This is a genomic window from Sphingopyxis macrogoltabida (assembly GCF_001307295.1).
GTDB lineage: Bacteria > Pseudomonadota > Alphaproteobacteria > Sphingomonadales > Sphingomonadaceae > Sphingopyxis > Sphingopyxis macrogoltabida_B.
This window is the reverse complement of the sequence record NZ_CP012700.1, coordinates 798,423-855,245: the sequence shown is the minus strand read 5'-3', so window position 1 is coordinate 855,245 and position 56,823 is coordinate 798,423. Positions and strand designations below refer to the sequence as shown.

Sequence of the window (56,823 nt, the reverse complement as noted above, 5' to 3'; positions counted from 1 at the left end):
ACGATGTCGCCGAGCAGGATTTCGCCATCGTCGCTGTTCGCCAGCCCTTCGAGCAGGTCGTCCTGCACCTGAGGGAAAGACAATACGTTGGTCGGCTTGTCCTTGCCGCGGAAATCGCGGTTAAGCGCGTGTACTTCGCTATCGTCGGTCAGGCGCACCGAAATCTCGACAAGCGGCGCGGCGTTGACGAGCGATGCATAGGGCGTAAGTGCGAGCGCCGCAGCCGCCGCCTCTCCGGCGCGCACCTCCCAGTCGAGCGCATCGGGCCACGGCGTCGCGGCATGGGTTTCGACGCTCAGCACGCAGCGAGGCCGCGAGAAAAAACGGCAGAAAACTGCGCAACTTCACACTGAAATGGCGTTTTGCGCGCGTCGGAGGCGACAGGGAGAAGGATCAAGCGGATCATCGCGCAACGCTATAACGGCGGTGCAATGTAGGACAGCAAAATTTCGTCAGGCCATCAACGCGCCAATATCGTCACCGCCGACATGCCATCCTCGACCCCGTAAAAGCCGCCACTGTTCTCCGCGATCGCGATGCGTGCGCCTTCGACCTGCCGCGTACCCGCATCTCCCCGCAAATGCGTGACCAGTTCGAAAATCTGCCCCAGCCCGGTCGCGCCGAGCGGATGCCCCTTCGACACCAGCCCGCCCGACACATTGACCGGAATGCGCCCGCCAAGCGCCGTCTCGCCGCGTTCGGCGGCGATGCCCGCCTCACCGGGCGCGCAGAGGCCGAGCGCTTCGGTCTGGATCATCTCGCCGATCGAGCTGGCGTCGTGAACCTCGGCGATGTCGATATCCTTCGGACCGACGCTCGCCTTTTCATAAGCGCGCGCGCCGACGATGCGCGTGACATGGTTGGCATAATCGTCGGGCGCGCGTTCGCTCCCGGTCTGCGATTCCGCTGCCAGCACGCGCACCGCGCGCGCATCGGGAAAGCGCCTTGCCCAGTCGGCGCTGCACACGATCGCCGCCGCCGCGCCGTCGCTGATCGGCGCGCACATCGGATTGGTCAGCGGCCACGCCACCGTCGGTGCCGCAAGCACCTCGTCGACCGACATCGGCTTGCGATACTGGCTCAATGGATTGTGCACCGAATGGCCATGATCCTTGGCAGCGACCGCCGCGATCTGGCGCTGGGTCGAGCCATAGGTGGCAATATGAAGCCGCGCCTGCGCGGCATAGGCCTGCATCAGAATATTGGGACTGACGCTCTCGCCGCCCGGCGGCACCGGCGCGAGCAAGTTCGCAGTTTTGGCCAGATAGGCTTCGGCTTCGACAAGGTCGCGCGGCTGCTGGAACACCGCAAACTTCTTGGCGCGGTCGTCCGAATAGAGCTTCTCGACCCCGACGACGAGCACGCAGTCGGCGAGCCCCGCGCGGACATAATCGACCGCGACGTGCAGCCCGACGGTCGAGCTGGCGCACGCCGCCTCGACATGGAAACCGCGCACCCCCGAAATGCCGAGCGGGCGCAGCGCATATTCGCCGGGGATCGACATTTCGCCGGCAAAAAATCCCTGAATCACATTGGCATAGACCGCCATGTCGATCTCGCCCGGCGGCACCCCGCTGTCGGCCAGCGCCTCGCGCACCGCCCATTGCGTGAGTTGCTCGTGGCTCTTGTCGAGATGGCGGCCGAACGGCGTCATGCCGACGCCGAGGATCACCGCATCGCGCATCAGATCGCCCTCCCCGCCGCCGTCCAGCGTTCGCGGCGCAGTTCGGCGCGCAGCACCTTGCCCGCATTGCTGCGCGGCAGCGCCGCGACGACCTCGATCGCCTTGGGCGTCTTCACCGGCCCCAGCGCTTCGCGCGCCGATGCCAGCAGCGCGTCGACATCGACGCTCGCCCCCGCGCGCGGTTCGACCACCGCGACCACCGCCTCACCCCATTTGTCGTCGGGCACGCCAATCACCGCGCAATCCTGGACATCGGGATGCGCGAGAATCGCCTGTTCGACCTCGGCCGGGTAGATGTTGAACCCACCCGAGATGATCATGTCCTTCTTGCGGTCGACGACATAGAACCAGCCGTCCGCGTCGCGCACCCCGATGTCGCCGGTATGGTGCCAGCCAAAGGTGGACACTTCGGCCGTCGCCTCCGGGTTCTTGTAATAGCCCGCCATCACCAGCGGCCCGCGCACGACGATCTCGCCGCGTTCGCCGGGCGGCAGGATGTTGCCCTCCTCGTCCATGATCTCGACGATCGACAGCAGGTTGGCGCGGCCGCAGCTCCCCGGATGCGCAAGGTCGCCGTCGGCATTCAGATGCTCGTGCGGCGGCATCGCGGTGACGCACATCGGCGCCTCGGTCTGCCCGAAGCTCGCGTTCATCACCGGCCCCAGCACGGCAATCGCTTCCTTGAGCCGGTCGAGCGACATCGGCGCTCCGGCATAGCTGATATATTCGAGGCTGGAGAGGTCGGCGGTCCGCACGCTCGGCTCGGCGAGCAGCATGTAGATCGCGGTCGGCGGCAGGAACATATAGGTTACGCGATGTTTCTCGATCGCCGCGACCACGGCGGGCGGATCGAATTTCGGCAGCACGACCACCGTCCCGCCCAGCGCCATGCTGGCGAGCGCGAGTGGCCCCGCCGCGTGGGTCATCGGCGCGGCGACGAGATTCACCGGTGGTACTTTCATCGGCATCGACGCGACGAGGCTCGACACCAGCGCCTGCCAGTTGCGGTTCGAGAGCATCACGCCCTTCGGTCGCCCCGTCGTCCCGCCGGTGTTGCCGAGGAAAGCGAGCTCGTCCTCATGCCCCGAGCGCCGCTGCGGCGCGGGGTCGCCGGAACCGTCGAGCATATCGCCCACAAACAGGTCGGCCTCGGCGAAGGGCAGATCGAGCGCGACATAGCGGCGGATGTTGGGGCATTCGGCGCGAAAGGTCGCGATGCGGTCGGCGACCTCCGAATGGACGAACAAAGTATCGACGTCGAGCAGGCCCAGCAGATAAGCATTTTCGCCCACCGCGGCGCGGTTGTTCGCCATCACCCACACGCCGTCGGCGCGGAGGATGCCGAGGATCGCTTCGAACGCGACCATCGCATTGCCGCTCAGCACGGCCGCATGCGCCCCGGCCGCGAAGCCGTCGGCGATCAGCGCGCGCGCGATGGCATGGCTGCGCGCCGACACTTCGGCGTAGGTCCGCATGTTCTCGCCGGCGATCATGCACGGCTTGTCATGCGCCATCCGCGCGCCGCGATCGAAATAGTCGATCATCCGCATCGCGTGTCAGCGCCGCATGACGAGATCGAGTTCGGCCGACTTGATCTGCACGAACGGCGTATTCGCGACCTGCATCAGCCGCCGCACCTGCTCCATCTCGGGCGACGAGAGCGTCGGATAATCGCGCTTCAGCGGTCCCGCCGCGCGCATGCGGACGATGTCCGACGCGGGGACCAGCGCGCGCAGGATCAGTTCGTCCTCGTCCTCGGTACCGTGCTGGCGTTTCAGATCTTCCAGCGTCGGCTCGGGCGGCGGATTGCCGAAGATTTCCTTGGCGCGCGGCGCCGCGGCGATGCGGTCCATGACGTCCGGATCGATCGGCGCCGGCGGCTCGCCATAATAGCCGGCGGCATATTGGATCACCTCGTCGGGGATCGCGCCATAGCGCTTGCCGGTGACGATATTGAGCACCGCGAGCGTGCCGACGAGCTGCGCGAAGGGCGTCGCCATGCCGGGATAGCCCAGCTCGCGGCGCACCGCCGCCACCTCGCCCAGCACCTGCGGCAGCATGTCGAGCATATTCTGCTGGATGAGCTGATTGCGCAGCGTCCCCATCATCCCGCCGGGGATCTGGGTGGTCAGCGAGGTGACATCATATTCATAATGCTGGTCGTGGAGATAACCCGCGGTCTTCGCCACCTTGCGGAAATGCTCGGACACCGGCTGCAGTTTCGACACATCAATGTCGTGCGTGTGGCCGAGCGCCTCCATATTCTTGACCATGATGTCGATCGACGGGATCGACGGGCCGTTCGCCATCGACCGCGCGGCGGTGTGGAGCACGGTCACGCCATATTCGACGGCGTCGCAATAGGCCTTGGCCGATTGCCCCAGCATATTGTTCGAATGCATCTCGACCGGCTTGCCGCGCGCATTGGCGACGATCGCGGGAACGAGCGTCTTGATCCGGTCGCGGTCGAGCACGCCGCCCGTGTCGTAGAGCAGCAGGCTGTCGACTTCGGGGATCGCCGAGAGCTTGTCGGCCTTGTCGGCCCAGAAGGCATCGTCGTGCACCGGCGACAGGGTGAACAGCATCGTCGCCGCGACCTTGCAGTCATATTTCTTCGACAGCTTGGCGAGCCGCGTCATCTTGTCGATGTTGAACAGCACGTCGTAAATCCACCAGCTCCGCACCCCGTGGACGCAGAGCCGCTCCATCCAGAGGTCCATCAAGACCTGCGGCGTGAAACCGAAGGTCACCGACCCGTTCGAGCGGATGCCGCCGCGCACCGGGGTATTCTTGATCTGGCTCATCATCAGGTCGAACCCCGCCCAGGGATCCTCCTGGCAATGGCGGACGAGCACTTCGAACAGCGACGACCCGGCAAGGCTGATCGTCGAATAGCCGGTCTGGTCGATCGTCGGCAGCGCCGGATAGGCCTGCCCCGCCTGCATTCGCATGCCCCACAGGCTCTGCTGGCCGTCGCGGCAGGTTTCGTCGAGAAATTTGATGTGCGCCATCGGCTACTCCGCTGCGATCGCCGGTTCGGCGAGCATCACTTGTTCGAGCCAGCGCGTATGGAAAGCGTTGGCGATAAAATCGGGATGGCGGACGATCTGCCGGTGGAGGTCGATCGTCGTCGGCACGCCTTCGACGGTGAAATCGTCGAGCGCGTCGGTCAGCCGCGACACCGCCTCGGCGCGGTCCTTGCCATGGACGATCAGCTTGCCGACCATCGAGTCATAGAAGGGCGGGATCGCGGCGCCGCTGCTCATATGGCTGTCGAGCCGGATGCCCTCGCCTTCGGGCGGCGCCCAGCGGGTGATCGTGCCGGGAACGGGGGTGAAACCGCGCGCCGCATCCTCGGCATTGATGCGGCATTCGATCGCATGACCCGACAGCACGACATCGTCCTGCGCCATCGACAGCCCCTGCCCGCCCGCGACGCGAAGCTGCTGCTGCACCAGATCGACGCCGCTCACCATTTCGCTGACCGGATGCTCGACCTGGATGCGCGCGTTGACCTCGATGAAATAGACCTCCTGCCGCATCACGTCGTACAGGAATTCGACCGTCCCGGCGTTGCGATAATCGACGCTCGCGGCCAGATCTACCGCCGCCTTGTGCAGCGCCGCGCGCAGGCTGTCGGGCATGGCGACGCTCGGCGCTTCCTCGATCAATTTCTGGTAGCGGCGCTGCACCGAACAATCGCGCTCGCCGAAATGGACGACCTTGCCCTGCCCGTCGCCGATCAACTGCACCTCGACGTGGCGCGCCTCGGGAACGAAGCGCTCCATGAACAAAGTGCCGTCGTTGAACGCCGCCAGCGCCTCGGCGCTCGCGCGCCCGTAACCCGCCTCGACCTCTTCGCCGTTGTTCGCGATCACCATGCCGCGTCCGCCGCCGCCCGCCGCGGCCTTCAGCAGCACCGGATAGCCGATTTCGTCGGCGATGCGCCGCGCGTCGGCGGCGCTGCCGATCTCGCCGCTGCCGGGGACCAGCGGCACCCCGGCCGCCGACGCCATTTCGCGCGCACGCAGCTTGTCGCCGAGCGCGTCGATGATGTCCGGCTGCGGCCCGACGAAGATAATGCCATGATCCTCGCAGAGCTGCGCGAACATCGCGCGCTCGGAGAGGAAGCCATAGCCCGGGTGGAGCGCGTCGCAGCCGGTCGCCTTCGCCGCCTGTACGACGAGTTTCGCATCGAGATAGCTGCGCGCCGCGGGACCGGGCCCCAGCACGATGGTGCGGTCGACCAGCCGCGCCGCGGCGCTGTCGCGGTCGGCTTCAGACACACCCAGCACGGTCTCGATATTCAGCGCCTGCGCGGCGCGCGCGACGCGCAGCGCGATCTCGCCGCGGTTGGCAATGAACAGGCGGGCGATCGCCATCGGTCAGCCCTTCACGATCACGAACAGCGGCTGGTCGGCTTCGACCAGCGCGCCGTCGGCCGACAGGATGGCGTGGACGATGCCATCGCTGCAGGCACGGACGGTCGTGAACAATTTCATCACCTCGACGAGGCAGAGTTCCGATTCCGCGGTCACCGCGCTGCCGACCTCGACATAGGCTGGCGAACCGGGCTTCGGCGCGCGATAGAAGGTGCCGAGATAGGGCGCCCGCACGATCTCTGCACCTTCGGGCCATGTCTCTGCCGCAGGCAAAGAGTCCGCCGCCGGCGACGGGGGTACCGTACCGGCGGCGGCAGGGGAGACTGGCGATGAGGGTGCGGGGGCGGCAGACGCTCCCGTGCTGAGCCCGATGCTGCCGGCGTCGTTCGACAGATAGATTTCGACGCCGTCGCGCACGACGTGCAGTTCGCGCAGCCCCGACTTCTCGAACTCGGCGATCAGTTGCTCGAGTTCGGCGGTACGATCGGCGGCGCTCATTGACCTGCTCCCCGCAAGGCTTCGATGTCGGCGCGGCTCAGGCCCGCCCCCTTGCCGGCGAGCCGCGACCCCTGCTGCTCGTCGCGGTACATCGCCTGTACCGCGGGGTCGTCGCTGCGATATTTGACCGTCGTGTCGCACAGGAAACGATAATCGGGCGCCATCTGCCGCGGCACGAACGCCGCGGCGCGCGCATTATATTCGGTCAGCGTCAACGCCCCGGCAGTCGTCGTATAACGGTCGGCCTTGGCGCCGAGATGGGTGACGCCCTCGCCGATCGGCGCCAGCTCCGGCGCCGCGCCGTCGCGGCCGAGGACGCTATACGGTATCTGCGAGATATAGCGGACCGGATTGTTGTTGTGCTGCATCATCGCATAGTCGCTGATCCGCTGGCTCGGCAGGTCGACAAGGCCGACCAGTTCGCCCAGGAAATCGCGCCCGAACTCGTCGTTGAGCAAGGGGCGGAAGCGGTCGGCGCGCGGGTCGATCGTCATCCAGTCATTGACGTCATAGACTCCGGCGATGTGCGCGAAATCCTTCGCCATCGAGAAATAGACGAGCGCTCCGGCGTCCATCATCTGGTCGCGGCTCCAGCCCGCGACGCGCTTCCACAGCGCGACGGTCGCGACGCGCACCTTCTCGGTCAGTTCCTCGAATGTGCCGGCGAGTTCGTCGGCCGAGCCCATGCCGACGGGCACGAAACCTTCCGACAGCACGTCGGAGGTATAGAGACCGACGCCGGTCAGCTTGTCGGCGGTGAATTCGGGACGCGATTCAAAGCTGCCCCAATCGTCCATCAGATAGAAATGGCACCCCGTCGCCTCCATCGTGACGGTCAGGTTATTGTAGGGAATGTCGCCCGCGATCCCGTCGAGCCACGGATAGTCGCCCTCGGCGAGGTCGGTGAATTCGCGAACGATGAGCTCGCGGCCGTCGCCGAGGTTATAGGGGCCGTTGTTGTTGAGCGACACGCGGCTCTCGCACGACACGAGAAAACCATATTGCGACACGGTGGCGAGGAATGCCTGCGCCGCCTTGTGCAACCGGTCGCCCACCGCGCAGGCGTGCAGGTCGGCGTGGAAGCGCTGGACGCGGCGTTCGGGCAGCAATTGCACGCGCTGGCCAAATTCGCGCGCATTGAGGTGGCCGTCCTCGCGCTGTTGCGCGAGTTTGAAGCGGCGCCAGAAGGCCATGACATAGGCGACATCTTCCGCGGCATCGGCGGGATCGAGCATGCCGAAGTTGATCAGCATCTCGCGGCCGAGCAGATAGAAGGTCGGCAGGCCCCAGCCCGGCAAATTGCCGAACTTGCCGCCCATTGCACGCGCGCGGTCGCCGATTTCCTCGGCCGGCATCTTCGCCTCGACCTTTCGCAGCAGCTCGGGATAGCGATAGAAGCAGCAGAGATAGGACAGCAGCATATAGGACGGCACGGGGAACAGTTTCGATTCCTGCACCGTCCGCGTCACGCACAGCCAATAGGTATCGTCGCCCAGTGTCTGGATCGCATTGTTCGCTTCCAGCAATCGCGCGTAGCTCAACATCACTCACCCCTTGCCCGCCCCCTGTCGACCGGGGACTCGTTCGCTGACCTCCGGTTAGCACCGTCCGACGCGCAGGGAAAGAGTGTTTAGGCGAAATCGTCGAACGAAATTGCACGGCGACGAGCGTAGTCGGGTTAGATTGAAGCATGACCCTCCTTATCTTGTCATCCCGGCGAAGGCCGGGATCCGGCCATATCGCCCTGACGCATCGGTGAGATCCCGGCCTTCGCCGGGATGACGATTCAGTAAATGGCGACCACGCTTAATGCATGTGTTTGAGCTTGTCGGGATTGCGCATCACATAGATGCCGGTGACCTTGCCGTCTTCGATCTCGAGCGCCGTCGTCTGCAATTCGCCATCGGCCTCGCGCGTCACGAATCCCGGCAGGCCGTTGATCAGCCCCAAGTGGACGAGCGTCGAGCCATATTTGCCGAACAGCACCGCAAGGCTGCGGTGAAGCTTCAGCACCGTGTCGAAGCCAAGCACCGGTCCCATCGCGGCGGGACGCTTGCCGCCGCCGTCGGCCCACATGCCGACATCGGCGGCGAGCAGCGCGCCGAGCGCGCTCATGTCGCCGCTGCGCGACGCGGCGAAAAAGGCGTTGGCGATTTCCATCCCCTGCTCTTTCTCGAGCTTGTAGCGCGGCCGCGCCTCGCGGACGTGGCTGCGGGCGCGCGCCGCGAGTTGGCGCGTCGCGGCGGCGTCGCGGCCGATCGTCGCCCCGACCTCGTCGAAACCGACACCGAAGACGTCGTGCAGGAGGAACGCCGCGCGTTCGAGCGGCGACAGGCGTTCGAGCGCGAGCATCAGCGGCAGCGTGACGTCGTCGGCTTCCTCTTCCTCGACGAGCGGATCGGGCAGCCAGGGACCGACATAGGTCTCGCGGGTGCGGCGCGCCGACTTGAGCTGGTCGAGGCAAAGCCGTGTCACCGTCCGCCGGAGGAAGGCGGCCGGCTCGCGCACCTCGCTGCGGTCGGTGCCGAGCCAGCGGAGGAAGGCATCCTGCACCACATCCTCGGCATCGGCGACCGAGCCGAGCATGCGATAGGCGACGCGGATGAGGAGCGGGCGCAGCGGATCGAAACTCGCCGCTGCCTCCGCCGCCCCCGCCTCGCCGTGGACGCTTTCGCCCGTCATCAGGCGGCCTTTGCGGGCGCGCCGCCTTCGTACCAGAGGTCGAAGCCGACCGCGATGCGGTTCCAGCCGTTGATGACGTTGATCATCACGGTGAGGTTCATCTGTTCCTCCGGCGTGAAATGCGCATCGAGCGCGGCGCGGGCGTCCTTCTGTGTGTGCCCTTGCGACAGGCGGGTCAAGGCGTCGGTCCACGCCAGCGCCGCGCGCTCGCGATCGGTATAGACGGGCGCTTCGTGCCACGCGGCAAGCAGGTAGATGCGCTGTTCGGTTTCGCCTTTGGCGCGCGCTTCGACGCTGTGCATGTTGATGCAGTTGGCGCAGCCGTTGAGGATCGACGAGCGGATCTTGACGAGTTCGATCAGGCTCGGTTCGAGGCTGTTCTGCGCGGCAAGCGACACCGCCATCCACTGTTTCATCAACTGCGGCGAGGCGGCGAAGGGGTCGGTTATCCGGGTCATGTCATGCTCCTTTGCTGGGGTTGTGCAGACATGACGAGACAGGATCGGTCGATGTGACATGGGCCGCGAAAAAATTCGCCTTCGCCGAAAATTTCGTTAGCCTACCCGCCTCGACAACCGGAATGAGGGGGAGCGATCATGAAATTTCTCGATGGTTATGGCGCACAGGCCTATGCGCTCCTGCGCATCGTCGCCGGGCTGCTGTTCCTGGCGCATGGCGTGCAGAAATTCTTCAATTTTCCGGCGGCTTTCCCGATGCCGCTCAATCCGATGCTCTATGCCGCGGGGGCAATCGAGCTGGTCGCGGGGGGATTGATCGTCATCGGCCTGTTCACACGCCCGGCGGCCTTCCTCGCCAGCGGCATGTCCGCAGTCGGCTATTGGTCGCGCACGGCAGCCAGGGCGCCTTCCCGATCGTCAACGGCGGCGAAACGATCGCGCTTTATTGCTTCATCTTCCTGTTCATCGCGACGCACGGCGCCGGGATCTGGAGCGTCGAGGGCAAGGCGAAGGCGTAAACGCCCAGGCGGCGATACCTAACCGGTCGCGGCGTGCGTCATCGACCGGTTGCGGCCGCTCTGTTTCGCTTCATAGAGCGCCGCGTCGGCGGCTGCCGCCAGCACGGCAACGTCGCCGTCCGCGACCTGATCGATATGGCCGATACCGATGCTCACGGTGACATAGCCGAGAGGCGCAGGCGACGGCAGCTCCAGCCGTGCAACCGCCGCGCGCATCGTTTCGGCAAGCATGCGCGCGTGCTGCGGCGTCGCGCCGGGCAGGATCGCGGCGAACTCCTCGCCCCCATAGCGCGCGACCGTATCGACGCCGCGCGTTGCGCAACCGGCGAGCGCCTGCGCGACCTCGTGCAACCGGCGATCGCCGACCGGATGACCGAAGCTGTCGTTGAGCAATTTGAAATGATCGATGTCGATCATCAGCAGCGCAAGCCCCTGCCCCGTCCGCTGCGCGCGCAGCCATTCGCGGCGCAGACTTTCGTCGAACTGCCGCCGGTTGCCCAGCCCGGTCAGCTGATCGACACGGGCAAGATGCTCGAGCCGGTCGTGCGCATCGAGACTGCGAACCTGCACCCAGATCGTGCGCATGCCATAGCCGAGAATCGCCGCGGCGCAGCCGGCAATCGCATGGAGCGGTTGGGCGCCAACCAGCACCGCCGAGACGGTGAGCAAAGCCGCAGGAAGCATGAGCGGGCCGCCGACTCGCACGGCCCGCCCGAAACGGAGCGATACAGGCATCGACGCGCCGCCCCTGTCGGCCAGCGCGAGTCCTGCAAGGATCAGGAACGGCAGTCCGATCACCAGATCGGGCCACTGACCATAGTAGACGTCCGAATGCAGATGATTGATGAAAGCGGCCGTCACCAGATAAAGCGCGGCATAGACGGAAAGGCCGCCGAAAAAGGCGCGCTGCGCGGGATTGGCGCTCGCCAGGAAGCGGATCAACGCGAAAGCGAAGATATAGAGATTTTCGATATCGAACATCAGCCGCAGCTTGACGATATTCGACAAGCTCGCATCCGCCAGCGACGCCAGCGCGAACGTGTGCCGGAAGAAGAGATAGCCGAGGGCGAGCGCCAGGCCGGCATCGATCAGCCGGACCGGCCAGGGTTCGCGTTCGGGAACGGCGAGGACGAGGATGATCGGCACGCCATAGAGGATGAACAGCAGCATGCTGAGCGCGCCGACGCCCGACCAGCTATCGAGCACCAGCCCGCTGAACAAATTGCCCGCCATGCCGCCGGCCCACAGCAGCATGGCGATCGCCAGCGCGATCCAGCCGCGCGCGAAGCCGCCGTGCCGCGCCCGATAGATGCAGGCTGCACCGGCCATCAGCGGGGCGAGGATTAGAAAGACGAGCGAGACAAGCCATGCATGGCGCCCGCCGACGACCAGCAGCGCACCGTGCAGGGCGACGAAAAGCAAGGGCAACCAGGCCGCCTGAAGGGGGATCGCTAAGGCGGCCCGTGGCTCCAGCGCCGCGCTGCTATTCTCTTGGCTCTGAAAGGGCATCTGCCATCCAATACAGTGTCGGAGGGATGTTGGCAGTGCCGGGTTAGCAAATCATTTTGATGGCACGCGATACCCGGTGACGACCGCTTTAAGGTGAGGAGCGGACGTTGCTGCTTCCCTGCGGCGCAGCCGTGGGGAGGGGACCGCCCGAAGGGTGATGGAAGGGCGGCGAGCGCAGCGAGCGCTTCCGTTAGCCGTTACGCGGCTGCCACCTCCCCATCGCTATGCGACAGGGAGGACTGCATGTCCGCTATCGGCCGAAACCGGACCTTCCTTACTCCAATCCCCAATTGCCCTTCCCTTCCGCGCGCGCCATGATGCGCACCGGGGGATAGCCATGCCGGCACAGGTTTTCATCAGCTATTCGTCGAAGGACCGCACCGTCGCAAACATGGTGTGTGCGCTGCTGGAGGAGCGCGGGCATCGCTGCTGGATCGCGCCGCGCGACATCCTGCCCGGCGCATCGTGGGGCGAGGCGATCATCGACGGGCTGAAGGAATCGGCCGTGTTCGTGCTGGTCTTTTCGCAGAACGCCAATGCGTCGCCGCAGATCCTGCGCGAGGTCGAGCGCGCGGTGCACCTGGGCCTGCCGATCATCCCCTTTCGCATCGAGGATGTGCTGCCCGAACGCAGCCTCGAATATTTCATGAGCGTCCCGCACTGGCTCGACGCGCTGTCGCCGCCGGTCGAGGACCATATCGTCCGGCTGTGCGATGTCGTCGGCCAGTTGGTGAACGGCGCGGCAGGCCGCGGCGATTATATCCCGCGCAAGGCGCGCGGCACGAAAAGCGTGAGCTGGAACAACGCGCTGGTCCGCGCGGGCGCGAGCGGCGCGGTGCTGGCGCTGCTGCTGCTCGCCGCCTGGCTGGGCGGGCTGGCTCCGCCGGAATCGCCGGTCGGCTGGCTCGCCGCACTGCTCGCCATCGCAATCCCCGTAGGGGCGATTGCCGCCGGCGGCGCAAAACTATGGACCAGAGGCTGGGTGCGCGGCGTGCTGCTCGCGCTGTTGCTCGCGGCGGCAGCGGGATATGGCTGGACGCGCAGCGCCTATGTCATCGCCGGTGAAAATGGCGCGCCGCTGGTGCGCGGCACCGAGTGTACGCCTGACGCGAAGCTGGTGTTCGCGGCCGAATGCCCCGACCTGCCGTCCGACGCGCTCGCCGATGCGGCCTATGATCCGGCGATGCTGTGGACGGCCGCGTCGATCGGGCGGGTGAAGCTGATGCTCGGCAGCGCATGGGCGCTTGCGGCGGCGGTGGCAGCGCTGCTGGTGGCGGGATGGATGGGCGGCCCGCGGCGGCTGAAACAGGAGGGTTGATATGCACAAGGCAAAGATGCTGATGCTGCTGGCTGCGGTGGCGTCTCCGGTGACGGCGACCGCGAAGGAACCGATCGATGCCGCGGGGCTCAAAGCGATCGAAACGCGGGTGCCGCCGCAAAGCTGGTACCCCGACGGCTATTACGACATCCGCATCGCCGCCGAGGGGCAGGTCGCCGATTTCCCGCGCGAGACGCTGACGATGGACTGGGGCGATGGGCAGCCACCCTATTACGACGTCATCGACTGCAACGCCGAATATGTCAGCCTCGACGAAACCGACCCGCTGACCGCGCGCTATGGCCCGGTGGCGCTCGAGGTCGCGCGGCTGCGCGGCGAGTTCGAGCGGATGAAATATCCGCTCGCGGTTTATGCCGGACCGCTGCTGGAGTTCGAGAAGGCGAAGATCGAAGAGGCCAAAACCGCACCCGAACCCGTGTCCGAAGCCGAAATGAGCGACGCGATGGCGATGGAAGCGAACGCCGCTGCCGACGCAGCGGTCGCGGAGGTTGCTACCGATGCGGCAGCGGATGCTGCGTCGATGGAGGCCGCACCCCCGGCCGACGCCGGCATGGACGAAAGCGAAACCTATAACGACCCCTATTTCCTGCTCGCCAAGGCGGTCGAGGCGAACCGCGAGCGGCTGGCGCCGAAGCTGCCGAAAGTGCTCGCCGACGGCGGTTGCGGCGCCGGCGAAGGGAGCAGCGTCATCGTCAAGACGGTGCCGCCGCAGGGCAAGGTGCTGCTGATCAACACCTTCGCGTTCAAGGTTTGCACCCGCAAGAGACCCGACCCGTGGGATCGCTTCGCCTGCAAGTGGAACGAGATCGAAACCGGCGTCGAGAAGCAGCTTTCCGGCCGCTATGTCTATCAGGTCAAATGGCCCGACGGGGCGGTGCGCAAGGGAACCCGCGACATCGTTCCCAATTACGAAGATGAGGCGGTCGCGGCCGTGGTGACCTTCAAGAAAGTCGGAAGCTGACGATGGGCGGCCGGACGATTGCGGCGCTGCTGATGCTGGCAAGCCCGTCCGTTGCCGTGGCGCAGGACGCCACGGCCGATGACGGTGCAGCCATGAAGGCGCTGGAAGCCGATGTGCCGCAGCAGTCCTGGTACCCCGGCGGCTATTACGACATCCGCATCGCGGCCGAGGCACAGGTCGCCGAATTCCCGCGGCCGGCGAGCGACCTGCCCGCGACGCCCGAACAATCCTATAATCTGGTTGCTTGCGATGTCGAACGGCCGGGGGGCGAGACGTCCGATCCGCTGCTGGAACGCTATGGCTATGTCGCGCTGGAAACCGCACGGCTGCAGGCCGAGCTGCGCCGGATGCATTACCCGGCCAGCATCTATGCCGAACCGCTGCTGGCTTTCGAACGCGAATCGATCGCCAGAGCGGAAGACAGGGAGACGAACGGCGATCCCTATACGTCGCTGGCCGAAGCGCTGGAGGCCGCACGCGCCGGCGCCAAGGCGCCTTTGCCTCCGGTTTTCGAATATCGCGACTGCACGCCGCCGCCGATGGCCGCGCCAAGCCGTCCGCGGTTGGGTGCGGTCCGCTCGCCGCCTGCCCCCGGCGTCAAATTCCGCACCGAGCCTCCGGCCGGCCAATTGTGGATGATCAGCGCCTTCGCCTTCAAAGTTTGCGTCCGCAAGCAGCCCGATCCGTGGGACCGCTTTGCCTGCAAATGGAACGAGGTCGAGACCGGCGTCACCAGGAACATCTCGGGCCGCTTCGTCTATCAGGTGCGCTGGCCCGACGGCACCGTGCGCAAGGGCACGCGCGAAATCGCGCCCGGCGGAAACGCCACGCCGGTGACATTCAAGAAGGTCGGGAGTTAGGAACGGATACTCCCCCTTTGTATCGTCATCCCGGACTTGATCCGGGATCCACCGCGGCGCCGAAATCATGGACCCCGGATCAAGTCCGGGGTGACGACAAAAATGGGGCCGTCTATCCCCTCTACGCCCCCGGCCCTTCATAGGCATCGACGATCCGCCCGACGATCGGATGACGGACGACGTCGGCGCTGGTGAAATAGCTGACGTTGATGCCCTCGACCCCCTCAAGGCGCCCGACCGCATCGGCGAGGCCCGAGCTGGCGGGGAGCGGCAGATCCACCTGCTTGGGGTCGCCGCAGATCACCATGCGGCTGTTCATGCCGAAGCGGGTGAGGAACATCTTCATCTGCGGGATGGTCGTGTTCTGCGCCTCGTCGAGGATGATGAAGGCGTCAGCGAGCGTGCGGCCCCGCATGAAGGCGAGCGGCGCAATCTCGATCTCGCCCGATGCGATGCGCCGCTCGACCTGTTCGGCGGGCAGGCAGTCGTGGAGCGCATCGTAGAGCGGGCGCAGATAGGGATCGACCTTTTCCTTCATGTCGCCAGGCAGGAAGCCGAGCTTCTCCCCCGCTTCGACCGCGGGACGCGACAGGATGAGGCGCTGGACGCTGCCGGTGATGAGCTGCGCCACCGCCTGTGCGACAGCGAGATAGGTCTTGCCCGTCCCCGCCGGGCCGAGCGCGAAGATGATGTCGTCGCGGGCGAGCGCCTGCATATAGGGGACCTGCGACGGCGCGCGCGGGACGATGGTCTTCTTGCGCGTGCGGATCATCACCGTCGGCGCTTCGTCCTTGTCGTGGCGGATGATGCCGGCGAGCGTCGGCTGCGCCGACATCGCGATCACCCCGTCGACTAGTCCCGCGTCGACCTCCTGCCCCTGTTCGATGCGGTTATAGAGTTCGGTGAGCACGTCGCGGGCGCGCGCCGCGGCCTCGGCCTCACCCTCGATCTGGACGCGGTTGCCGCGCGCTGAAATATAGACGCCGAGGCGGTTTTCGATGGCGACGAGGTTGCGGTCGAATTCGCCGAAGAGGAGGCCCAAAAGCTGCGTTCGCTCAAATTCCGCCGTCAGTCGGACGCGGTCGCCGGGTTCGGCGGGGGTGGAGGCAGTCAGCGGGCGTTTGGACATATGGGCAAGGCTCCTTCGATCGATGACATGACTGTACTCCCGCCATGATGGGAGTCCATGACTTGCAGGCTGCGAATACGACGGAAGGAGGCCGAGTGTGTCTTCGCGGAGACACACCGCGCCAGTCGCACTAGGCGACCTCTTCCATCAGGGCTTCGGCCCCGACGCTGTTGGCCCCGGCCGAGACGATGCGAACATCGATCATGTCGCCGATCTTGAGCCCCGGCGCGATGACATGCACCGACTGGAGCCAAGGCGACTTGCCGATGAGCTGACCTTCGAGCTTGCCCTTGCGTTCGAGCAGCAGGCGCGTCGTGCGGCCGACGGTCGCCGCGTTGAAGGCGTGCTGTTGTTCGTTGAGCAAGGCCTGCAGCCGCTGGAGACGGTCGTTCATTACCGCTTCGTCGATCTGGTCGCCCATCGTCGCGGCGGGCGTGCCGGGGCGACGCGAATATTTGAAGCTGTACGCCATCGCGTAATTGGTGGCGCGGACGATATCGAGCGTCGCCTGAAAATCCTCTTCGGTCTCGCCGGGGAAGCCGACGATGAAATCGCCCGAAATGGCGGTGTCGGGACGCGCGGCGCGGACGCGCTCGATGACCTTCAAATAGCTGTCGACCGAATGGCTGCGGTTCATCGCGGCAAGGATGCGGTCGCTGCCCGCCTGCACCGGCAGGTGAAGGAAGGGCATCAGCTTGTCGACCTCGCCATGCGCGGCGATCAGCCCCTCGGTCATGTCGTTCGGATGGCTGGTGGTATAGCGGATGCGTTCGAGCCCGTCCTCGCGGGCGAGTTCGCGGATCAGCCCGTCGAGGCCGATCGCCCTGCCCTTCTCGTCTTCGCCGTCCCAGGCGTTGACGTTCTGCCCGAGCAGGGTGATCTCGCGGACGCCGCCCGCAACCAGCGCGCGCGCCTCGGCGATCAGGTCGGCGAAGGGCCGGCTGATCTCCGCGCCGCGCGTATAGGGGACGACGCAATAGGTGCAGAATTTGTCGCAGCCTTCCTGCACGGTCAGGAAAGCGGTCGGGCGCTGGCCGCCGGCGCGCTTCGGCAGGGCGCCGAACTTGCTCTCGGCCGGCATGTCGAGATCGACAGCCTTCTCGCCCTTCGCGGCGCGCGCGATCAGGTCGGGCAGGCGGTGATATGCTTGCGGGCCGACGACGACGTCGACGCTCGGCGCGCGGCGCGCGATTTCGGCGCCCTCGGCCTGCGCGACGCAGCCGGCGACGGCGATCGTCGGGCGGCTGCCGTCGGCACGCTTCAGCCGGCCGATGTCCGAATAGACTTTCTCGGCCGCCTTTTCGCGGATGTGGCAGGTGTTGAGCACAACCAGGTCGGCGTCGGCGCCCTCAGCCGCGGCGACATAACCCTCGGCACCCAGCATCTCGGCCATGCGCTCGCCGTCATAGACGTTCATCTGACAGCCGAAGGATTTGACGTGGAAGGTCTTGGGAGGATTTTGGGGAGAGTCGGACTTCATCGGCGCGCTATAGGCGATGCAGCGCGGCGGCGGAAGGGCGGCCGACCTCGGCCATGCGGCGGGCGATTGCGGCGCGCGCCGCCTCGCTGATCGCCTTGCGATCGTGCATCACCTCGGCGGGCAGCGGGTCGAGATAGTGGATGGTCAGCGGGATCGACCGCTTGCGCGCGATCAGCCGCTTGAAATTGTCGAGGCCCGATTCGGGATCCTGCCAGGCGATGGCGGTCGCTTCGTCGCCATAGTCAAGGAAGACGGGCTGGATGCGCAGGTTCGGCGGCGGCGGGACGACCGCCTGGAACAGCGAGCCACGAAACGGCAGCAACCCGTCGCCGGGCCCGGTGGTGCCTTCAGGAAACAGCGTCACCGGGCGCCCGCGCGCCAGCGCACCGCGCAGGCTGTCGGTCTGGGCATGGATGTCGCGCCGCGCCTCGCGCTGTACGTAAATCGTGTGGTTCTGGTCGGCGAGCCAGCCGACGAGCGGCACATCCTCGACCTCCGCCTTCGACACGAAGGCCGAGCGCGCCGCGCCGCCGAGCGCGAGGATATCGAGCCAGCTCAGATGATTGGCGGCGAACAGCACGTTGCGGCGGAGCCGGGTGCCGGTGGTGCGGACGCGCAGTCCGGCGATCCAGCCGACGGCGTTGAGGAACGCCATCACCATCGGCGACGGGCGCCCGACGGCGCGATAGCAAAGATGCGGGACGATCAGGAACAGCAGCGCCAGGACCATCAGGGTCAGGCGCGCGACCGAGCGCCAGGTGATCGAGGCGCGATCAGTCGCGCTTGCGATCGAGGGAGACACCATAAAGCTCCATGCGATGGTCGACGAGGCGGAAGCCCAGCCGTTCGGCGATCACCTTTTGCAGCGCCTCGAGCTCGGGATCGACGAATTCGATCACCTTGCCCGTTTCGACGTCGATCAGATGGTCGTGATGCGCCTCGGGCGCCGCTTCGTAACGCGAGCGGCCGTCACCGAAATCGTGGCGGTCGAGGATGCCCGCTTCTTCGAACAGGCGGACGGTGCGGTAAACGGTGGCGATCGAGATGCCGCTGTCGATCTTCGACGCGCGTTCGTACAGCGTTTCGACGTCCGGATGATCCTCTGAATCGGAGATCACGCGGGCAATGATGCGGCGCTGCTCGGTGATGCGCAGCCCCTTTTCGTGGCACAGGGCTTCGAGGTCGATGGAACCGGTCATGCTGGCCTTTCCTGCAATATGCAGCCATGTCTTTGTTCTGCGAACTGTATAGGGTCGCACCGCCGATAGGACAAGGGCGGCACCGTCTGGTCCCGCCCTTCCCTGCCCGCATGGGGCCAGATGATCGTGCGGCTCAGGCCTTCTTGCGCTTGCGGCCGCCACCGCGGCCCTTGGTCCCGAGGCCGATTTCCTTCGCCAGCGCGCGGCGGCGCTCGGCATAGTTCGGCGCGACCATCGGATAGTCGGCGGGCAGGCCCCATTTGGCGCGATAGTCGTCGGGGGTCATGCCGTAATGCGTCATCAGGTGGCGACGCAGCATCTTCAGTTTCTTGCCATCCTCGAGGCAGACGATGTGATCGGGCTTCACCGACGAACGGATCGAAACCGCAGGCACCGGCTTTTCCTCCGGAACTTCCTGATGACCGAGGTTGGAGAGCGCGGCGTGGACATTGTTGATCAGTACCGCGAGATCGGAGATCGCGACGCTGTTGTTGCTGACGTGCGCCGCGACAATGTCGGCGGTCAACGTCACAAGCATTTCAGAAGTATCGGCTTGATCCGACATGAGAGCGTATCCTTATCATTTTCCCAGAAGAGCAGGCAAGAATATCAGCGTTATTCTTCCGCCTGTCGATTATCCTGCCAGACAAATGCCGGAGCCGCAACGGTAGAATACTAAGTTATAACCGTACGCCCGACCGCCGCATGGTAATCGCGTCGCGCAGAACGCCGTCGGCGCCCCGGTAATAGGCCGAGCGGCGCCCGCATTCCGCGAAACCGGCGCTCTGGTAAAGATGAACGGCGTCATTGTCGGCGCGCATTTCGAGGAAATAGTCGTCGGCACCTTCGAGCAGCGCCCATTGCTGCCAATCGTCCATCAACAACTTGCCGACGCCCTGCCCGCGCCGGTCGGGGTCGACCGCGAGCAGCAAGAGCTCGCTCTCCGGCCCCGCGATGCGTGCGGCGGCAAAACCGCATGGCCGCTCGCCGTCCCACGCCAGCGAAACGCGCGCCGACGGCAGGGCAAAGAGCGTCAGCAGTTGCGCCGCGCTCCACGCTTCGCCATAAACGGGATCGAAGGCCGCCTCCATGACGCGCATCACCGCCGGCAGGTCGGCGACACGCGCGGTGGCAAGGCGGATCGTCGTCATGCGGGCGCCATCGGCTTCGCGTCGGGGGCGCGGCCATAGATCGGACTGGGATCGTCAAACAGCGCGGCCTCGGGCAGCCGCATGAAAGCCGCCGCATCGGGTACCGAAGACAAGGCACGGCCCGAACCGCGGCGCGCAACGAAAGGTTCGGCACGATTGCCGACGACAAGCGCATCCTCGATCAGCACCGCGTCGTCGGGAAGCAACGAACGTACCGCCGCGCAAGGCGACAGGTCGGCGGCGAAGGGCTGGACGAACCACTGGCCGTGGCCGCCCTCCATCACGACAAGGCCGCCGCCCGCCGCGGCAAGCTCATCGGCCGTCCCCGCCGCGACGAGCGCGAGGGTCGAAAAGCCGCGCACCGGCACCTGCCAGCCGAGCGCCAGTCCGCGCGCCGCCGCGACGCCGATGCGCACCCCGGCGAAGCTGCCGGGACCGCAGCCGACGAGGATCATATCGGCGCGGCCGCCACCCTCGAGCTCGGCGATCAGCGGCACCAGCCGTTCGGCATGGCCGCGTCCGATAACCTCGTGACGGCGATCGACAATAGCCCCCTCTTCCAGCAACGCCACCGAACAGGCCTCACTCGCCGAATCGATGACCAGTTGCCGCATCGAGGAGCCGGAACGTCCGCTCAGGCGATGCGGTTGAAGCGGCCGAAGTCGGGCCGCGGGCTACGTTCGAAAATGCTCGCGGGATCGCCGTAGCCGAGCGTCGAAATGAAGTTGCTCTTCACATTCGGCTGATCGGCGAAGAAGGCCGCGTCGACTGCGGCATTGTCAAAGCCCGACATCGGACCCGTGTCGAGGCCAAGCGCGCGCGCCGCGAGGATGAAATAGGCACCCTGCAGGCTCGAATTGCGAAAGGCGGTCGCCTCGGCGAGCGCCGCATTGCCCACGAACCAGCTCCGCGCATCGGCGTGCGGGAACAGTTCGGGCAGATGCTCGTAAAATTCGTTGTCCATCGCGATGATCGCGGTGACCGGCGCCTTCAGTATCTTTTCGGCATTCGCCGGCATCGTCAGCGGCGCCAGCTTCTGCTTCGCCTCTTCCGAAACGCACCAGATGATCCGCGCCGGCAGGGCGTTGGCACTCGTCGGACCATATTTCATCAGGTCCCAGATCGCGACCAGTTGCGCTTCCGATACAGGCTTGTCGAGATAGCCGTTATAGGTGCGCGCGGTACGAAACAGTTGGTCGAGGGCGCTATCGGAAAGCGGCTCGCTCATCGGGCATTCTCCTGTCGGGTTTGGCTGGTAGGGGACCTCAGACGGCGTGAACGGCCGTGACTTCAGGCACATAATGTTTGAGCAGCGATTCGATGCCGTTCTTCAAGGTCGCGGTCGACGACGGACAGCCGGCACAGGCACCCTGCATCTTCAGATAGACATTGCCTTTGTCGAAGCCGCGATAGACGATGTCGCCGCCGTCGTTGGCGACCGCGGGGCGGACGCGCGTTTCGATGAGTTCCTTGATCTGCTCGATGATGTCGGCGTCGGCGGGGTCGTCGGCGAAACCGGCCTCATCCTCGGCCGGCACCGAAAAGCCGGCGGTCGCCGGGTGGAACAGCGGCAGGCCGCCCAGGAAATGGTCCATGACGATGCCGAGCACGTCGGGCTTCACATCGGCCCATTCTGCACCCGGCGCGATCGTCACCGAAACGAAGTCGCGGCCCAAAAAGACGCCGGTGACGTCGCCGAGCGTGAAGAGCGCGCTCGCCAGCGGCGACGCCTCGGCCTCTTCGGGGCTGGCGAAGTCGCGTGTTCCCGTCTCCATGACCGCCCGGCCGGGCAGAAATTTGAGCGTCGCGGGATTGGGCGTCGATTCGGTTTCGATCAGCATGGGGTGCATGTGGGACGCATTCGCGCTTTGTGCAAGGTGACACACATGCGCTAGGGGCAGGCGATGCGCCGTTTCACCCATTTCGCCGCGCTCGACTGGTCGGGCGCGCGCGGTCCCCGGCAGCCGGGGATCGCGCTGGCGGTGGCGAGCGGCTGCGATGCGCCCGCGCTGGTGCGGCCGGGGCATATCTGGTCGCGCGCCGAAGTGCTGGACTGGCTCGAGGCGGTGGCAGCGGCGAGAGAAAACATGTTGATCGGCTTCGACTTCTCGGCCGCCTTCGCCTTTGCCGACCGCGGCGCCTATTTCCCCCTCTGGGACGAAAGCCCCGCCGACCTGCCGGGGCTGTGGGCGCTGGTCGAGCGACTGGCGGCGGGCGAACCGCATTACGAGATCGGTGCCTTCCTCGTCCATCCCGACGCCCGGCGCCATTTCCGTCACGCCCGCGGCGACACCGGCGACCTGTTCGAGCCCGGCGCGGGGCGACTGCGCATCGTCGAGCAGCATCAGCGGGCGACGAAGCAGGCGGCGAGCGTCAGCAACTTCAACCTCGTCGGCGCGGCGCAGGTCGGCAAGGCCAGCCTCGCGGGAATGCGGCTGCTCCACCGGCTGCGCGGGCGCATCCCGCTCTGGCCGTTCGACCCGGTGCCCGCGCAAGGCCCGCTGCTCGTCGAAATCTACACCAGCCTAGCCGCGCGCGCCGCCGGGATGGCCGCGGGGCGCAGCAAGATCCGCGACGGCGCCAGGCTCGACGCGGCCCTCGCCACGCTCGGCTCGCCACCCGCCGGCATCCGCGGCCCGGTCAGCGACCATGTCAGCGACGCGCTGCTCGCCGCCGCCTGGCTCCGCGCCATCGCACCCGCGCCGGCGAGCTGGTCCCCTGCCCCGCTGACCGACGAGCTTGCCCGTACCGAAGGCTGGACCTTCGGCATCGTCTGACGCTTTTTCACGAGGCGGCATTTTCTGGCGATCGGATGTTTCCATCCGGCCGAAAAATGCTCTAGGGGGCGCAAATGGCGCGCCGGCTTAGCTCAGTTGGTAGAGCACCTGATTTGTAATCAGGGGGCCACGGGTTCGAATCCTGTAGCCGGCACCAGTTCCGCCCATTTCGACATCTACATCTTTCCGCTTGGCCGACGGCGATGCGGGCCGGCGTCAGGCGCGGGCGATGTTCAAACATTTGGAAAGCCTATAAAAACTACCACACAGACAATTTTATACATTAGTGCTTGATTTACAATTGCACCGTCGCTTAAGCTTCGCCGACACCGGATTCCGTTCGGCAGAGGATTTCGACATGACTGAAGCAGTGAAAGACGGTCCGGCGCGCAGCAGCGAAACGCCGACAGCAAGCGCCGGCGCCGGTGCGGCAAAGACCCTTGCGCCTTCGGGCTGGCCGGCGGCAGACCGCGACCATTTCTGGCAGATCCAGCAAGCGGCCTTGCCGGGCAATCCGGCCGGCCGCGGACAAGGCGGTGCGGTCGCGACGGCGCTCAACGGCTTCGCGGCGCGCGTCGGCGAGGAAGCGCTGCGTCAGGGCGGGTCGGCGGTCGACGCGGTGATGAGCGCCGCGCTGGCGCAGATTGTGCTCGGCGGCGGCGCGGTGATCAGTTTCTTCGGTATCTTGGCGCTGATGCATGTCGACGGCGACAGCGGCGAGGTGACCTCGCTCAATGCCGGCTGGAACACTGTGCTCGGGGAGGACGATCCGATGTCGATCCCAGGCAAATTGAACGCCGCAGGCGACGGCATCGCGAACATGATGGGCTCGGGCGAGCCGTCAGGCCGGACGGCCCTTGTCGGCGGCTTCATGCGCGGGCTGGAGGCGGCGCATCGCCGCCATGGCAAGCTGCCGTTCGCGCGGCTGTTCGAAGCGGCGATCGAACTCGCCGAAGACGGCTTCATCGTCTCGCCGGGGCTGGCGCGCTATATCGACATTCGCAAACAGGACCTTGCGCGGCTTCCCGAAACCAGGGCGGTCTTCTTCAAGGCCGACGACACTCCCTATGTCGAGGGCGATCATTTCCGCCAGCCGGCGCTCGCCGAAACGCTGCGCCGCGTCGCTGCGGAGGGCGCCGACTATATGTACACAGGTGCATGGGCCGCAAAATGCATCGAGGCGATCCAGGCCGATGGCGGGCGGATGACACTCGATGATCTTGCAGCCTATCAGCCGGTGTGGTCCGACCCGGTGACGATCGAGCGCCGCGGGCACACGATCGCGCTGCTCGGCGAACCGTGCGAGGGCAGCGTCAACCTTATCGAAACGCTCAACCTCTGCGAGGTCGCGGGCATCCGCGAGCGCGGCCATTGGTCGCAGTCGGCCGACAGCCTGACGCGCCTCGCGAGAAGCTGCGCCGCGATGGGCGGCATGCGCTACGAGACCGAAGAGGAACAGGCGGCGACCTTCCCCGGGATCGAGATGAACCGCGACGCCCGGCTTTCCAAGGAGCATGCGCGCGCCCTCTGGTCGCGCCTCGAGGATCAGTCGCCGATCCGCTTCCTGCCCAAGGGCACGCATTCGGACGTCGTCGTCGCGGTCGATGCCGACGGCAATATGGCGGCGCTCTGCCACTCGATCAATTGCCTGATCTGGGGCCGCACCGCGATCGTCGTCGACGGCGTCTCGGTCGGCGACCCCGCCGCCTATATGCAGACGATGGTCGCGGCGACGCCGCGGGGCGGGCAGCTCCCCAATCCGATCGAGGTCGGGATCATCCTGAAGGACGGCAAGCCCGACACTGCCTGGTCGTCGATGGGGGTCGGCCTGCATTACCAGACGACGCAGTCGCTGCTCAACATCGTCGATTTCGACATGGACCTTGAGCAAACGGCGAATGCGCCGCGCCTGCTGCTGCCGATTTCGCCCGACGCGAGCCAGCGCGAGCTAATCCTGCGCGTCGTCGATGGCGAGTTCCCCGATGAAGTGCTCGATGCCACCGGGCTCGAAATCAAGCGCATCCAGCCGGTCGAGGCGCGCTTCGCGCAGGGGCTGTGGGTCGCAATCCGGCGCGACGCGGCAACGGGCGAGTTGACCGCAATCTCGCCGACCTACACCAACGGGCAGGCGACCGCCTTCTGATCGACAGGAAGGCGACAGCCGCCCTCCCCGTCCCTTCATTCGGTCGCGGCGAGCGCTGCTTGCCAGTCAGGTCCGGCCGCGACCGGCAATAGGAAGCGCAACGCCCGCGCGATGGCGGCGCCAGCCACCGATCCGTGCGTCTCGCCGGGAAACTGGACAAACTGCGTTTCGACGCCATGGCGCGCGAGGGCAGCGCGCATCCGGAACGCATTGCTGATTATCGCAAAGTCGGCGAACATCGTACCCGGGTCTTCCTCCAGCGCCCCCGCCGACAGAAAGGCGCGCCGGCCTTCGGGCAGCTCGGGCAGTTCCTCGATCAGACGCACTATTGCGGGGTCGCCCACCGATTGCGGCAGCGCGCCAGCGACGGGCGATTGCGGGTCGACGAGCATCGGGCTCATCAAAGCATAGCCTTGGAAGAGGTCCGGCGCTTCTGCCATCGCGTAGGCCGCGAAATGCCCGCCCGCCGACATGCCGAGAAGAACGCGGCGCGTGGGGTCGATCTCCCCGACATGCCGCTCGACGGCGGCGATGACATGGTCGCGCAGCGCGGCCAGAAAGGCGTCGGCGCCGCCGAATTCAAAGCTGCCATAGGCGCCCGCCGAAAAGCTGCGCCGCGGCCCGCGATAGAAATCGAGAAAGCGGCGCGTCGAGACGAAGGCAAGGTCGCCTTTCTCTTCGGCATAGCCGATGCCGACCACAACGGCGGGAGCAAGCTCGCCGCCGAGGCTGCCGACGCGGACGGCATCGACAACGCTGCCGAACATATAATCGGCGTCGGTGACATAGACGACCGCGCTCGGGCCATTGCCTGCCCCGATCGCGGGCTGGATCGCGCGCGCGATCGAGATGCGCAGCGCCGTGCCGAGACCGGGCGGCTCGATGACAAAGGTTTCGATCCCGACCGCCGGCCCCAATGCCGGCACCAATTCGGCGGGCGTATCGTCACTCATCACTACTTCTCCTTGCCCGCTGTTATGCCGAGATCCTTCACGATGCGCCCGTCCTGAATGACGAGCGGGATATGCGCGCCGCCGTCCTGGAACAGCCCGAGGTCGTCCAGCGGATTGCCGTCGACGAGGATCAGATCGGCGATCATTCCCGGCGCGATACGGCCGAGATCATTTTCGCGCCGGAGCAGGCGGGCGTTGACGATGGTGGCCGAGCGGATGACATCGGCCGCCGGCATCGCCTGTCCGCGGATCAGGAACTCGCGGCCCTGCAGCGCGTGAAACGGCCCGAGCAGGTCGGTCCCGAAGCCGAGCTCGACACCCGCCGACCGGCAGGTTTCGAGCGATTTCAGCCCCGCGTCGAACACCCCGGCATTCTTCGCCAGCGCGGCCGCCGCCATGCCATATTCGGCGCCATGCTGATCGAAGCTTTCGTAGGTGGCGAGCGTCGGGACGACGAAGGCGCCCCGTTCGGCGGCGAGCGCCGCGACCGGTGCGTCGATCATATTGCCATGTTCGATCGAACGCACACCGCACTCGAGCGCCCGCCGGATCGCCGCCGCCGAATAGGCGTGCGCGCAGACATAGACACCCCAGTCGGTCGCCGCCTTCACCGCGGCAGCGATTTCTTCGGCGGTGAACTGGAGGCTGTCGAACGGATCGCTCGGCGAAGCGATGCCGCCCGAGACGGTCAGCTTGATATGATCGGCACCGCGCCGCAATTGTTCGCGCACCCCGCGCAGCATGTCGGACACGCCGTCGGCGATGTGCGAGAGCAGGTCGATGCCGCTGCAACAGCCGCAGGTCGCCGGGCCATGTTCGACCGGGCTGCGATAATCGACATGGCCGCCGGTCTGGCTGATCGCCTTGCCCGCGATGAACAGCCGCGGGCCGCGCAGCGGGCCGCTTGCCACCGCTTCCTTCAGCCCGTGATCGGCGCCGCCGGTGTCGCGCACCGTCGTGAAACCGCGGTCGAGCATGCCGCTGAGGATCGGCGCGGCGCGCACCGCGGCGAGCGTCGCCGGCATCGTCTTCAATCGGCCGATGTCGAGCTCCGACACCATGACATGGACATGCGCGTCGATCAGCCCCGGCATCAGCGTCCGGCCGCCGCAGTCGATCACCGCGCCGTCGTCGGGCGTCTCCGGCCGGTCGGAGACTTCGCCGATCCGGCCGCCCCGGACGAAGACCGACCGGCCATCGATCAGCCGGCCGGCCTCGACATCGAGGACGCGCGCGTTCGTCAGGACGAGCGCGGCATCGGCCATGATCGTCAAGCCGCCTCCGCGACTTGCTGCCGCGCGGTCCAATCGTCGATCAGCGCCTCGAGCACCGGCAGCGTTACCGGCCCCGCCGCCATCAGCGCATCGTGGAAATCGCGGATGCGGAAATCGTCGCCGAGCGCCACCTCGGCCCGTTCGCGCAGTTCGCGGAACTTGAGGTTGCCGATCTGATAGGCGAGCGCCTGTCCCGGCAGGCCGATATAGCGATCGACCTCGGCGGTCACCGTGTCGAGCGGCATCGCCATATTGGCCTGGAAATAGGCTATTCCCTGCTCGCGGCTCCACCCCTTGGCGTGGATGCCGGTATCGACGACGAGCCGGACTGCGCGCCAGATCTCCATCTCCAGCCGCCCGTAGCGCTTTTCGGGCGTGTCGTAGAAATCCATCTCTTCGCCGAGCCGCTCGCAATAGAGCGCCCAGCCTTCGAGACAGGCCGAGTAACGCAGCCCGCCAAAGCGGCGGAAGGCGGGAAGCTGGTCCATTTCCTGGATCAGCGCGAGGTGCATGAGATGCCCCGGCCAGGCTTCATGAAGAGCGAGCGGGATATGCATATAGCGCGGGCATTTGCCGGGGATCGAGGTGATCCAGTGGACCCCCGGCATGCTGCCATCGGCGGGGTTGGGCTGCGCATAGGCGGGCGGCATTTTCTCGGCGACCGCTTCGGGGATGCTCTGCACGCCATAGGTCATGCGCGGCAAACGGCCGAAGAATGCGGGGATGCGCGCGTCGATCCGCTTCGACAATATCTCGATCTGTTCGCGCAGCGCCTCGCCGCTTTCGGCGATCTGGCTGTTGTCGGTCTGCAGCCGGCGGCGGAACTCGCCAAGGTCGCCCTCGCAGCCCGCGTCGGCGGCCACCGCCAGCATCTCGCCGGTAATCCGCTCGACCTCCGCCAGACCGAGCGCATGGATATCATGGGGATCGCCCGGCAGCGTCGTATATTCGCGGATCAGATGGCCATAGAAGGGCTCGCCATCGACATCGTCGGTGCTGGCCAGTCCGTCGCGCGCTATGGGCAGCAGCACCGTCTCCATGAAATCGGCGTAGGCGAGGATGGCGGGATAGACCGCCTGCTCGACGACCGCCCTGCCCTCCTCGGCGAGCGCCGTCCATGCCGCCGACCGGCCGGCGGTGCGCGCCAGCGGCTGGAAGAAGGCATTGGCCGCGACGGGCATGGCGACCATGCCGCGTGCCTGTTCGACCGCGCGCTCGATCACCAGCCGCGGATAGCGCAGGCCCTGCTCCACGCCTTCGCCGAGCAGGGCGCGGATGTCGCCCAGCGCTGCCGGGACCGTCTGCAACCGCGCGATATAGATGTGCGCGTCGGCGACGGTCGCGAGCGCGGTGGCGTTCGCCCAGTAAGAAAGGGTGAAATCGGGACCGAGCGGATAGAGCGGCGGCCGGAGATAGGCGCGGCAGGCGACGGCCGAGACGAGCGCCGACAACTCATGTTCGAGGAGCAGCCAGCTCGCCCGGTCCTGCGGATCGAGCCCGTCTGTCGCGATCGTCCGCAGTTTCGCAAGCGCCGCTTCGGCCCATTCGGCGCGGCGCCGATGGTCCGCCGGCGCTTCGCGAAACAGGCTTCCGGCATCGGTCGCGACGCCCGCCATGATCGCCTCGATCGGAAATTCGGCGCAACGGAACGCCCAATAATCTTCGGCGAACTGCTTCAATAGCTGATGCTCGGCCATTTTTCCTCTCCCGTTCTTCAAGCCGCGATGCCGTCGGCAACCGCGCAGCGGCGGGGGTCGGCGACCGCCGTCAAGGTTTCGCTCGCTTCGTCATGCGCGATGACCGAGAAGCTGCCCATGTGATAATCATAGCCCGACAGCGCACCGACGCGGACGCCGAGCTTGTGCAGGTCTTCGACAACGCCGGGCGCAAGACGATCCTCGATCGCGACAAGCTGCGCTTCGCTCATCGGCAGCATCCGCGGTGCATCGACCGCGGCGTAGGGATCGAGCTTGAAGTCGAGCAGATAGGCGAGCACCTGCGGCAGCGTGCAGTGGATATTGCCCGGCGACCCCGCCGAGAAGACCGGCTTGCCGTCCTTCAGCACCAGCGTGTTGCCGATGATGCAGCGCGCCTTGGCGCCCTTGATCAGCACCGTATCCATCGGGCTCTGCAACGCACCGAAGGTCGCGTGGCTGCCGACCATCGGGATGCCGCCGACAACCTGCCCCGGAATGCCCGAACCTTGCAGCGTGTCCATGAACTGGCACCAATTGCCCTCGGCATCGACGACCGCGATCTCGCAGCTACCGCTCGGCTGCTTCTCCTCATGATTGACCAGCCGCGGCTTGCCCGACGGCCCGGCAAAGGCCGACATCATATCGCCCGCGCCCGTGCCGTCGCCCGCCAGCCGGATATGATCGGTCATGTCGACCTTCGGCCGCGACCCGCGGATCAGCTTGGCGAGATGCTTGTGATAATCGTCGTCAAGCACCTCGGCGCGCGGCACGCCATAGACCTGATCGTCGCGCGCATATTCCCAGTGGCGCTGGCCCTGGCGCAGCGCATGGCCCATCGCCCAGATATGCTCCGCCGAACCCGGCGCCATATTGCGGATGCCAAGATGCTTGAGCACGCCGAGCGCCACGCTGGAGAAGAAGCCCTGCGCCTGCGGCGGCCCGAGGAACAGCACCTCATATTCATTATAGGCAAAGCGCAGCGGCTCGACCCAGCGCGGCGGCGTCTCGGTCATATGGTCCAGCCTGACCTTCCAGCCGAGCGCGTTGCCCTTGGCGACGAACTTTTCCGCCCACGGGCCGGTGATCATATAGTCGGGCCCGTTGTCGCGCACGCCGCGCAGGGTGTCGGCCATCCCCGGCGGGGTGAAGATGTCGCCGACGTTGGGGAAATAGCCGTTCGGCTGATAGAAATCGCGGCCTTCGGGGAAATAGGTGATGAACTTCTCGCCGAAGATGTTGACGCCATATTCGAAGGTGGAAACCTCATGGCCTTTCTCGGCCCAATGCACCGCATCGGCGCAGAGATCGGCCCAGTCCTTTGTGGCAAATTTCCGGTGGATTTCCTTGAGGCCGGGCATGAAGCCGGGGATGATCGCCGATGGCGGCGAAGTCGCATAGCTGCCAAGGCCCGGCGGCACCGGCTTGAACGGCGGCAGACCCGACGGATGGCCGCCAAGGCTGTCGAGCTGGTGGACCTTGCCCGTCTTCGCTTCGTAATAGAGCATGGTGATCAGGCCCGCATGATTGGTCATGAAGGGTTCGGCAGCGGCCTGCACCATCGCGCCCGCGATCACCGCGTCGGCCGCGTTGCCGCCGCTGTTCAGCACCTTCATGATCGTTTCGGTGACGATCGCGCTATCGGTGGTGACGGCCGCCTTGAGACCGGTGACCGGCGTCTTCGGGCCGGGGTTGCGGATATAGTCCGAGGGGTTGCTGCTCAACGCTTGTCTCCTTGTCCCAAAGCGACGGCTTATTGCCGTTCGGCACCCATCGCCCGTTATCGCGGGCCAAAATCAAGACAGTGCTGAACTGACTGGGGGGTGCTTCGCATTAACATGCATTGCTGTCTTTTTTGATGCAAGCCCTTTTGTGCAAGGTCTCGTACGTCCCGCTTAAAAACGGGCCGCACTATCGCCGACGGGCAGGGACGATCAGACGAACGGCAGCGCGCCGCGGCGAAGTTCGCTGGGGCTGATGCCGAAGCGGCGCTGGACCGCGACCGAAAAGCTCGACGGATGGTTGAAACCGACGGCATAGGCGATCTGGGTGATCGACGTGTCGCGCTGGCCGAGCAACGCCAAGGCGTGCTGCATGCGCAGGTCGCCGACATATTCGAAGACGGTCTGCCCGACGATCTGCCGGAAGCTGGCACAGAGGCCGCTGCGGCTGAGGCCGACCTGCTGGGCGAGTTCCTCGAGCGACGGCGGGTCGACGAAATTCTCCATCAGCAGTTGCTGCGCCCGCAGCACGCCACGCCTGGTCAGCGCCGAGGCTTCGATGAAGGCAGCGCCCTCCTCCTCCCCCAATGCGTCGAACATATGGCAGAGAATCTCGATCGCCCGCGACTGGATGAACAGCCGGCGGCCATGTCCCTTCAGCGGGCACGCATGCAGCCGGTCGAGACCGCGGAGCAACGCCGCGTCGAGCGGCAGGCGGCGCGCGACGGTGCGCTGGAGGCTGCCCGCAAGAAAGGCCTGCACCACTGCGGGCAAATCCTGTTCGTTCCCCGCGTAGAGGCGCTTCAGCGCATCGCGATGAAGATAGATTTGCACCATATGATTGTGGCCCGCGAACACCGCTTCGGCGGGCGGAAGCCCCGGGGGCTCGATGATGATCGCGGCGCCGGGACCCTTGATGTCGAGCGTATCGCCACGCGATGCGATATATTCGCCATCGCCGGCGCTGGCGATCCGCACCCGCAGCATGCCGGGCGCCGATACCGACAGCGCGTAGGGTTCGGCAAAGGTGACCTCGCCGATGTGGACGAAAAACCCGTCGGCGAGCCCGCAAACTTCGGCGTAGCCCGAGCCAAAGGCTTTCGCGAACGTCATCCGATAGTGGCCGGGATGGCCAAGCGACTCGAACGATTCGACCTCGGGGGGCAGACGTTCGTCTTCGGCGAGCATATAATCGCCGGCCGCACCGCTCAGCGCCAGCGGCTGAAGTTCTTCCACCGGTACCGGAAAGCGCCGTGGCCGGCCCGCAGACATTGTTGCGGTTTCCGGGCCCACGACCGGCGACCGAACGCACAACAGCCAGCGACCCGGCGGGTCGCGCTGCGGCGGCTTGGCTCGATCGAGGCACGGCAGTCTCCCGGTCCAGTCACTTCGCGACGCTCGGCAAACAGTTTTGTACGTTATCGAAAGCAAACCGTCCAGTGGCGGCTAGGATCGCGGTCAAGACACGAAAGAGAGGATCAGATCATGCAAGCCATTCCCGTCCGGAAAACCGTCGGCGGCGTCGCGTTCGAGGACCGCTTCGCCCATTTGCAGGACGACACGCCCGAAGCGCTGGAATGGCAGTGGGCACGCGACCGCACCGCACAGGCAGCCGCCGAAGCCTCGCCCAATTATCGCCCCGTCTATGACCGGCTGCTGGCACTGGCCAGCGGCGGCGGCCTGTTCGCGCCGCGCAAGGTCGGGGGCATCTGGTTCGGTTACACGGGCGACGGCGGCGAGATCGCCTTGCGCGCCGGCGAAACCGCGCCCGGCGAAGGCCGGGTGATCGCCTCGACCGCCAGCCTTGCCGAAGCGGCGGCGGCGGCGCGGTCATGATGACCTGGTTCGAACCTTCGCCGCACGGCCGTTACGTCGCGCTGGCATGGGGACGCGATGGCGACATGAGCGGACAATGGACGGTGTTCGAAACTGCGACCGGCCGGCGCATCGTCGATGTGCCCGCGCTCGCCTATACCGGCGCCCGCCCCGGCTGGCTTCCCGACGAGAGCGGTTTCTGGATCGACGGACGCAGCGATGAGGGGCTGCATCGGCTGCGCTTCGTTCCCGTCGCCGATGGCGCAACCGAACGGCCCGACGTCGTGCTGCCGGAAACGCTTGTCGAGGCGAAGCATTCGGGGCTGACAGCGCATGTGTCGCCCGACGGCCGCCGCGCCATTCTGGTCACCGAAACGCACGAGCATATCGCGCTCGCCCTGCTCGATCTTGATACGCTCGCCGCGACGCCCTTCCTTCCCGGCGGCTGGGACGGCGAGTGCGACGGAAGCTGGATCAACGCCGAAACCTATGTCGCGCGCGTCAACGACGGCGCGCCGCAGGGCCGGGTCGTCGCCATTCGGGTATCGCATGCGACCGACCGCTCGACGTGGCGCGAGTTGGTTCCTGAGAGCGAGGGCTTCATCGGCTGGGCGGGCGTGATCGGCGGGCGGCTCTATGTCGGCGACCTACTCGACGTGTCGCTCCGCGTCCGCGTCTTCGATCTCGATGGCCGACTGGTCGAGACGCTGCCGCTCGAAAATCCGGGCTCCTCGCCGTCGCTGCTGCTCGAACGCTGCGTCCGCCCGAACGACATGCTCGTCTTCACCCATGCCACCTTCACCCGCTCGGCGGTCTTGCTGACGCACGATCCGGAAACGGGCGAACTGCGGCAACATGACGAGCCCGTACATCGGCTGGACGATGCCGTCGCCGAACGCCGTTTCGCAACCAGCCGCGACGGCACGCGCATCCCCTATTTCATCGTTCGCAAGCAGGCGCTGCCGCTCGACCGCCCGCAGCCGGCGCTCGTCCACGCCTATGGCGGTTTCAACGTGTCGATGCTGCCGAGCTTTCCGTCGCATTTCGTGCCCTTCATCGAGGCCGGCGGTATCTTCGTCCAGGCATCGCTGCGCGGGGGCGCCGAATACGGCAAGGGATGGCACGACGCCGGCCGCCTCCGCAACAAGCAGAACACCTTCGACGATCTGGCGGCAGTCGCGGAGGCGCTGATCGCCGACGGCGTCTCGAAACCCGAACTGATGGCCTTCATGGGCGCAAGCAACGGCGGCATGCTCGCCGGCATCGCGATCGTCCAGCAGCCGCACCTGTGGCGGGCGGTGGTTCCGTCGGTGCCGATCTTCGACATGATGGAAATGCTGCCGCTGACCGCGGCGACCGCCGGCGTCCGCGCCATCATGTACGAGGATTATGGCGACACCACCGTGCCCGATGTCGCCACGTCGGTCATCCGCTGGTCGCCCTATCACAACATCGCCGACGGCGTCGCTTACCCCGCAGTCTATCATATATTCGGCGAACAAGACGTCGGATGCATGCCCTTCCACGGCCGCAAGTTTACCGCGCGGCTCGACGAAGCCGACAGCGGCGGCCGGCCCATCCATTTGAGGGTCTGGCGCGACACGGGGCATGGGGCGGTCGATCCGGCGAAGGTGGCGGCGTGGAATGGCGAATGGCTGGCGTTCGTGATGGACCAGATCGGAATGAAAGCGGCCGAACCCGCGGCGTGACGGCGGTCGCCTTCGCGGCCTGAAACATCGATTCGACCATACACTATTGTATGTTCTGTCAATCTCGATATCATCGCATCCGAAAATTTCAGCCGAGGGAATCACATGCAGACCGACTTTCGCCGCCACCCGCTGTTCGAGAAGGCCGAGGCGCTGACCCGCGCCTGGCTGCGCCCCGGAACGGGCGAAGTGGCTGCGCTCGGACAGCTTGCGGCGAGCCCCGACGGCTGCCGGGCGGCCGCCGCCGCCCAGCTTTGCGAAGCGCTCGAAGGCGCTCCCTCGACACGGATCGCTATCGTCGACCTCGCGTCGGGCGATCTCGACATCGTCACCGACGGGCCGCGCTCCGACAGTGCGCCGGGCTGGTCGCCCGACGGTCGCTCGATCGCCTTTCTGTCGGACCGCGAGCAGGCCTATGCGAACCGTCTGCGCATCCTCGACGTCGAAACCGGCGCCGACCGCGCTACGGCGGCGGTCGACGGCTTCGTCGAATATCTGCAATGGTCCGCCGACGGCAAAGCGATCCTCCTCGGCGTGGCGGGCTATGGGTCGGACCTCGCAGGCGCGCAGGGCGCTTTCTCGGTCAGCCTCGAAAGCGAAGCCGGCGAACAGCCGGCATGGGCGCCGACGGTCGAGGGCGCACCCGAAGCGGCGCCATGGCGGAGCGTCTGGCTCTATGACCTTGCCAGCGACACCGCGCATCAGATCACTCCGGCCGGGGTCAATGTCTGGCAGGCCGTCTGGTGCGGCGCCGACCATATCGCCGCCATCTGTTCCGACCAGCCTGAAGAGACATGGTGGTACTCCGCCGAGGTGCGGCTGATCGAGGTCGCCAGCGGCAGCGTCCGCACGCTCTTCGCGCCTGCCGACCAGCTCGGATCGCTTGCCGCGGCGCCCGCCGGGGGCACGGTTGCGGTCGTCGAGGCGGTGTGCAGCGACCGCAACATCGTCGCTGGCGATCTGCGCCTGATCGACGTGGCGAGCGGCACGATCACCCGGCCGGCGACGCTAGATGCCGACGTCGTCCAGTTGAGCTGGCGCGGCGACGACACGCTGCTGTTCGTCGTTGCCGACGGCCCCGAAACCGCCATCGGCCTGCTCGACCGGCCGGCGGCGGCGAGCCGCGAAATCTGGCGCGGCAGCGAGCGCACGCCTTCGGGCACGATGTTCCCGGAAGTCGCGCCGCTGGGCACCGTGGCCGGTGATATCCTGTTCATGTGCGAAACCTTCTTCGAGGCGCCGACCTTGCTGGCCCTCGAAGGAGGAACCGAACGCGAAATCCGTCGCTTCGGGGCGCCCGAGGTCGACGCCGCGGTGGCCGGACTGGGGTCGGCCCGCGACTTCAGCTGGACCGCGCCCGACGGGCTGGAGGTTCATGGCTGGCTGCTCACCCCGCCGGGCCCCGGGCCGCATCCGCTGATCATGCAGGTCCATGGCGGCCCGGTCTGGTATACGCGGCCGATCTACATCGGCCGCTCGGCGCTGCCGCAAATGGCGCTGGCCGCAGGCTATGCGTTGTTCCAGCCCAACCCGCGCGGATCGAGCGGGCGCGGCCAGAGCTTTGCGCGGCAGGTGTTCGGCGACATGGGCGGCGCCGACACGTATGATTATCTTTCCGGGCTCGACGCGCTGGAGAAGGCGGGCATCGCCGACCCGGCCCGCATCGGTGTGACCGGCGGCAGCTATGGCGGCTTCATGACCTCGTGGCTGATCACACAGGACCAGCGCTTTGCCGCCGCCGTCCCGGTGGCGCCGGTGACCAACTGGGTCAGCGAGCATCTGACCTGCCACGTCCCGACCTTTTGCGAGATTTTCCTCAACGACCGGCTTAGCAATCCGACCGGCAAATATTTCTCGCGCAGCCCGATCCATTTCGCCGATCGCGTCAAGACGCCGACGCTGAACATTTGCGGCGCGCTCGACAAGATCACGCCGGCGGGACAGGCGCTCGAATTCCACCACGCGTTGCAGATCGCGGGGGTCGATAGCGTCCTCCTGACCTACCCGCAGGAGGGGCATGGCGTCCGCACCATGCCGGCATCGTTCGATTATACAGCGCGCCTGATGAGCTGGTTCGCACGGCACATGCCCGCAGATCGAAGTTGACTCATCGCGCGATTCGAAGACGTCGAAACGCGCCGATTAGGATCAAAAATGCCGCAGTTTTCATGGGTTATCGGCGACCCAATTTTGCGTTGACCTACAGTACACTACTGTATAGTCATTGAGTCGAGAGAGATAGGCTTGGACCAGTTCGGGAGGGTGGAATGAAACAGTGGATGGTGGCTCTTTTGGTCGGTACGGCGCTATGCCCGGCCGCCGCTTATGCCCAGTCGGATGCCGAGGCCGACCAGGCCCCGGGTGACATCATCGTCACCGCGCAGCGCTATGAGCAGCGGCTTCAGGACGTGCCGGTGTCGATCACCGCAATCGGCGCCGACGAACTCGCCTCGCGCGGCGCCGCGACGCTCGGCGACCTCCAATATTCGGTCCCCGGCCTGTCGCTCTACGAATATGGCCCCGGCAAGCAGGTGGCGCAGCTCCGCGGCATGGCGAACCTTCAGGGCGCATCGACGGTCGGCATCTATCTCGACGAAACGCCCCTCGCGCTCGACATCCAGGGGGATTCGATCTCGGTCCGCCTGCTCGACATGGAACGCGTCGAAGTGCTGCGCGGACCGCAGGCGACGCTCTATGGCGAAGGGTCGATGGGCGGCACGATCCGTTACATTCCCGCCGCACCGAAACTCGGTCAGGTGAGCGGCTCCGCCGAGGGCGAATATAGCAGCACCCGCTATGGCGGCGACGGTTACAAGGGCGTCGGCGTCATCAATCTGCCGCTCGGCGAAAAGGCCGCGGTACGCCTCGTCGGCGGCTATGAGCGCCTTGCCGGCTGGATCGACAATGTCACGACGGGCGACAAGAACGTCAACTCGCAGGATCTATACACCGTGCGCGGCAGCCTGCTGGTCGAACCGACCGACCGGCTCAGCCTGTCGCTGATGGGGCTGTATCAGAAGAGCGATCAGGCCAATCAGGATTTCGGCGTCAACCGCCAGACCATCGTCTCCACCCCGGCGTTCAACAAGGAACGCTATGCGCTGGTGCAGGGCAAGTTCGACTATGACCTCGGCGGCCCCATCCTTGCGGGTTCATTGAGCTATATCGACCGCACGAACCGCAGCGCGAGCGACCTGTCGCCCTTCTATGTGCCGGTGCTCACCGCGCCGCGCGAACTGGGCGGGCTCGGCCTGGCGCCCGGCTTCATCGACCAGGTCGTCCTTGCCGCCACCTATAACCAGCAGGTCTTCAACTCCGAACTGCGGCTTTCGTCGCAGGGCGAAGGACCCGTCGGCTGGTCGCTCGGCGTCAATTATCGCGAACTCAAGAACCGCGTGATTTCGAGCGCCGAAACCGAACCGAACGACATTCCGGCCGACGCCCTCTTCGGCGATGGCCGGCCATCGATCCTCTATCTCGATCAAAGGACCAAGATCCGCTATCTCGCGCTGTACGGCGAAGTGACCGGCGAGATCACGCCCGAGCTCAAGGTGACTGCGGGCGTCCGCTATTTCCGCGAACGGAAAAGCCAGGTTTCGGACAATACCAACTTCGGCATCGATGTTCTCGACATCAACGCGGGCACGTTCGAAACGGTCAATCCGCGCCTGAACCTCAGCTATGAATTCTCGCCCGATTCGATGATCTATGCGAGCGTCGCCAAGGGTTTCCGCGGCGGCGGTTTCAACCTGACGTCGGCGGGCGGCGGCATTTTCGAGGTTCCGCCGACCTTCAAGCCCGACGAAGTCTGGACCTATGAAGTCGGGACGAAGCATCAGCTCTTCGACGGCAAACTGCTCCTCGACGCCAGCGTCTACCGCACCGAATGGTCCGACGTGCAATCCTATGCCTTTGCGCCGGGCAGCGCGATCACCATCACCACCAATTCGGGCGACGTGGCCGGTTGGGGCGTCGACCTGTCGGCGATGTTCCGCCCGATGCGCTCGCTGACGCTCAGCGCCACCTATGGCTGGAACAACCTCGAGTACAAGAATGCGACGGCCGACAAGCTGCCGGGCGACCCGGTCGATGCCGCGGTTCCCGAATCCTGGTCGGCATCGCTCGATTTCCGCCCGGCGCTCGGCGGCGACGTCACCGGCATCTTCCGCGTCGACTATCAGCACGCCGCGGCGGGGCAGATCACGCTGCGCAACTTCGGCGGCCAAATCATCCCCCGCCCCGGCCGTGACCTCGTCAATGCGCGGATCGGCGCGGCGATCGGACCGGTCGAGGTCGCGCTGTTCGCCAACAATCTGTTCAACGAGGATGCACCGAACATCGTCGGTCCCTTTGGTGTCTTCCTCGAAAACCTCGAACAGCGGCCGCGGACGATCGGGGTCAATGCCCGCATGAATTTCTGACGCACCATCCGGCGGCCTTGTCGCGGGGGATGCAGCGGTTCCACCATCGGGCGGGGCCGCTGCAATGCCGTCCGGCAAGATCGCGCGGCGGGCAAGCTCCTCTCTCCATCCAAGGACCGGAACATTGGCAAAAATAATCGACGGACAAAAGCTGGCGCGGGCCTTGCGCGTCGACCTGCTGGAGCGGGCAGACGCGATCGCCGCGCGGCGCGGCACGCCGCCGGGGCTCGCGGTCATCCTCGTCGGCGACGACGCCGCGTCGGCAGTCTATGTGCGCAACAAGATCCGCGCCTGCGAAACCGCAGGCATCCACTCGACATGCCTCCGCTTCCCAGCCACCGTCAGCAACGACGAATTGCTCGCGACAATCACCGAACTCAATGAAGACGCCGCGATCGACGGCATCCTCGTCCAGTTGCCGCTACCGCCGCACATCCGGCTCGACCAGGTGCTGGAAGCGATTTCAGTCGAAAAGGACGTCGACGGTTTCCATCTCTACAACGTCGGCGGGCTGGTGACGGGCAACACCATCTTTTCGCCCTGCACCCCCTATGGGGTCGTCAAGCTGCTCGAGAGCGAGAATATCGCGATCGAAGGGCAGAATGTCGTCGTCGTCGGCGCGAGCAACATCGTCGGCAAGCCGATGGCGCTGATGCTGATGGCGCGCGATGCGACCGTCGCCATCTGTCACGCCAAGACGCGCGACCTTGCGCAGTTCACGATCCTTGCCGACATCCTCGTCGTCGCGGCCGGCGTGCCCGGGCTGATCATCCCGCAGATGGTCAAGACCGGCGCCGTCGTCATCGACGTCGGGATCAACCGGCTGCCCGACGGGCGCATCACCGGCGACGTCGATTTCGAGGGGGTTTCGGCCAAGGCGTCGTGCATCACCCCCGTTCCCGGCGGCGTCGGACCGATGACCGTGACCATGCTGCTGGAAAACACGATTGCATCGGCGGAGCGTGCGTTGGCTCGCAGTGCGAGACCTTTGGAAAATATGGATTCATAAGTGCGATTTTCCTCGCGATTGCAGTTGAAAAGTAAAATACACCTCTGTATAAAAACAGTCGGAGGAACCGAGATTGACCAGACATTATTCCGCCCTGTCCTTGCTCCGCGAAGGCCTGAACGGCCAGCGCGGCTGGCAGCCTGCCTGGCAAGACGCCGATCCGAAGCCGCGCTATGACGCCATCGTCATCGGCGGCGGCGGGCACGGCCTGGCGACCGCCTATTATCTCGCGAAGAATCACGGCATAACCAATGTTGCGCTGATCGAGCGCGGCTGGATCGGCGGCGGCAACACCGGCCGCAACACGACGATCATCCGCTCGAATTATTTCTTCCCGGAGACCGCGGCCTTCTTCGAATTCGCGCTGAAGCTCTACGAAGACCTGTCGCGCGAGCTCAATTACAACATCATGTTCTCGCAGCGCGGCATGTGGATGCTCGGTCACGATCGCCACGGCATGGAAATGCTGCGGCGCTCGGCGAATGCGATGCGGCTCAATGGCATCGACGCCGAGCTTCACGACGAAGCGGGCGTGCGCGCGGAGATTCCGGGGCTCAACGACTCCCCGCGTTTCCCGATCCTGGGCGGCCTCAACCAGCCGCGCGGTGGTTCGGCGCGCCACGATGCCGTTGCCTGGGGCTATGCGCGCGCCGCATCGGCGCTCGGCGTCGACATCATCCAGAATTGCGAAGTGCAGGGCTTCCTGATCGAGGACGGCCACGTCCGCGGGGTCGAAACCAGCCGCGGAACGATCCGCAGCGAATGCGTCGGCATGGCGGTTGCGGGCCATTCGACGGTGGTCGCCGAAAAGGCCGGCGTCCGCCTGCCGATCAGTTCCTATGCCCTCCAGGCGTTCGTTTCCGAACCGGTCAAGCCGTGCCTCGACACGGTGCTGCTGTCGCCGGCGACCGGCACCTATCTCAGCCAGTCGGACAAGGGCGAACTGGTCCTTGGCGCGGGCCTCGACCTTTATCTGTCCTATGCCCAGCGTGGCAATCTGCCGTGGATGGAGCGCGCCGCAGCGGGCGTGATCGAACTGTTTCCCGCTTTCTCGCGAATGCGTTTCCTGCGCCAGTGGGCCGGCATCTGCGACGTCGTCCATGATTCGACACCGATCATCGGCGCCACCGATCTCGGCGGCTTCTATGTCAATTGCGGCTGGGGAACGGGCGGTTTCAAGGCGATCCCGGCGGGCGGCTGGTGTCTCGCACACGTCATGGCGACCGGCACCTCGCACCCGCTCGCGAGCGCGTTCAGCCTCGACCGTTTCAGGACCGGCGCACTCATCGACGAGGCCTCGGCCTCGGGCATCGCGCACTAAGGGGGATCGACCATGCTTCTCATCACCTGCCCCCATTGCGGCCCGCGCGCCGAGATCGAATTTCGCTGCGGCGGCGAAGGGCATATCACGCGCCCGGGGCCGCACGACGCGGTCAGCGACGCCGAATGGGCCGACTATCTTTTCTATCGCACCAATCCGAAGGGCGAACATCGCGAGCGCTGGCTGCATTCGGCCGGCTGCGGCCAGTGGTTCAATGTGGCGCGCGACACGATGACGCACCAGATTTCGGCGGTCTATCCGATGGGTGAGACCTTGCCCGAGGCGTCGCCTGCGAAGGAGGCGGTGGCATGAGCGGCTGGCGCTCCCAAGGCGGCGGCGCGGTCGATCGCGGCCAGCCGGTTTCCTTCCGCTGGGCGGGCAAATCCTATCAGGGCTATGCCGGCGATACGCTGGCGTCGGCGCTCATCGCCAACGGCGTCTCGATCATCGGCCGCAGCTTCAAATACCACCGCCCGCGCGGGCTGATCGCGGCGGGGCTCGAGGAACCGAACGGCATCGTTCAGCTCGAAGAAGGCGCGGTCACCGTGCCCAACGTCAAGGCGACGCAGATCGAGCTTTACGAGGGCCTGTCGGCTGCGCCGGTCAACGCGAAGCCCAGCGTCGAGTTCGACCTGATGGCGGTCAATTCGCTGTTCAAGCGCTTCATCCCGGCCGCCTTCTATTACAAGACCTTCTTCTGGCCGGGCTGGCATCTGTTCGAGCCATCGATCCGCAAGGCGGCCGGGCTCGGCGTCGCCCCCACCGAGCGCGACCCCGACACTTATGAGCATCGCTTCGCGCATGTCGACACGCTGATCGTCGGCTCGGGCGCAGCAGGGCTGGCGGCGGCCGAAGCCGCGGCAGCCCTGCCCGGCAACGAGCGCGTCATGCTCGTCGAGGCCGATTTCGAATTCGGCGGCGGGCTCTTGTCCTCGACCGAAACGATCGACGGCCTCGCCCCGCTGGCGTGGCGCGACGCTGCCCTCGCCCGCCTGCGCGCGGCCCCGAACATGCTGATGCTCGATCGCACGATGGCGTTCGGCTATTACGACCATGGCCTGGTCGCGCTCTACGAGCGGATAAGCGATCATCTGCCCCCCGCGCAGCGCTCGGGCCCGCGCCAGCGGCTGTGGAAGGTGCGGTGCAAGAGGGTCATCCTCGCCACCGGCGCGTTCGAGCGGCCGATCGCCTTTTCGGGCAACGATCTTCCCGGGGTGATGCTCGCTTCGGCGGCGCAGACCTATGCCCGGCGTTACGGCGCGCTGGTCGGGCATCGCGCGGTGCTCTGCACGAACAATGACGGCGCTTACGATGCAGCCTTCGCGCTTCACGACATGGGCTGCACAATCGCAGCAATCGTCGACTCGCGCACCGCGCCCGGCACCGCCGCCGACGAGGCGCGCCGCCGCGGGATCGAGATCGTGCCGGGCTGGGCTCCCGTCGCCGCCAAGGGCCGCCGCGCGGTGCGGGGTATCGAGGTCGCGGCGCTGGACGGCGGCGCGCGCCGCCGCATCGCCTGCGACACGATCCTGACCTCCGACGGCTGGAATCCTGCCGTGCATCTCCATTCGCAGGCCGGCGGATCGCTCGCCTATAACGAAGGACTGCAAGCCTTTCTTCCGAAAGGCAGCGCGCAGGATTCAATCAGCGTCGGCGCCGCCGTCGGCATAATCGACACCGACACCGCCGTCGCCGCAGCGCGCGCCGCGGTTCGCGGCGAGACGGTCGAGGCACCGGTGCAGGCGGCGGTCGGCCCGACCCGCCGCTTCGCCGATGGCGACATCAAGGCGCAGACGGCGTGGCTCGATTTCCAGAACGACGTGACGGTGGCCGACGTCCAGCTCGCGAGCCGTGAGAATTTCCGCTCGGTCGAGCATCTGAAGCGCTACACGACGCTCGGCATGGCGTCGGATCAGGGCAAGACGTCGAATGTCGCGGGCATCCATGTCCTGTCGAGCCTGCTCGACAAGCCCGCGCCGGCTATCGGTACGACCAAATTCCGCCCCCCGTTCGACCCGGTAACGATCGGCGCTTTCGCAGGCCGCGCAACCCGCGAAAATCTCGCGCCGGCCACGCACACCCCGTCGCACACGGCGCAACTCGCCCTAGGCGCGAAGATGGAAAATTACGGTTCCTGGCTGCGTCCCGCCTGTTTCCCGCAGGCCGGCGAAAGCGAGCATCAGACGATCGCGCGTGAAGTGAAGGCGGTGCGCCAGTCGGCGGGGCTGTTCGATGCATCGACGCTCGGCAAGATCGAGGTGAAGGGTCCCGACGCCGCCGAATTCCTGCAGCGCATCTATGTCGGCGGCGTCCGTACGCTCAAGGTCGGGCAGTGCCGCTATGGCCTGATGCTGAGCGAACATGGCATCGTCTATGACGACGGGGTGTTCGCGCGAATCGGCGAGGATCATTATCTGGTCGGCACGACCAGCGGCCACGCCGCCGCGATCACCGAAACGCTGAACGAATGGTTGCAATGCGAATGGCCTGATCTCCGCGTCCTCGTCGAGAATGTGACGACAGCCTGGGCGGTGATGAATGTTGCGGGGCCGCGGGCGCGAGCGATCTTTGCCGCCGTCGGCACCGACATCGACCTGTCGCCCGAAGCCTTCGCGCATATGCAATATCGCGCCGGTAGCGTCGGCGGCGTCCCCGCCCGCGTCCAGCGCGTGAGTTTCAGCGGCGAGCTGTCCTATGAGATCGCGGTGCCGTGGGGCTATGGCGCCGCGCTGTGGGACGCTTTGATGCGCGCCGGACGCCCGCATCGCATCACGCCCTTCGGCGTCGAATCGCTGATGGCGATGCGGATCGAAAAAGGCTTCCTGCACGTCGGGTCGGATACCGACGGCACGACCTATCCGCAGGACCTCGGCTTCGGGCCGGCGATCGCGAAGAAGAAGGATGATTTCGTCGGCCGCCGTTCGACGATGCGTCCCGATGGCCTGCGCGACGACCGCCGCCAGCTCGTCGGGCTGGAAGTGACCGACGGCGGCGGCGCGCTGGAGACCGGCGCGCACGTCCTGCCCGCCGATGCGACCGAAGCGCGCGGAACCCAGGGTTGGGTGACGTCGAGCATCCACTCGCCCACCCTCGAACGCCCCATCGCGATGGCGCTGGTCGAGCGCGGCCGCGACCGGATGGGCGAAGCGGTGCGCGTCTGGGACCTTGGCCAATGGCGTGCGGCGCGGATCGCCGACCCGCGCTTTTACGACCCCGCAGGAGAGCGCACCCATGGCTGAGCCCGATACCATCGTCATGCTGCGCCGCGCGGCACCCGATACGGCCGACATCGACCGGCCCGGCCTGTCTTTCCGCCGCGAACCGGAACTCGGCATCGCCAAGCTCCACCTGTGGGGCAGCAAGGCCGATGCCCGCTTTCGCGAGTTCGTTGGCATCGCGGCGCCGCGCGTCGGCACGGCTATTGAACATCAGGGGCTGAGCTTCGCCTGGCTGGCGCCCGCCGAATGGCTGGTCACCGGCCCCGAGGCCGCGGTCGCGGCATGGGTTGCGGGCACCATGGCGGCTGGCGCCGACGACCTGCTGGCGATCGATTACAGCCACGCCCGCGCCGCCTTCACCGTCGCGGGTACCAACGTCCGCGCGGCGCTCGCGGCGCATTGCCCGCTCGACCTGTGGCCCGACGCCTTTCCGGTCGGCGCGGTCGCGCGGTCGCTGTTTGGCGACACCGGGCTGTTCATCGCCCGCCTCGCCGATGCGGAGGGCGCCCCCCGTTTCCGGATCATCGTCGATCAGACGATGGCCGCCTATGCCGCGCGCCTCTTCGCGCGCGCCTAATCCCGATCAGGAGCCTGACCCCGTGACCCATAATTTCGTCCTGCGCTTCCGCTCGCCCGATCGTCCGGGAATCATGGCGGCGGTGACCCCGCTCGTCGCCGCGCAAGGCTGCGATATTCGTGCCGCCGAAGTCTATGGCGATCCCGAAACCGGCCATTTCTTCTGCCGGATGGAACTGACCAGCCCGGTCGATCACGCAACGCTATCCGCCAAGATCGCGGGCGCGAAAGACTATATGCTCGATTGGGATCTCAAGGACCTCGCCCACAAGCAGCGCGTGCTGATCGCGGTCTCCAAATTCGGCCACTGCCTCGTCGACCTGATCCACAAACAGGAAATCGGCCAGCTTCCGATCGAGATCGTCGGCGTCGTCTCCAACCACGATGCGATGCGCAAGACAGTCGAGTGGCATGGCCTGCCCTATCATCACCTGCCGATGAGCGACGGCAAGGACGCGCAGGAGGCGCGCTTCCTGTCGATCATCGAGGAAAGCGGCGCCGAGCTGACCGTGCTCGCACGTTATATGCAGATACTGTCGGACGAATTTTCGGCGCGGCTCGACGGCCGCTGCATCAACATCCATCACAGCTTCCTGCCGAGCTTCAAGGGCGCCAAGCCCTATCATCAGGCGCACACCCGCGGGGTGAAGATCATCGGCGCAACGGCGCATTTCGTGACCGCCGACCTCGACGAAGGCCCAATCATCGAACAGGATGTCCGCCGCGTCAGCCACGCCGTCGTCGCCGACGAGATGGTCGCGATCGGGCGCGAGATCGAAGCCTCGGTGCTCAGCCGCGCCGTCCGTTGGCACGCCGAGCACCGCATCTTCCAGAACGGCAACAAGACGGTCGTGCTCTGACCGCCTTTCGGCTACTCTGCCGGCAGGGAGACCGCCGATGGGCAAGACCGAGATAAAGACCAAGGCCACCGAAATCAGCGTCGCCGACTTCATCTCCGCCGTTCCCGACGCGCGGCGGCGCGAGGAAGCGGCAGTGATCGACGCGATGCACCGCCGCGTCACCGGCCTCGCGCCCAAGATGTGGGGGCCGTCGATCATCGGCTATGGCAGCTATGACTATGTCTATGACAGCGGCCATTCGGGCAAGATGTGCCGCGCCGGATTCAGCCCGCGCAAGGCGGCGATGACGCTCTATCTGATGGGGCACTATTGCGACCGTCAGCCCGAGGCCGACGCGCTGCTGGCAGAGCTCGGCAAATATAAAAACGGCAAGTCGTGCCTCTATGTGAACAAGCTTGCCGACGTCGATCTGGACGTGCTCGAAAAGCTCGTCGTGCTGAGCTGGGACGTGATGAACGAGCGCTACCCGGCGTAGCGCGCTTCCGCCTCGCCGATATAATCGCGCGTCAGCGGCAAGGCATGACGGCTGCGCGCGAACTGGATCTGGTAATTACCCATCCCGCCGCTCTCGAACGCCGCGGTCGCGCCGGCGAGATAGAAGGTCCACATCCGGAAAAAGCGCTCGCCCATCATTTGGACGATCTCGGCCTCGTGCGCCAGCGTCCGCGCGTACCATTGGCGCAGGGTCAGCGCATAATGCAGCCGCAGCGTCTCGACATCGGTGACGATCAGCCGGCTCTTCTCGCTCGCCGCCAGCGTCTCGCTGAGCGCCGGAATATAGCCGCCGGGGAAAATATATTTGCGCGTGAAGGCGTCCGTCGCGCCTGGCTTGCCGAAACGGCCGATGGTGTGGAGCAACATTACCCCGTCGGCGGTCATCAGATTGGCAGCGGCGCGAAAGAAGGTGTCGAAATTGGCCGCGCCGACATGCTCGAACATGCCGACCGACACGATCCGGTCGAACCGCCCCGGCTCGCGCGCGGCGAGATCGCGATAGTCGATCAGCTCGAACGTCACCCGGTCAGCGACCCCCGCCGCCGCCGCACGCTGGCGGGCGAGCGCGAGTTGCTCCTCCGACAGGGTAATCCCGAGTACCTCGACCTTTTCGAGCTTCGCCAGCGTGATCGCCATCCCGCCCCAGCCGCAACCAATATCGAGGATCCGCTGCCCCGGCGCGAGCGCCAGCTTCGCCGCGATATGCGCCTTCTTGGCCTCCTGCGCTTCCTCGAGCGTCATATTGGGGCGCGACCAATAAGCGCAGCTATACTGCATGTCCGCGTCGAGAAAGAGGCGATAGAGATCGTTGCCGATGTCGTAATGATGTTTGACGTTGGCGCGCGACTGGCGCTGGCGGTTGATCGATCCGAGCCGCGTCTTGAGCCAGTCGGCGCGCCGGCCGAGCCATGTCTTGTCCTTGAGCTTCGCGCCGCGATCCCACGGCGTGTTCATGCGGATCAGCGCGACGAGCTGCATAATGTCGCCTTCGACGATCTGCAGGTCGCCGTCCATGAAGGCTTCGGCGGCACCGAGCCGCGGATCGAGGATGATCCGGCGCATACCGCGGCGGTTTGCAAAACGGATCGTGACTTCGGGAAAGCCCGTCGCGGGTTCGCCGAATATTTCCTGCGTTCCGTCGGGAGCGACGACGGTTAACCGGCCCTGGCGAATAACGCGGGAGAGGAACGGGCTCAGAATCGACATAGAATCAACGATCAAAGGGCTATAAACGAGAAGCAGCCGTCTTCAAATCCCGGCATACCATTCATAATCGATGCGGTCTTCCCAATAGCCGCCCTTGCCCGCGCCGATCGCATCGAGACTGGCGACCGCCTCGATCGCATTCACATATTTGGCATGCTTGTAACCAAGCTGTCGTTCGATGCGCAGGCGCAGCGGCGCGCCATTGGCGATCGGCAGCACCGCATCGTTGAGCGCCCACGCCATGATCGTCTGCGGGTGCAGCGCGTCGACAAGGTCGCAGCTCTCATAATAGAGCGCGTCGCCGATCCGGTCGGCGCAGCGAAAGACGATGTAGCGCGCGTTGTCGCGGAGCCCGGCGGCGGCAAGGATGCGGCTGAGCTGCGGCCCCGTCCACTGGCCGATCGCGCTCCAGCCCTCGACACAATCTTGGCGGGTGATCTGGGTGCGCTGCGGCATCGCGCGGATCTCGGCCATCGACAGCGACAGCGGATGCGCAACAAGTCCCGTGACCTGTATTCGCCAGTCCGCAAAGCCGGTAGCGGCATGCGCGGCATAATCTCCCCCGGACGGAAGTTTCGTGCCGTTCGAGCGGAAGACCGGCGACAGGTCGGCGCGGGTGAACTCGCGCGCCAGCGCATCGCGATCGGTCAGCGCGCGCTGGCTATGCTGGTGCATCACCTCGCCCATCGACAATATCTTGCGCACCGCGGGCGCCTCGTTGATCGCGTCGCAACCGGAGAGTAGCGGCAGCGCGCCCGCCGCCGCGACCAGCCCGCCGGCGCGCGCGATCAGGCGCCGCCGCGGCAAGATGAGGCCGCTCATGGCGCCGCGTTCCGTTCGGGTGGCAGGCGAAACCAGCCGGTGATCATCGAGCGGACCTCGTTCACCGGCCCGGCGAGCAGCACCATGACGATATGGACAAGGAAGAAGAGGACGAGCGCCGATGCGGCGATGAAGTGGACCGAGCGCGCTGACTGCCGCCCGCCGAACAGGTCGAGCAGCCACGGCGCGGTGGCATTGAACCCGGGCGACATGGTGAGCCCGGTCAGGATCATCAGCGGCAGCAGGATGAATATGACCCCGATATAGCTGAATTTCTGGAGGATATTATAACGCGCCGCCGCCTCGCCCCGCGGAAAGCGCAGCCGGGCGTGATCCTTGATGTCCCGCCAGATATGCCGCAGCGACCATTCGCCGCGCCGGATGTGCAAATCCTTCGCCAGATGGCCGCCGAACAGGGCCCACAGCATGTAGAGCGTCAGTGCGACCGACAGCACCCACGCGAAAAACAGGTGCCAGCGGCGCCCGTCCGCAAGGCTGTAGCTGGTCGGGATCGTCGCCCAGCCGGGAAAGGCCCACGTCTGTTCGACACCCCTGGCGTCGGTCCAGCGCCCGAGCACGCCGGTCGTCTCGATCCGCGCCCTGCCGATCCGCACGAAGCCGGTTTGCGGGGTCGATCCGATCGCGAACCAGGCATGGTCGGCGTTCGCGCCATATTGGCCCCAATAGAGGCGCGGATGCGCGTTGAAGATCATCAGCCCGCTCATCAGCAGGATGAGCAGGGTCACCGCATTGACCCAGTGCCAGATACGCGTCGGCATCCGGTGGCGATAGACGCGCTTCGTCGGCGGAGAAGCCAGAGCAGCGATCTCGTCCATGACCCTCCATCCTGCTCACATACCGTCATCCCGGCGAAGGCCGGGATCTCAACGGCGCGTCAAAATGCCAGGTCGAGATCCCGGCCTTCGCCGGGATGACGGTCAAGGGGGCGTTTCGCTACGCGACCGCCTCCGCGGCATATTCTTCGCGATATTGACGGCGCAGGGTGACCTTGTCGATCTTTTCGCTGCCCAGCTTGGGCAGCGCGGCGTTCGACATCCAGATCTTGCACGGCACCTTATAGGGGGCAAGCCGCGCGCTGAGGAACGAGCACATATCCTCCGCAGTCACCGTGCTGCCGGGTTTCATCCAGACCACCGCCCCGACGACTTCGCCGAGCCGTTCGTCGGGCAGCCCGAAGACGGCGCATTCATTCGCCTCGGGATGTTCGTAGATCGCCGCCTCGACCTCCTGACAGCTGATATTCTCGCCGCCGCGGATGATGATGTCCTTCTTGCGGTCGACGATGAACAGATAGCCGTCTTCGTCGAGATAACCGAGATCGCCGGTGCGGAAATAGCCATTGTCGAAGAAGGCCGCCCTGGTCGCCGCTTCGTTGTTCCAATAGCCTTCGAAATTGGCGATCGACCGGATGCACACTTCGCCGACCTGTCCCTGCGCAAGGGCATTGCCATTGTCGTCGAGGATCGCAAGGTCGACGAGCGGTTTCGACGCCGGCCCCGTCGACAGCGGCTTGGCCAGGTAGTTTTCGTTGATGATGCCGCAACCGACCGCATTGGTTTCGGTAAGCCCGTAACCGAGCAGCGGCTTGGCGTCGCCCATCTCTTCCGACAATCGCTTCACATGCTCGGGCGGCCGCGGCGCGCCGCCGCCGGCGTAGCTCTTGCACGTCGACAGGTCGTAATTCTTGCGGTTCGGATGGGTGAGGATCTCATAGCTCATCAGCGGCACGCCGACGAAATAGTTGACCTGCTCGTCCTGAATCAGCCGCATCGCCTCCTCGGCATTCCATTTGGGCATCAGGACGAGTTTGCGCCCCAGCGCGAAGCTTTGCAGGAACACCGGGATTTCGGCGGTAACGTGGAACAAGGGAGTACAGATCAGCGTCGCCGGCTGGATGTCCGACATCAGCCCTTCTTCGGTCAGCAAATGGACGATGCTTGCCGTCTGCGTCACATAGTTGAAGATCCCCTGCACCACCGCGCGATGACGCGAATAGGCGCCCTTCGACTGGCCCGTCGACCCGGAAGTGAAGAGGATTGTCGCAAGGTCGTCGCCGGTGAGGACGGGAAGCACCGTGTCGGAGTTGCCGCCAGCGTCGGTGATCGGTGCGATCGCCTTGTCGATCGGCTGCGCAATATCGAGCGTGATGACCTTGGCGCCATGGCTCACGCCGGGTTCTTCGAGCCGCGCCGCGCGCTGGACATCCGCGATGACGAGTTTCGTCTCGCTGTCGTCGATCCCCGCCGCGAGTTCGCCGCCCTGCCACCAGCCGTTGAGCAAAGTGGCGCACCCGCCCGCGAGCAGCACCCCGATATAGGTCACGCACCACGCGTTGGCGTTGCGCATCGCGATGCCGACGCGGTCGCCGCGCGCAACGCCATAGCCGTCGATCAGCCCGGCCGCGACCTGGCGTGCGGCGGCATAGACCTGTTTGAACGACAGCCGTTCATCGCCCTCGACCAGAAAGGTCGCATCGCTATGCTGCGCGGAAAAATAGGCAACATAATCGGCAAGGTTGGTCGGCGCATTTGTGATGAAGGGCACCTCGCGTCCGAAACGTTCGATGGATCCGACCTGGATCGGCCCGCCCGGACCGGTGATCAGATTATAGGCGGCGTCCAGGCGCAAATCGAGCGCGGATGGCATCGGGCATCTCTCCTCTTGGTCTCGCTCGCCTTACCCCCTATGGGGAAGGCCTCTCCTGGGGAAGGGTCCGAGACTTTATGTTTCTTTTTGCAACCTTAGCCGAAGCAACGCAATATGTGAACTTTCACGACCTGATGGGCGAGAACAGCGAGATTGCGTTCAGCGTCTTCGGCCTCCCCATCCGCTGGTATGCGCTGGCGTATCTGGCCGGGATTTTCGTCGGTTACTGGTATCTGCTGAAGCTGATTGCGCAGCCCGGAGCACCGATGGCGCGGCGTCACGCCGACGACATGATCTTCTACGCGATGCTCGGGATCATCGTCGGCGGGCGGCTCGGTTATGTATTGTTCTACAACCTCGGTTCCTATCTGAACGACCCGCTGTCGATCTTCAAACTGTGGGACGGCGGCATGTCGCTCCACGGCGGCGTCATCGGCGTGCTCACCGCGATCTGGTATGTGACCCGCAAGGAAAAGCTGAGCTTCCTGCGTTTTTGCGACTATATCGCCTGCGTCGTCCCCTTCGGCCTCTTCTTCGGCCGCCTCGCCAATTTCGTGAACGGCGAACTGTGGGGCCGCGCGACGACCGTGCCGTGGGCGATCATCTTTCCGGACAGCGGCACGATGGATCCGCGTCACCCGAGCCAGCTTTACGAAGCCGGGCTCGAAGGCATCGTCATGTTCGCGATTCTCGCCTTCTGCTTCTGGCGCACCGACGCGCGCTACAAGCCCGGCTTTCTCTTCGGGCTGGCGGCAATCATCTATGGCCTCAGCCGCTTCGCGGTCGAGTTCGTGCGCGAACCCGACGTCCAGCTCGGCACCTTGTCGTGGGGGCTGACGATGGGCCAGACGCTGACCGTCCCGATGCTCGTCGCGGGGGTGTGGCTGGTCGCGACCGCCAAGGGGCGCCGCCAGCGGATCGAACCGGTCGCGGGAACCGACAGCATTGCGTGACGGACGGCCGGGCCCCGCCGATCTGATGATCCAGATCGCGGCGGCGCGGGCGATGACGGTCGCCGACTATATGGCGGCGGCGAACGCGCATTATTATGCGACGCGCGACCCGCTCGGCACGGCGGGCGACTTCACCACCGCGCCCGAAATCAGCCAGATGTTCGGCGAACTGGTCGGCATCTGGATCGCCGACCTGTGGATGCGCGCCGGCAGCCCCGCCTTTCGCTATGTCGAACTCGGCCCCGGCCGCGGCACGCTCGCTGCCGATGCGCTCCGTACGATGGCGCGCTTCGGCTGCGCGCCGCAGAGGGTTCACCTCGTCGAGACAAGCCCGGTGCTGCGCGCTGCGCAATCCGCGCGCTTGCCCGCCGCTGTCCACCATGACGACATCGCCGACCTGCCCGACGATGCACCGCTGCTGATCGTCGCAAACGAGTTTTTTGATGCGTTGCCGATCCATCAATATGTCCGGACGGCGGAGGGCTGGCGCGAGCGTCACGTCGAGCGCCACGGTCATCTTGTGCCGATGCCCGGCGATGTCCCGGCCGACGAGGCGGTCCCCGCCGTGCTGCGCGAGCAAGGCGAAGGTACGATCGTGGAGACCGCGCCCGCCTCTGCCGCGATCATGCAGAGTTGCGCTTTCCGCCTTCTGCGGCAGGGCGGCGCGATGCTCGTCATCGACTATGGTTATAGCGGTCCCGCGGCGGGCGACACGCTGCAGGCGGTCAAGGCGCACTGCTTCGCCGATCCGTTCGCCGATCCGGGCGAGGTCGACCTGACCGCGCATGTCGATTTCACGCCCCTCGCCGATACCGCCAAGAGCGCCGGGGTGCGTGTCGCCGGGCCCGTCGGCCAGGGCGACTGGTTGCGCCGGCTCGGTATCGACGCGCGCGTGGCGGCGCTCGCAGCGGCAGCGCCCGGTCGCGCCGACGAGCTTGCGGGCCAGCGCGACCGGCTCGTCGATGCAGACGCGATGGGCGCGTTGTTCAAGGCCATGGCGCTCTACGCCCCGCAATGGCCGCATCCCGAAGGCTTTGACGCAAGCGAAGAGGCAATATGACGAAGATAACCCCCGCCGCAGACGCGGATGTCGGCGAACTGACGCTGTTCGCAAGCCAGACCTTCACCCATACGTTCGGGCATATCTATGACCCCGCCGACCTCTCGGCCTTTCTCGCGGGGTGGAACCCGCCCGAAAAATTGCGCGCTCAAATCGCCGATCCGGCGTGGGCAATCGCCCTCGCGCACGGTGCCGACGGCACGATCGCCGGCTTCATCAAGATGGGCCCGCTCGATTTCGACCTGCCCGAAGGCCAGCCGGGCGACGACGCGGCCGAACTTCACCAGCTTTATGTCGGCCCGGCGGCGCAGGGCACGGGTATCGCCGCAGCGCTGATGGACTGGGGCATCGCCTGGGCGCGCGAGCGCGCAGCGATCCTCTACCTGTCGGTGTTCACGGAGAATGCCCGCGCCCAGGCTTTCTACCGCCGCTATGGCTTCGTCGACGTCGGACGCAACGCCTTTCGCGTCGGCAATCATATCGACGAAGACCGCTTCTTCAGGCTCGACCTGTGAACGCCCCGTTCGAGAACGCGGCCGCGCTGGACGGCATTCCGCACGGCTTCTTCGGCCGCCGCGGCGGCGTATCGACGGGCGAACTCGCCTCGCTCAACTGCGGCCTCGGTTCGGGCGACGATCCGGCGCTGATCGCCGAAAACCGGCGGCGCGCCGCCGAAGCAATATTGCCCGGCGCGGCGCTGACAGGGCTCTATCAGGTCCACGGAAATCGCTGCGTTATCATTGCTGAAGATAGCGACCTTGCCGCGCGCCCCGAAGCCGATGCGCTCGCCACCAACCGGCCGGGCGTCCTGCTAGGCATCCTCACCGCCGACTGCGTCCCGGTGCTGTTCGCCGATCGCGAAGCCGGCGTCGTAGGCGCCGCGCACGCGGGGTGGAAGGGCGCGATCGCCGGAGTGACCGATGCGACGCTCGACGCGATGGAAAGCCTCGGCGCCCGCCGCAGCGACATTGCCGTCGCCATCGGTCCGTGCATCGGCCGCGCCTCCTACGAAGTCGACGACGGCTTCGTGCAGCGCTTTCTTTCCGACGATCCGGCCAACGAGCGTTTCTTCGCCGCCGGCCGCGCCGGCCATGCAATGTTCGATATCGCCGCCTATGTCGCGGCGCGGCTCGCCGCCGCCGGGGTGACGCGAATTGCCATCGGCGGGCAGGACACTTATGCCGATGCCGAAAGCTGGTTCAGCTATCGCCGCGCATGCCACAAAAATGAAAACAGCTATGGCCGCCAACTATCGGTAATTGGGCTGAGATAAGATAAAACGGGGGAAGCAATGAAAGCGTTGGCGATACCACGCAAGCGGCTGGTTTCTATCATCGGCGGCTCGGCGGGCAATCTCGTCGAATGGTACGATTGGTTCGCTTATGCTGCCTTCGCCATCTATTTCGCCCCGGTTTTCTTTCCGAAAGCCGATCCCACCGCGCAGCTCCTGAACTCGGCCGCGATTTTCGCGGTCGGTTTCGTCATGCGGCCGATCGGCGCGTGGGTGATGGGGCGCTTTGCCGACACGCGCGGGCGCAAGGCAGGATTGTCGTTGTCGGTCGCGCTGATGTTCAGCGGATCGATGCTGATCGCGGTGGCGCCGACCTATGCAACGGCGGGGCTTCTCGGCCCCGCGACGCTGCTCGTCGCGCGCATGCTGCAGGGCCTGTCGCTCGGCGGCGAATATGGCGCCAGTGCGACCTATTTGTCCGAGATGGCACCGCGCGAACATCGCGGCTTCTGGGCGAGCTTCCAATATATGACGCTGTGCGGCGGCCAGCTCTGCGCGATCTTTGTCGCCGTGGTGTTGCAGGGCTTCCTGACCGAGGCCGAGCTCACCGCGTGGGGCTGGCGCATTCCCTTCGTCATCGGCGCGCTGCTCGCACTCGGCGTCTATCTGCTGCGCCGCAACCTCGCCGAAACGCCGTCGTTCGAGAATCAGGCGGTCGACCGCCCGGTTTCGACCGCCAAGCTGCTGTGGACCGAACATCGGCGCGAGAGCATCCTTGTCGGCATGCTGTCGGCGGGCGGCGGCCTCGCCGCCTATACCTACACCAGTTATATGCAGAAATTCCTCTATAACACCGTGGGTTTCGACAAGGCGACCGCGACCTATATCATCGCCGCCGCGCTGCTGTGGTTCACCGCGATGCAGCCGGTGTTCGGGGCGCTGGCCGACAAATTCGGGCGCAAGCCAATGCTGCTCCTGTTCGGCATCGGCGGTGCGATCGCGGCGGTGCCGACCTTCATGACGCTGGAGACGGTGACCTCGCCGGTCGTCGCGGCGTTGCTCATCATGATCCCGCTGACGCTGCAGAGCGGCTACAGCGCGAACAACGCGCTGGTGAAGGCCGAGCTGTTCCCGGCGCACATCCGGGGTCTGGGCGTCGCGCTTCCCTATGCGATCGGCAATGCGCTGTTCGCGGGGACGCTCGAAATCGTCGCGCTTGGTCTGAAGGACGCGGGTATCGAGCGCGCCTTTTATTTCTATGTCGCCTTCGTCATTGCGATGGCGGGCGTCGCGACGCTGCTCCTCCCCGAGACACGCGAGCGGAGCCTGATCGTCGAAGACTGACCCGCGCAATATAGTATCAAAGGAAACCGGGGCCGCTATAAGGGCGCATCCACTGAACGGAGCAGTCCCATGGCCATGCGCGGCAAACCCAAGACGAACAGCAAGAAAATCGGCGACAGGGAACTCAGCCCCGCGACGCTGATGATGGGACTCGGTTATGACCCGGTGCTGTCCGAAGGCTCGCTGAAGCCGCCGATCTTCCTGACCTCGACCTTCGCCTTCGAAAGTGCCGCGGCGGGCAAGCGTTTCTTCGAGCATATCACGGGGAAGCGCGAAGGCCCCGCCGACGGCCTCGTCTATTCGCGTTTCAACGGCCCGAACCAGGAGATCCTCGAGGACCGGCTCGCGGTCTGGGACGGTGCCGACGACTGCCTCGTCTTTTCGAGCGGCATGTCGGCGATCGCCACGCTGCTCCTTGCTCTCGTCGGCCAGAATGACGTGATCGTTCATTCGGGCCCGCTCTATGCCGCGACCGAGACGCTGATCGCGCGCATCCTGTCGCGCTTCGGGATCAGCTTCGTCGATTTCCCGGCCGGCGCGACGCGCGAGGAACTCGACGCGATCCTCGCCCGCGCCGCCGCGCTCGCTGCCGAGAAGGGTGGCAAGGTTGCGCTCGTCTATCTCGAAAGCCCCGCGAACCCGACCAACGCGCTCGTCGATGTCGAAGCGGTGCGCGCGGCGCGCGATGCCGCGTTCCCCGGCGAGCAAAAGCCGGCGATCGCGATCGACAATACCTTCCTCGGCCCGCTCTGGCAAAAGCCGCTCCGGCAGGGCGCCGAACTCATCGTCTACAGCCTGACCAAATATGCCGGCGGCCATTCGGACCTTGTCGCGGGCGGCGTGTCGGGCGACCAGCGGCTGATCGATGCGATCCGCCCGATGCGCAATACGATCGGCACGATCTGCGACCCCAACACGGCATGGATGCTGCTGCGTAGCCTCGAGACGCTCGAACTGCGCATGAGCCGTGCGGGCGAGAACGCCCTGAAGGTCTGCACTTTCCTGCGCGATCATCCCAAGGTCGAAGGCCTCGGCTATCTGGGCTTCATCAGCGATCCGCGGCAGAAGGACATTTTCGACCGCCATTGCTCGGGCGCGGGATCGACCTTTTCGCTCTTCATCAAGGGTGGCGAGGAAGAAAGCTTCCGTTTCCTCGACGCGCTCAAGATCGCCAAGCTTGCGGTCAGCCTCGGCGGCACCGAAACGCTCGCCAGCCATCCCGCGGCGATGACCCATCTGTCGGTACCCGACAAGCGCAAGAAGGCGCTCGGCATCACCGACAATCTGGTGCGCGTGTCGATCGGGATCGAAAATGCCGACGACCTGACCGCCGATTTCGCGCAGGCGCTCGACGCAGTCTAGCGCCTGCGCTTCGCGCGCCAATCGACCACCTGCCAGCCCATTTGCGGCGCCAGCCGCTTAAGCTTGCGCGACGGTGTTGTCGCCACCCCCTCGTCGGCGAAGTGCAGCATCGGGTGATCGGAGACATGGTCCGAATAGGCGCGGATATGCGCGGCGTCGCGCGTGATCGCATTGCGTTCGAGCCAGTCGGAGATGCGCGCGAACTTCGCTTCGCCATAGCAATTGTCGCCGGACAGTCGCGCGTGGATATGGTCTGCACCATCGGGCTCGTCGAGCTGCGTTGCCAGCACGTCGTCGATGCCCAGCCGCGCGGCGATGGCATCGACATAAAGGTGGAAGGAT

General features: G+C 65.8%; 52 protein-coding genes, 1 tRNA gene and 1 pseudogene (2 of these 54 running past the window's edge). 25 read left to right on the top strand and 29 right to left on the bottom strand.

Annotated features, from left to right (window positions below; all coding sequences use genetic code 11):
- The 9 genes from ybeY to AN936_RS03955 form a co-directional block, all read right to left on the bottom strand.
- Nucleotides 1-302: the 5' portion of an rRNA maturation RNase YbeY gene (gene ybeY / locus AN936_RS03995; RefSeq protein WP_054587003.1), read on the bottom strand. 205 nt of this gene lie to the left of the window's left edge; only the first 302 of its 507 coding nucleotides appear in the window; it begins with the start codon at nt 300-302; its stop codon lies beyond the left edge, outside the window.
- 158 nt (nt 303-460) lie between these two features.
- Nucleotides 461-1,684 (bottom strand): thiolase family protein, encoded by a 1,224-nt coding sequence (locus AN936_RS03990; protein WP_054587002.1) that lies wholly within the window; start codon nt 1,682-1,684, stop codon nt 461-463.
- Nucleotides 1,684-3,228 carry a class I adenylate-forming enzyme family protein gene (locus tag AN936_RS03985; protein ID WP_234715736.1) on the bottom strand — a complete coding sequence of 515 codons (1,545 nt, stop codon included), beginning with the start codon at nt 3,226-3,228 and terminating at the stop codon, nt 1,684-1,686. The genes AN936_RS03990 and AN936_RS03985 overlap by 1 nt, the downstream gene beginning before the upstream one ends.
- Nucleotides 3,229-3,240: 12 nt before the next feature.
- Nucleotides 3,241-4,695: a pyruvate carboxylase gene (locus AN936_RS03980; RefSeq protein WP_054587000.1), complete on the bottom strand. Its 1,455-nt coding sequence runs from the start codon at nt 4,693-4,695 to the stop codon at nt 3,241-3,243.
- Nucleotides 4,696-4,698: 3 nt separating this feature from the next.
- Nucleotides 4,699-6,066 carry an acetyl-CoA carboxylase biotin carboxylase subunit gene (locus AN936_RS03975; RefSeq protein WP_054586999.1) on the bottom strand — a complete coding sequence of 456 codons (1,368 nt, stop codon included), beginning with the start codon at nt 6,064-6,066 and terminating at the stop codon, nt 4,699-4,701.
- 3 nt (nt 6,067-6,069) lie between these two features.
- Nucleotides 6,070-6,564, bottom strand: a complete 495-nt coding sequence (locus tag AN936_RS03970) for an acetyl-CoA carboxylase biotin carboxyl carrier protein (protein WP_054586998.1) — start codon at nt 6,562-6,564, stop codon at nt 6,070-6,072.
- Nucleotides 6,561-8,108, bottom strand: a complete 1,548-nt coding sequence (locus tag AN936_RS03965) for a hypothetical protein (RefSeq protein ID WP_054586997.1) — start codon at nt 8,106-8,108, stop codon at nt 6,561-6,563. The genes AN936_RS03970 and AN936_RS03965 overlap by 4 nt, the downstream gene beginning before the upstream one ends.
- A 262-nt stretch (nt 8,109-8,370) precedes the next feature.
- Nucleotides 8,371-9,246, bottom strand: coding sequence for a sigma-70 family RNA polymerase sigma factor (locus AN936_RS03960; protein WP_054586996.1), 876 nt, complete (start codon nt 9,244-9,246; stop codon nt 8,371-8,373).
- Nucleotides 9,246-9,704 (bottom strand): carboxymuconolactone decarboxylase family protein, encoded by a 459-nt coding sequence (locus AN936_RS03955; protein ID WP_054586995.1) that lies wholly within the window; start codon nt 9,702-9,704, stop codon nt 9,246-9,248. The genes AN936_RS03960 and AN936_RS03955 overlap by 1 nt, the downstream gene beginning before the upstream one ends.
- A gap of 138 nt (nt 9,705-9,842) precedes the next feature.
- On the opposite strand from AN936_RS03955, the pseudogene AN936_RS25885 reads away from it, so the two are divergent.
- Both AN936_RS25885 and AN936_RS25880 read left to right on the top strand, forming a co-directional pair.
- Nucleotides 9,843-10,019, top strand: a pseudogene (locus AN936_RS25885) (DoxX family membrane protein); the annotation flags it as partial.
- A 65-nt stretch (nt 10,020-10,084) separates the two neighbouring features.
- Complete coding sequence (locus tag AN936_RS25880) at nt 10,085-10,222, top strand: hypothetical protein (RefSeq protein WP_234715858.1); 138 nt, start codon at nt 10,085-10,087, stop codon at nt 10,220-10,222.
- Nucleotides 10,223-10,240: 18 nt separating this feature from the next.
- Here the strand turns inward: AN936_RS25880 and AN936_RS03945 are convergent, their stop codons facing one another.
- A complete protein-coding gene (locus tag AN936_RS03945) occupies nt 10,241-11,650 on the bottom strand; it encodes a diguanylate cyclase (RefSeq protein WP_158500040.1) in 1,410 nt (469 codons plus the stop codon).
- Between the two features lie 418 nt (nt 11,651-12,068).
- Between AN936_RS03945 and AN936_RS03940 the strand changes: the two genes are divergently transcribed.
- From AN936_RS03940 to AN936_RS03930, 3 genes are read left to right on the top strand one after another with little or no spacing between them, the layout of a single operon-like run.
- Nucleotides 12,069-13,049 carry a toll/interleukin-1 receptor domain-containing protein gene (locus AN936_RS03940; protein WP_054586994.1) on the top strand — a complete coding sequence of 327 codons (981 nt, stop codon included), beginning with the start codon at nt 12,069-12,071 and terminating at the stop codon, nt 13,047-13,049.
- Nucleotide 13,050: 1 nt separating this feature from the next.
- A complete protein-coding gene (locus AN936_RS03935) occupies nt 13,051-14,031 on the top strand; it encodes a hypothetical protein (protein WP_054586993.1) in 981 nt (326 codons plus the stop codon).
- Nucleotides 14,032-14,033: 2 nt separating this feature from the next.
- Nucleotides 14,034-14,891 carry a hypothetical protein gene (locus AN936_RS03930; protein ID WP_054586992.1) on the top strand — a complete coding sequence of 286 codons (858 nt, stop codon included), beginning with the start codon at nt 14,034-14,036 and terminating at the stop codon, nt 14,889-14,891.
- A gap of 121 nt (nt 14,892-15,012) precedes the next feature.
- On the opposite strand, the gene AN936_RS03925 is transcribed toward AN936_RS03930, so the two are convergent.
- The 9 genes from AN936_RS03925 to AN936_RS03885 all read right to left on the bottom strand — a co-directional run bounded on the left by AN936_RS03925 (nt 15,013) and on the right by AN936_RS03885 (nt 21,691).
- Nucleotides 15,013-16,020 (bottom strand): PhoH family protein, encoded by a 1,008-nt coding sequence (locus AN936_RS03925; RefSeq protein WP_054586991.1) that lies wholly within the window; start codon nt 16,018-16,020, stop codon nt 15,013-15,015.
- Between the two features lie 130 nt (nt 16,021-16,150).
- Nucleotides 16,151-17,500 (bottom strand): tRNA (N6-isopentenyl adenosine(37)-C2)-methylthiotransferase MiaB, encoded by a 1,350-nt coding sequence (gene miaB / locus AN936_RS03920; protein ID WP_054586990.1) that lies wholly within the window; start codon nt 17,498-17,500, stop codon nt 16,151-16,153.
- 7 nt (nt 17,501-17,507) lie between these two features.
- Nucleotides 17,508-18,305 carry a lysophospholipid acyltransferase family protein gene (locus tag AN936_RS03915; RefSeq protein WP_234715735.1) on the bottom strand — a complete coding sequence of 266 codons (798 nt, stop codon included), beginning with the start codon at nt 18,303-18,305 and terminating at the stop codon, nt 17,508-17,510.
- On the bottom strand, nt 18,274-18,699 hold the full coding sequence (locus AN936_RS03910) for a Fur family transcriptional regulator (RefSeq protein WP_054586989.1): 426 nt from the start codon (nt 18,697-18,699) through the stop codon (nt 18,274-18,276). Before AN936_RS03910 ends, AN936_RS03915 begins: the two co-directional genes overlap by 32 nt.
- Before the next feature lie 133 nt (nt 18,700-18,832).
- Nucleotides 18,833-19,264: a MucR family transcriptional regulator gene (locus AN936_RS03905; RefSeq protein ID WP_054586988.1), complete on the bottom strand. Its 432-nt coding sequence runs from the start codon at nt 19,262-19,264 to the stop codon at nt 18,833-18,835.
- A 115-nt stretch (nt 19,265-19,379) separates the two neighbouring features.
- A complete protein-coding gene (locus AN936_RS03900) occupies nt 19,380-19,850 on the bottom strand; it encodes a GNAT family N-acetyltransferase (protein ID WP_234715734.1) in 471 nt (156 codons plus the stop codon).
- Nucleotides 19,847-20,464, bottom strand: coding sequence for a tRNA (adenosine(37)-N6)-threonylcarbamoyltransferase complex dimerization subunit type 1 TsaB (gene tsaB, locus AN936_RS03895; RefSeq protein ID WP_054586987.1), 618 nt, complete (start codon nt 20,462-20,464; stop codon nt 19,847-19,849). The genes AN936_RS03900 and tsaB overlap by 4 nt, the downstream gene beginning before the upstream one ends.
- A 20-nt stretch (nt 20,465-20,484) precedes the next feature.
- Nucleotides 20,485-21,078 carry a malonic semialdehyde reductase gene (locus AN936_RS03890; protein ID WP_054586986.1) on the bottom strand — a complete coding sequence of 198 codons (594 nt, stop codon included), beginning with the start codon at nt 21,076-21,078 and terminating at the stop codon, nt 20,485-20,487.
- Nucleotides 21,079-21,115: 37 nt separating this feature from the next.
- The gene (locus AN936_RS03885; protein WP_054586985.1) at nt 21,116-21,691 is read right to left on the bottom strand and encodes a NifU family protein; all 576 of its coding nucleotides are present in this window, start codon (nt 21,689-21,691) and stop codon (nt 21,116-21,118) included.
- Between the two features lie 63 nt (nt 21,692-21,754).
- Here AN936_RS03885 and AN936_RS03880 point away from each other — a divergent pair, with 63 nt between their 5' ends.
- The 3 genes from AN936_RS03880 (at nt 21,755) to AN936_RS03870 (ending at nt 24,770) form a co-directional block, all read left to right on the top strand.
- Complete coding sequence (locus AN936_RS03880) at nt 21,755-22,627, top strand: hypothetical protein (protein WP_054586984.1); 873 nt, start codon at nt 21,755-21,757, stop codon at nt 22,625-22,627.
- Between the two features lie 81 nt (nt 22,628-22,708).
- Nucleotides 22,709-22,784 (top strand) — tRNA-Thr (locus AN936_RS03875).
- Between the two features lie 201 nt (nt 22,785-22,985).
- Nucleotides 22,986-24,770, top strand: a complete 1,785-nt coding sequence (locus tag AN936_RS03870) for a gamma-glutamyltransferase (RefSeq protein WP_149037585.1) — start codon at nt 22,986-22,988, stop codon at nt 24,768-24,770.
- A 35-nt stretch (nt 24,771-24,805) separates the two neighbouring features.
- Here AN936_RS03870 and AN936_RS03865 read toward each other — a convergent pair whose 3' ends face one another.
- The 5 genes from AN936_RS03865 to AN936_RS03845 all read right to left on the bottom strand — a co-directional run bounded on the left by AN936_RS03865 (nt 24,806) and on the right by AN936_RS03845 (nt 31,648).
- The gene (locus tag AN936_RS03865) at nt 24,806-25,723 is read right to left on the bottom strand and encodes an alpha/beta hydrolase (RefSeq protein ID WP_054586982.1); all 918 of its coding nucleotides are present in this window, start codon (nt 25,721-25,723) and stop codon (nt 24,806-24,808) included.
- 2 nt (nt 25,724-25,725) lie between these two features.
- On the bottom strand, nt 25,726-26,988 hold the full coding sequence (locus AN936_RS03860) for a metal-dependent hydrolase family protein (RefSeq protein WP_054590091.1): 1,263 nt from the start codon (nt 26,986-26,988) through the stop codon (nt 25,726-25,728).
- 5 nt (nt 26,989-26,993) lie between these two features.
- A complete protein-coding gene (locus AN936_RS03855; protein WP_054586981.1) occupies nt 26,994-28,694 on the bottom strand; it encodes a DUF885 domain-containing protein in 1,701 nt (566 codons plus the stop codon).
- Nucleotides 28,695-28,711: 17 nt separating this feature from the next.
- A complete protein-coding gene (locus AN936_RS03850; RefSeq protein WP_054586980.1) occupies nt 28,712-30,415 on the bottom strand; it encodes a gamma-glutamyltransferase in 1,704 nt (567 codons plus the stop codon).
- 210 nt (nt 30,416-30,625) lie between these two features.
- Nucleotides 30,626-31,648, bottom strand: coding sequence for a helix-turn-helix transcriptional regulator (locus AN936_RS03845; protein WP_158500039.1), 1,023 nt, complete (start codon nt 31,646-31,648; stop codon nt 30,626-30,628).
- A gap of 249 nt (nt 31,649-31,897) precedes the next feature.
- On the opposite strand from AN936_RS03845, the gene AN936_RS24995 reads away from it, so the two are divergent.
- The 11 genes from AN936_RS24995 (at nt 31,898) to AN936_RS03790 (ending at nt 45,816) form a co-directional block, all read left to right on the top strand.
- Nucleotides 31,898-32,248: a hypothetical protein gene (locus tag AN936_RS24995; protein WP_054586978.1), complete on the top strand. Its 351-nt coding sequence runs from the start codon at nt 31,898-31,900 to the stop codon at nt 32,246-32,248.
- Nucleotides 32,245-33,936, top strand: coding sequence for a prolyl oligopeptidase family serine peptidase (locus AN936_RS03835; protein ID WP_054586977.1), 1,692 nt, complete (start codon nt 32,245-32,247; stop codon nt 33,934-33,936). Before AN936_RS24995 ends, AN936_RS03835 begins: the two co-directional genes overlap by 4 nt.
- Nucleotides 33,937-34,041: 105 nt before the next feature.
- The gene (locus AN936_RS03830) at nt 34,042-36,042 is read left to right on the top strand and encodes an alpha/beta hydrolase family protein (protein ID WP_054586976.1); all 2,001 of its coding nucleotides are present in this window, start codon (nt 34,042-34,044) and stop codon (nt 36,040-36,042) included.
- 173 nt (nt 36,043-36,215) lie between these two features.
- Nucleotides 36,216-38,357 (top strand): TonB-dependent receptor, encoded by a 2,142-nt coding sequence (locus AN936_RS03825; protein ID WP_234715733.1) that lies wholly within the window; start codon nt 36,216-36,218, stop codon nt 38,355-38,357.
- Nucleotides 38,358-38,481: 124 nt separating this feature from the next.
- Nucleotides 38,482-39,366 carry a bifunctional methylenetetrahydrofolate dehydrogenase/methenyltetrahydrofolate cyclohydrolase FolD gene (folD, locus tag AN936_RS03820; RefSeq protein WP_054586974.1) on the top strand — a complete coding sequence of 295 codons (885 nt, stop codon included), beginning with the start codon at nt 38,482-38,484 and terminating at the stop codon, nt 39,364-39,366.
- A 73-nt stretch (nt 39,367-39,439) separates the two neighbouring features.
- A complete protein-coding gene (locus tag AN936_RS03815; protein WP_054586973.1) occupies nt 39,440-40,687 on the top strand; it encodes a sarcosine oxidase subunit beta family protein in 1,248 nt (415 codons plus the stop codon).
- A 12-nt stretch (nt 40,688-40,699) separates the two neighbouring features.
- A complete protein-coding gene (locus tag AN936_RS03810) occupies nt 40,700-40,999 on the top strand; it encodes a sarcosine oxidase subunit delta (protein WP_054586972.1) in 300 nt (99 codons plus the stop codon).
- Nucleotides 40,996-43,926, top strand: a complete 2,931-nt coding sequence (locus AN936_RS03805) for a sarcosine oxidase subunit alpha family protein (RefSeq protein WP_054586971.1) — start codon at nt 40,996-40,998, stop codon at nt 43,924-43,926. The genes AN936_RS03810 and AN936_RS03805 overlap by 4 nt, the downstream gene beginning before the upstream one ends.
- Complete coding sequence (locus AN936_RS03800; RefSeq protein WP_054586970.1) at nt 43,919-44,482, top strand: sarcosine oxidase subunit gamma; 564 nt, start codon at nt 43,919-43,921, stop codon at nt 44,480-44,482. The genes AN936_RS03805 and AN936_RS03800 overlap by 8 nt, the downstream gene beginning before the upstream one ends.
- A gap of 22 nt (nt 44,483-44,504) precedes the next feature.
- Nucleotides 44,505-45,341, top strand: a complete 837-nt coding sequence (purU, locus tag AN936_RS03795) for a formyltetrahydrofolate deformylase (protein ID WP_054590090.1) — start codon at nt 44,505-44,507, stop codon at nt 45,339-45,341.
- Nucleotides 45,342-45,378: 37 nt separating this feature from the next.
- The gene (locus AN936_RS03790) at nt 45,379-45,816 is read left to right on the top strand and encodes a DUF1801 domain-containing protein (protein ID WP_054586969.1); all 438 of its coding nucleotides are present in this window, start codon (nt 45,379-45,381) and stop codon (nt 45,814-45,816) included.
- Here the strand turns inward: AN936_RS03790 and AN936_RS03785 are convergent.
- From AN936_RS03785 to AN936_RS03770, 4 genes are all read right to left on the bottom strand, one after another.
- On the bottom strand, nt 45,804-47,042 hold the full coding sequence (locus AN936_RS03785) for an SAM-dependent methyltransferase (protein WP_054590089.1): 1,239 nt from the start codon (nt 47,040-47,042) through the stop codon (nt 45,804-45,806). The two genes, AN936_RS03790 and AN936_RS03785, sit on opposite strands and share 13 nt — an antisense overlap.
- Nucleotides 47,043-47,084: 42 nt before the next feature.
- On the bottom strand, nt 47,085-47,864 hold the full coding sequence (locus AN936_RS03780) for a molybdopterin-dependent oxidoreductase (RefSeq protein ID WP_084758156.1): 780 nt from the start codon (nt 47,862-47,864) through the stop codon (nt 47,085-47,087).
- Nucleotides 47,861-48,700 (bottom strand): cytochrome b/b6 domain-containing protein, encoded by an 840-nt coding sequence (locus tag AN936_RS03775; RefSeq protein ID WP_054586968.1) that lies wholly within the window; start codon nt 48,698-48,700, stop codon nt 47,861-47,863. The genes AN936_RS03780 and AN936_RS03775 overlap by 4 nt, the downstream gene beginning before the upstream one ends.
- Nucleotides 48,701-48,818: 118 nt before the next feature.
- Nucleotides 48,819-50,531 carry a class I adenylate-forming enzyme family protein gene (locus tag AN936_RS03770; RefSeq protein WP_054586967.1) on the bottom strand — a complete coding sequence of 571 codons (1,713 nt, stop codon included), beginning with the start codon at nt 50,529-50,531 and terminating at the stop codon, nt 48,819-48,821.
- Nucleotides 50,532-50,608: 77 nt separating this feature from the next.
- Between AN936_RS03770 and lgt the strand changes: the two genes are divergently transcribed.
- From lgt to AN936_RS03740, 6 genes are all read left to right on the top strand, one after another.
- The gene (gene lgt, locus AN936_RS03765) at nt 50,609-51,484 is read left to right on the top strand and encodes a prolipoprotein diacylglyceryl transferase (RefSeq protein ID WP_054586966.1); all 876 of its coding nucleotides are present in this window, start codon (nt 50,609-50,611) and stop codon (nt 51,482-51,484) included.
- Between the two features lie 25 nt (nt 51,485-51,509).
- Entirely contained in the window at nt 51,510-52,544 is a 1,035-nt protein-coding gene (locus AN936_RS03760) for a class I SAM-dependent methyltransferase (protein ID WP_054586965.1), read from the top strand.
- Complete coding sequence (locus tag AN936_RS03755; protein WP_054586964.1) at nt 52,541-53,059, top strand: GNAT family N-acetyltransferase; 519 nt, start codon at nt 52,541-52,543, stop codon at nt 53,057-53,059. Before AN936_RS03760 ends, AN936_RS03755 begins: the two co-directional genes overlap by 4 nt.
- Nucleotides 53,056-53,817, top strand: a complete 762-nt coding sequence (pgeF, locus tag AN936_RS03750; protein ID WP_054586963.1) for a peptidoglycan editing factor PgeF — start codon at nt 53,056-53,058, stop codon at nt 53,815-53,817. Before AN936_RS03755 ends, pgeF begins: the two co-directional genes overlap by 4 nt.
- 18 nt (nt 53,818-53,835) lie before the next feature.
- Nucleotides 53,836-55,119 (top strand): MFS transporter, encoded by a 1,284-nt coding sequence (locus tag AN936_RS03745; RefSeq protein ID WP_054586962.1) that lies wholly within the window; start codon nt 53,836-53,838, stop codon nt 55,117-55,119.
- Between the two features lie 69 nt (nt 55,120-55,188).
- Nucleotides 55,189-56,481: a cystathionine gamma-synthase family protein gene (locus AN936_RS03740; RefSeq protein WP_054586961.1), complete on the top strand. Its 1,293-nt coding sequence runs from the start codon at nt 55,189-55,191 to the stop codon at nt 56,479-56,481.
- Here the strand turns inward: AN936_RS03740 and AN936_RS03735 are convergent.
- A protein-coding gene (locus AN936_RS03735) for an HAD family hydrolase (protein ID WP_084758155.1) crosses the window boundary here: on the bottom strand, nt 56,478-56,823 show its final stretch. It continues 380 nt past the right edge of the window; the window shows 346 of its 726 coding nt (coding positions 381-726); its start codon lies beyond the right edge, outside the window; it ends in the stop codon at nt 56,478-56,480. The genes AN936_RS03740 and AN936_RS03735 overlap by 4 nt on opposite strands.

What these genes read in the sequence shown, in the direction of transcription:
- AN936_RS03990 (WP_054587002.1), bottom strand. Translation starts at nt 1,684, where the DNA reads ATGCGCGATGCGGTGATCCTCGGCGTCGGCATGACGCCGTTCGGCCGC.
- AN936_RS03985 (WP_234715736.1), bottom strand. Translation starts at nt 3,228, where the DNA reads ATGATCGACTATTTCGATCGCGGCGCGCGGATGGCGCATGACAAGCCG.
- AN936_RS03980 (WP_054587000.1), bottom strand. Translation starts at nt 4,695, where the DNA reads ATGGCGCACATCAAATTTCTCGACGAAACCTGCCGCGACGGCCAGCAG.
- AN936_RS03975 (WP_054586999.1), bottom strand. Translation starts at nt 6,066, where the DNA reads ATGGCGATCGCCCGCCTGTTCATTGCCAACCGCGGCGAGATCGCGCTG.
- AN936_RS03970 (WP_054586998.1), bottom strand. Translation starts at nt 6,564, where the DNA reads ATGAGCGCCGCCGATCGTACCGCCGAACTCGAGCAACTGATCGCCGAG.
- AN936_RS03965 (WP_054586997.1), bottom strand. Translation starts at nt 8,108, where the DNA reads ATGTTGAGCTACGCGCGATTGCTGGAAGCGAACAATGCGATCCAGACA.
- AN936_RS03960 (WP_054586996.1), bottom strand. Translation starts at nt 9,246, where the DNA reads ATGACGGGCGAAAGCGTCCACGGCGAGGCGGGGGCGGCGGAGGCAGCG.
- AN936_RS03955 (WP_054586995.1), bottom strand. Translation starts at nt 9,704, where the DNA reads ATGACCCGGATAACCGACCCCTTCGCCGCCTCGCCGCAGTTGATGAAA.
- AN936_RS03940 (WP_054586994.1), top strand. Translation starts at nt 12,069, where the DNA reads ATGCCGGCACAGGTTTTCATCAGCTATTCGTCGAAGGACCGCACCGTC.
- AN936_RS03935 (WP_054586993.1), top strand. Translation starts at nt 13,051, where the DNA reads ATGCACAAGGCAAAGATGCTGATGCTGCTGGCTGCGGTGGCGTCTCCG.
- AN936_RS03930 (WP_054586992.1), top strand. Translation starts at nt 14,034, where the DNA reads ATGGGCGGCCGGACGATTGCGGCGCTGCTGATGCTGGCAAGCCCGTCC.
- AN936_RS03925 (WP_054586991.1), bottom strand. Translation starts at nt 16,020, where the DNA reads ATGTCCAAACGCCCGCTGACTGCCTCCACCCCCGCCGAACCCGGCGAC.
- miaB (WP_054586990.1), bottom strand. Translation starts at nt 17,500, where the DNA reads ATGAAGTCCGACTCTCCCCAAAATCCTCCCAAGACCTTCCACGTCAAA.
- AN936_RS03915 (WP_234715735.1), bottom strand. Translation starts at nt 18,305, where the DNA reads ATGGTGTCTCCCTCGATCGCAAGCGCGACTGATCGCGCCTCGATCACC.
- AN936_RS03910 (WP_054586989.1), bottom strand. Translation starts at nt 18,699, where the DNA reads ATGACCGGTTCCATCGACCTCGAAGCCCTGTGCCACGAAAAGGGGCTG.
- AN936_RS03905 (WP_054586988.1), bottom strand. Translation starts at nt 19,264, where the DNA reads ATGTCGGATCAAGCCGATACTTCTGAAATGCTTGTGACGTTGACCGCC.
- AN936_RS03900 (WP_234715734.1), bottom strand. Translation starts at nt 19,850, where the DNA reads ATGACGACGATCCGCCTTGCCACCGCGCGTGTCGCCGACCTGCCGGCG.
- tsaB (WP_054586987.1), bottom strand. Translation starts at nt 20,464, where the DNA reads ATGCGGCAACTGGTCATCGATTCGGCGAGTGAGGCCTGTTCGGTGGCG.
- AN936_RS03890 (WP_054586986.1), bottom strand. Translation starts at nt 21,078, where the DNA reads ATGAGCGAGCCGCTTTCCGATAGCGCCCTCGACCAACTGTTTCGTACC.
- AN936_RS03885 (WP_054586985.1), bottom strand. Translation starts at nt 21,691, where the DNA reads ATGCTGATCGAAACCGAATCGACGCCCAATCCCGCGACGCTCAAATTT.
- AN936_RS03880 (WP_054586984.1), top strand. Translation starts at nt 21,755, where the DNA reads ATGCGCCGTTTCACCCATTTCGCCGCGCTCGACTGGTCGGGCGCGCGC.
- AN936_RS03870 (WP_149037585.1), top strand. Translation starts at nt 22,986, where the DNA reads ATGACTGAAGCAGTGAAAGACGGTCCGGCGCGCAGCAGCGAAACGCCG.
- AN936_RS03865 (WP_054586982.1), bottom strand. Translation starts at nt 25,723, where the DNA reads ATGAGTGACGATACGCCCGCCGAATTGGTGCCGGCATTGGGGCCGGCG.
- AN936_RS03860 (WP_054590091.1), bottom strand. Translation starts at nt 26,988, where the DNA reads ATGGCCGATGCCGCGCTCGTCCTGACGAACGCGCGCGTCCTCGATGTC.
- AN936_RS03855 (WP_054586981.1), bottom strand. Translation starts at nt 28,694, where the DNA reads ATGGCCGAGCATCAGCTATTGAAGCAGTTCGCCGAAGATTATTGGGCG.
- AN936_RS24995 (WP_054586978.1), top strand. Translation starts at nt 31,898, where the DNA reads ATGCAAGCCATTCCCGTCCGGAAAACCGTCGGCGGCGTCGCGTTCGAG.
- AN936_RS03835 (WP_054586977.1), top strand. Translation starts at nt 32,245, where the DNA reads ATGATGACCTGGTTCGAACCTTCGCCGCACGGCCGTTACGTCGCGCTG.
- AN936_RS03830 (WP_054586976.1), top strand. Translation starts at nt 34,042, where the DNA reads ATGCAGACCGACTTTCGCCGCCACCCGCTGTTCGAGAAGGCCGAGGCG.
- AN936_RS03825 (WP_234715733.1), top strand. Translation starts at nt 36,216, where the DNA reads ATGGTGGCTCTTTTGGTCGGTACGGCGCTATGCCCGGCCGCCGCTTAT.
- AN936_RS03810 (WP_054586972.1), top strand. Translation starts at nt 40,700, where the DNA reads ATGCTTCTCATCACCTGCCCCCATTGCGGCCCGCGCGCCGAGATCGAA.
- AN936_RS03805 (WP_054586971.1), top strand. Translation starts at nt 40,996, where the DNA reads ATGAGCGGCTGGCGCTCCCAAGGCGGCGGCGCGGTCGATCGCGGCCAG.
- AN936_RS03800 (WP_054586970.1), top strand. Translation starts at nt 43,919, where the DNA reads ATGGCTGAGCCCGATACCATCGTCATGCTGCGCCGCGCGGCACCCGAT.
- AN936_RS03790 (WP_054586969.1), top strand. Translation starts at nt 45,379, where the DNA reads ATGGGCAAGACCGAGATAAAGACCAAGGCCACCGAAATCAGCGTCGCC.
- AN936_RS03785 (WP_054590089.1), bottom strand. Translation starts at nt 47,042, where the DNA reads ATGTCGATTCTGAGCCCGTTCCTCTCCCGCGTTATTCGCCAGGGCCGG.
- AN936_RS03780 (WP_084758156.1), bottom strand. Translation starts at nt 47,864, where the DNA reads ATGAGCGGCCTCATCTTGCCGCGGCGGCGCCTGATCGCGCGCGCCGGC.
- AN936_RS03775 (WP_054586968.1), bottom strand. Translation starts at nt 48,700, where the DNA reads ATGGACGAGATCGCTGCTCTGGCTTCTCCGCCGACGAAGCGCGTCTAT.
- AN936_RS03770 (WP_054586967.1), bottom strand. Translation starts at nt 50,531, where the DNA reads ATGCCATCCGCGCTCGATTTGCGCCTGGACGCCGCCTATAATCTGATC.
- lgt (WP_054586966.1), top strand. Translation starts at nt 50,609, where the DNA reads ATGTTTCTTTTTGCAACCTTAGCCGAAGCAACGCAATATGTGAACTTT.
- AN936_RS03760 (WP_054586965.1), top strand. Translation starts at nt 51,510, where the DNA reads ATGATCCAGATCGCGGCGGCGCGGGCGATGACGGTCGCCGACTATATG.
- AN936_RS03755 (WP_054586964.1), top strand. Translation starts at nt 52,541, where the DNA reads ATGACGAAGATAACCCCCGCCGCAGACGCGGATGTCGGCGAACTGACG.
- AN936_RS03745 (WP_054586962.1), top strand. Translation starts at nt 53,836, where the DNA reads ATGAAAGCGTTGGCGATACCACGCAAGCGGCTGGTTTCTATCATCGGC.
- AN936_RS03740 (WP_054586961.1), top strand. Translation starts at nt 55,189, where the DNA reads ATGGCCATGCGCGGCAAACCCAAGACGAACAGCAAGAAAATCGGCGAC.